Source organism: Marinobacter sp. F4218 (assembly GCF_019443085.1).
Classification (GTDB): Bacteria; Pseudomonadota; Gammaproteobacteria; order Pseudomonadales; family Oleiphilaceae; genus Marinobacter; species Marinobacter albus.
The window spans coordinates 56,647-114,317 of record NZ_JAHZIL010000002.1 but is presented as its reverse complement, the minus strand read 5'-3'; the positions used below and the strand labels follow the sequence as shown (position 1 = coordinate 114,317).

The 57,671-nt window shown below is 57.5% G+C and carries 50 protein-coding genes and 2 tRNA genes (2 of these 52 only partly in view); 21 read left to right on the top strand and 31 right to left on the bottom strand.

Features of this window, described 5'->3' with window-relative positions; translation table 11 throughout:
• Nucleotides 1-677 carry the 5' portion of a DUF599 domain-containing protein gene (locus K0B93_RS00930; RefSeq protein WP_219865395.1) on the bottom strand. It extends 64 nt beyond the left edge of the window, so only the first 677 of its 741 coding nucleotides appear in the window; its start codon is at nt 675-677; the stop codon falls past the left edge of the window.
• Between the two features lie 191 nt (nt 678-868).
• Between K0B93_RS00930 and K0B93_RS00925 the strand changes: the two genes are divergently transcribed.
• The 4 genes from K0B93_RS00925 to K0B93_RS00910 all read left to right on the top strand — a co-directional run bounded on the left by K0B93_RS00925 (nt 869) and on the right by K0B93_RS00910 (nt 4,947).
• Nucleotides 869-2,116 carry a M48 family metalloprotease gene (locus tag K0B93_RS00925; protein ID WP_219865928.1) on the top strand — a complete coding sequence of 416 codons (1,248 nt, stop codon included), beginning with the start codon at nt 869-871 and terminating at the stop codon, nt 2,114-2,116.
• A gap of 172 nt (nt 2,117-2,288) precedes the next feature.
• Nucleotides 2,289-2,834, top strand: a complete 546-nt coding sequence (locus K0B93_RS00920) for a hypothetical protein (RefSeq protein WP_219865394.1) — start codon at nt 2,289-2,291, stop codon at nt 2,832-2,834.
• Nucleotides 2,834-4,021: an iron-containing alcohol dehydrogenase gene (locus K0B93_RS00915; RefSeq protein WP_219865393.1), complete on the top strand. Its 1,188-nt coding sequence runs from the start codon at nt 2,834-2,836 to the stop codon at nt 4,019-4,021. Before K0B93_RS00920 ends, K0B93_RS00915 begins: the two co-directional genes overlap by 1 nt.
• Before the next feature lie 146 nt (nt 4,022-4,167).
• Complete coding sequence (locus K0B93_RS00910) at nt 4,168-4,947, top strand: substrate-binding periplasmic protein (RefSeq protein ID WP_228743149.1); 780 nt, start codon at nt 4,168-4,170, stop codon at nt 4,945-4,947.
• 8 nt (nt 4,948-4,955) lie between these two features.
• On the opposite strand, the gene K0B93_RS00905 is transcribed toward K0B93_RS00910, so the two are convergent.
• Nucleotides 4,956-7,442, bottom strand: a complete 2,487-nt coding sequence (locus tag K0B93_RS00905; protein WP_219865392.1) for an ABC transporter permease — start codon at nt 7,440-7,442, stop codon at nt 4,956-4,958.
• Nucleotides 7,442-8,161 carry an ABC transporter ATP-binding protein gene (locus K0B93_RS00900; RefSeq protein WP_219865926.1) on the bottom strand — a complete coding sequence of 240 codons (720 nt, stop codon included), beginning with the start codon at nt 8,159-8,161 and terminating at the stop codon, nt 7,442-7,444. Before K0B93_RS00900 ends, K0B93_RS00905 begins: the two co-directional genes overlap by 1 nt.
• 62 nt (nt 8,162-8,223) lie before the next feature.
• Here K0B93_RS00900 and K0B93_RS00895 point away from each other — a divergent pair, with 62 nt between their 5' ends.
• Nucleotides 8,224-8,853 carry an arylesterase gene (locus K0B93_RS00895; protein WP_219865391.1) on the top strand — a complete coding sequence of 210 codons (630 nt, stop codon included), beginning with the start codon at nt 8,224-8,226 and terminating at the stop codon, nt 8,851-8,853.
• A 23-nt stretch (nt 8,854-8,876) separates the two neighbouring features.
• On the opposite strand, the gene K0B93_RS00890 is transcribed toward K0B93_RS00895, so the two are convergent.
• Nucleotides 8,877-9,881, bottom strand: coding sequence for a YheT family hydrolase (locus tag K0B93_RS00890; protein ID WP_219865390.1), 1,005 nt, complete (start codon nt 9,879-9,881; stop codon nt 8,877-8,879).
• Between the two features lie 123 nt (nt 9,882-10,004).
• On the opposite strand from K0B93_RS00890, the gene K0B93_RS00885 reads away from it, so the two are divergent.
• A tRNA-Asn gene (locus K0B93_RS00885) sits at nt 10,005-10,080 on the top strand.
• A 55-nt stretch (nt 10,081-10,135) separates the two neighbouring features.
• Here K0B93_RS00885 and K0B93_RS00880 read toward each other — a convergent pair.
• Nucleotides 10,136-11,425, bottom strand: a complete 1,290-nt coding sequence (locus K0B93_RS00880) for a M18 family aminopeptidase (protein ID WP_219865389.1) — start codon at nt 11,423-11,425, stop codon at nt 10,136-10,138.
• A gap of 123 nt (nt 11,426-11,548) precedes the next feature.
• Here K0B93_RS00880 and K0B93_RS00875 point away from each other — a divergent pair, with 123 nt between their 5' ends.
• Together K0B93_RS00875 and K0B93_RS00870 are read left to right on the top strand one after the other, a co-directional pair.
• Nucleotides 11,549-12,034 (top strand): hypothetical protein, encoded by a 486-nt coding sequence (locus tag K0B93_RS00875; RefSeq protein WP_219865388.1) that lies wholly within the window; start codon nt 11,549-11,551, stop codon nt 12,032-12,034.
• A gap of 107 nt (nt 12,035-12,141) precedes the next feature.
• On the top strand, nt 12,142-12,762 hold the full coding sequence (locus tag K0B93_RS00870) for an outer membrane beta-barrel protein (protein ID WP_219865387.1): 621 nt from the start codon (nt 12,142-12,144) through the stop codon (nt 12,760-12,762).
• 3 nt (nt 12,763-12,765) lie between these two features.
• Here the strand turns inward: K0B93_RS00870 and rlmKL are convergent, their stop codons facing one another.
• Nucleotides 12,766-14,940, bottom strand: a complete 2,175-nt coding sequence (rlmKL, locus tag K0B93_RS00865; RefSeq protein ID WP_219865386.1) for a bifunctional 23S rRNA (guanine(2069)-N(7))-methyltransferase RlmK/23S rRNA (guanine(2445)-N(2))-methyltransferase RlmL — start codon at nt 14,938-14,940, stop codon at nt 12,766-12,768.
• Between the two features lie 318 nt (nt 14,941-15,258).
• Between rlmKL and rmf the strand changes: the two genes are divergently transcribed.
• Nucleotides 15,259-15,471, top strand: a complete 213-nt coding sequence (gene rmf, locus K0B93_RS00860) for a ribosome modulation factor (RefSeq protein WP_219865385.1) — start codon at nt 15,259-15,261, stop codon at nt 15,469-15,471.
• Between the two features lie 195 nt (nt 15,472-15,666).
• Here the strand turns inward: rmf and K0B93_RS00855 are convergent, their stop codons facing one another.
• Nucleotides 15,667-16,695 carry a quinone-dependent dihydroorotate dehydrogenase gene (locus K0B93_RS00855; protein WP_219865384.1) on the bottom strand — a complete coding sequence of 343 codons (1,029 nt, stop codon included), beginning with the start codon at nt 16,693-16,695 and terminating at the stop codon, nt 15,667-15,669.
• 404 nt (nt 16,696-17,099) lie between these two features.
• Between K0B93_RS00855 and K0B93_RS00850 the strand changes: the two genes are divergently transcribed.
• Complete coding sequence (locus K0B93_RS00850) at nt 17,100-18,260, top strand: cation diffusion facilitator family transporter (RefSeq protein ID WP_219865383.1); 1,161 nt, start codon at nt 17,100-17,102, stop codon at nt 18,258-18,260.
• 18 nt (nt 18,261-18,278) lie between these two features.
• Here K0B93_RS00850 and K0B93_RS00845 read toward each other — a convergent pair whose 3' ends face one another.
• On the bottom strand, nt 18,279-19,778 hold the full coding sequence (locus K0B93_RS00845) for a RimK family protein (protein WP_219865382.1): 1,500 nt from the start codon (nt 19,776-19,778) through the stop codon (nt 18,279-18,281).
• A gap of 201 nt (nt 19,779-19,979) precedes the next feature.
• On the opposite strand from K0B93_RS00845, the gene K0B93_RS00840 reads away from it, so the two are divergent.
• Entirely contained in the window at nt 19,980-21,098 is a 1,119-nt protein-coding gene (locus K0B93_RS00840; protein ID WP_219865381.1) for a GNAT family N-acetyltransferase/peptidase C39 family protein, read from the top strand.
• Here the strand turns inward: K0B93_RS00840 and uvrB are convergent, their stop codons facing one another.
• Entirely contained in the window at nt 21,099-23,156 is a 2,058-nt protein-coding gene (gene uvrB / locus K0B93_RS00835) for an excinuclease ABC subunit UvrB (protein WP_219865380.1), read from the bottom strand.
• A 199-nt stretch (nt 23,157-23,355) separates the two neighbouring features.
• Here uvrB and K0B93_RS00830 point away from each other — a divergent pair, with 199 nt between their 5' ends.
• Together K0B93_RS00830 and K0B93_RS00825 are read left to right on the top strand one after the other, a co-directional pair.
• Complete coding sequence (locus tag K0B93_RS00830) at nt 23,356-24,540, top strand: pyridoxal phosphate-dependent aminotransferase (RefSeq protein ID WP_219865379.1); 1,185 nt, start codon at nt 23,356-23,358, stop codon at nt 24,538-24,540.
• A 70-nt stretch (nt 24,541-24,610) separates the two neighbouring features.
• Nucleotides 24,611-24,686: transfer RNA gene (locus tag K0B93_RS00825), tRNA-Asn, on the top strand.
• Between the two features lie 68 nt (nt 24,687-24,754).
• On the opposite strand, the gene pyrF is transcribed toward K0B93_RS00825, so the two are convergent.
• The 12 genes from pyrF to purU form a co-directional block, all read right to left on the bottom strand.
• The gene (gene pyrF / locus K0B93_RS00820) at nt 24,755-25,465 is read right to left on the bottom strand and encodes an orotidine-5'-phosphate decarboxylase (protein WP_219865378.1); all 711 of its coding nucleotides are present in this window, start codon (nt 25,463-25,465) and stop codon (nt 24,755-24,757) included.
• 29 nt (nt 25,466-25,494) lie between these two features.
• Nucleotides 25,495-26,664, bottom strand: coding sequence for a lipopolysaccharide assembly protein LapB (lapB, locus tag K0B93_RS00815; protein ID WP_219865377.1), 1,170 nt, complete (start codon nt 26,662-26,664; stop codon nt 25,495-25,497).
• Nucleotides 26,664-26,966: a LapA family protein gene (locus K0B93_RS00810; RefSeq protein ID WP_219865925.1), complete on the bottom strand. Its 303-nt coding sequence runs from the start codon at nt 26,964-26,966 to the stop codon at nt 26,664-26,666. Before K0B93_RS00810 ends, lapB begins: the two co-directional genes overlap by 1 nt.
• 63 nt (nt 26,967-27,029) lie before the next feature.
• Nucleotides 27,030-27,326, bottom strand: coding sequence for an integration host factor subunit beta (locus tag K0B93_RS00805; protein ID WP_008172061.1), 297 nt, complete (start codon nt 27,324-27,326; stop codon nt 27,030-27,032).
• A 134-nt stretch (nt 27,327-27,460) separates the two neighbouring features.
• Nucleotides 27,461-29,152, bottom strand: coding sequence for a 30S ribosomal protein S1 (gene rpsA / locus K0B93_RS00800; RefSeq protein WP_219865376.1), 1,692 nt, complete (start codon nt 29,150-29,152; stop codon nt 27,461-27,463).
• Nucleotides 29,153-29,282: 130 nt separating this feature from the next.
• Nucleotides 29,283-29,963: a (d)CMP kinase gene (gene cmk, locus K0B93_RS00795; RefSeq protein WP_219865375.1), complete on the bottom strand. Its 681-nt coding sequence runs from the start codon at nt 29,961-29,963 to the stop codon at nt 29,283-29,285.
• Complete coding sequence (locus K0B93_RS00790) at nt 29,963-32,191, bottom strand: bifunctional prephenate dehydrogenase/3-phosphoshikimate 1-carboxyvinyltransferase (RefSeq protein ID WP_219865374.1); 2,229 nt, start codon at nt 32,189-32,191, stop codon at nt 29,963-29,965. Before K0B93_RS00790 ends, cmk begins: the two co-directional genes overlap by 1 nt.
• Entirely contained in the window at nt 32,184-33,317 is a 1,134-nt protein-coding gene (gene hisC / locus K0B93_RS00785) for a histidinol-phosphate transaminase (protein WP_219865373.1), read from the bottom strand. Before hisC ends, K0B93_RS00790 begins: the two co-directional genes overlap by 8 nt.
• 35 nt (nt 33,318-33,352) lie before the next feature.
• Nucleotides 33,353-34,450 (bottom strand): prephenate dehydratase, encoded by a 1,098-nt coding sequence (gene pheA, locus K0B93_RS00780; protein ID WP_219865372.1) that lies wholly within the window; start codon nt 34,448-34,450, stop codon nt 33,353-33,355.
• Nucleotides 34,451-34,452: 2 nt separating this feature from the next.
• Nucleotides 34,453-35,535, bottom strand: coding sequence for a 3-phosphoserine/phosphohydroxythreonine transaminase (serC, locus tag K0B93_RS00775; protein ID WP_219865371.1), 1,083 nt, complete (start codon nt 35,533-35,535; stop codon nt 34,453-34,455).
• A gap of 51 nt (nt 35,536-35,586) precedes the next feature.
• Entirely contained in the window at nt 35,587-38,193 is a 2,607-nt protein-coding gene (gene gyrA, locus K0B93_RS00770; RefSeq protein ID WP_219865370.1) for a DNA gyrase subunit A, read from the bottom strand.
• Nucleotides 38,194-38,319: 126 nt separating this feature from the next.
• Nucleotides 38,320-39,174 (bottom strand): formyltetrahydrofolate deformylase, encoded by an 855-nt coding sequence (purU, locus tag K0B93_RS00765; RefSeq protein ID WP_219865369.1) that lies wholly within the window; start codon nt 39,172-39,174, stop codon nt 38,320-38,322.
• 229 nt (nt 39,175-39,403) lie between these two features.
• On the opposite strand from purU, the gene ggt reads away from it, so the two are divergent.
• The 3 genes from ggt to ftsH are packed head-to-tail and all read left to right on the top strand — an operon-like array spanning nt 39,404 to nt 43,272.
• Entirely contained in the window at nt 39,404-41,080 is a 1,677-nt protein-coding gene (gene ggt / locus K0B93_RS00760; RefSeq protein ID WP_228743221.1) for a gamma-glutamyltransferase, read from the top strand.
• Nucleotides 41,081-41,119: 39 nt separating this feature from the next.
• Nucleotides 41,120-41,368, top strand: coding sequence for a hypothetical protein (locus K0B93_RS00755; protein ID WP_219865367.1), 249 nt, complete (start codon nt 41,120-41,122; stop codon nt 41,366-41,368).
• The gene (gene ftsH / locus K0B93_RS00750) at nt 41,365-43,272 is read left to right on the top strand and encodes an ATP-dependent zinc metalloprotease FtsH (RefSeq protein WP_219865366.1); all 1,908 of its coding nucleotides are present in this window, start codon (nt 41,365-41,367) and stop codon (nt 43,270-43,272) included. Before K0B93_RS00755 ends, ftsH begins: the two co-directional genes overlap by 4 nt.
• A gap of 8 nt (nt 43,273-43,280) precedes the next feature.
• On the opposite strand, the gene K0B93_RS00745 is transcribed toward ftsH, so the two are convergent.
• From K0B93_RS00745 to yghU, 4 genes are all read right to left on the bottom strand, one after another.
• Nucleotides 43,281-44,006 carry a ZIP family metal transporter gene (locus K0B93_RS00745; RefSeq protein ID WP_219865365.1) on the bottom strand — a complete coding sequence of 242 codons (726 nt, stop codon included), beginning with the start codon at nt 44,004-44,006 and terminating at the stop codon, nt 43,281-43,283.
• Between the two features lie 45 nt (nt 44,007-44,051).
• On the bottom strand, nt 44,052-44,930 hold the full coding sequence (locus tag K0B93_RS00740) for a universal stress protein (RefSeq protein ID WP_324123937.1): 879 nt from the start codon (nt 44,928-44,930) through the stop codon (nt 44,052-44,054).
• Nucleotides 44,911-47,313 (bottom strand): Lon protease family protein, encoded by a 2,403-nt coding sequence (locus K0B93_RS00735; protein WP_219865364.1) that lies wholly within the window; start codon nt 47,311-47,313, stop codon nt 44,911-44,913. Before K0B93_RS00735 ends, K0B93_RS00740 begins: the two co-directional genes overlap by 20 nt.
• A gap of 134 nt (nt 47,314-47,447) precedes the next feature.
• Entirely contained in the window at nt 47,448-48,329 is an 882-nt protein-coding gene (yghU, locus tag K0B93_RS00730; protein WP_219865363.1) for a glutathione-dependent disulfide-bond oxidoreductase, read from the bottom strand.
• Between the two features lie 292 nt (nt 48,330-48,621).
• Here yghU and K0B93_RS00725 point away from each other — a divergent pair, with 292 nt between their 5' ends.
• On the top strand, nt 48,622-49,014 hold the full coding sequence (locus K0B93_RS00725) for a DUF4398 domain-containing protein (protein WP_219865362.1): 393 nt from the start codon (nt 48,622-48,624) through the stop codon (nt 49,012-49,014).
• Between the two features lie 20 nt (nt 49,015-49,034).
• A complete protein-coding gene (locus K0B93_RS00720; protein WP_219865361.1) occupies nt 49,035-49,823 on the top strand; it encodes an OmpA family protein in 789 nt (262 codons plus the stop codon).
• 54 nt (nt 49,824-49,877) lie between these two features.
• Here K0B93_RS00720 and K0B93_RS00715 read toward each other — a convergent pair whose 3' ends face one another.
• Both K0B93_RS00715 and K0B93_RS00710 read right to left on the bottom strand, forming a co-directional pair.
• Entirely contained in the window at nt 49,878-50,219 is a 342-nt protein-coding gene (locus K0B93_RS00715) for a hypothetical protein (protein ID WP_219865360.1), read from the bottom strand.
• Between the two features lie 53 nt (nt 50,220-50,272).
• Nucleotides 50,273-51,094, bottom strand: a complete 822-nt coding sequence (locus K0B93_RS00710) for a methyltransferase, TIGR04325 family (protein WP_219865359.1) — start codon at nt 51,092-51,094, stop codon at nt 50,273-50,275.
• Between the two features lie 172 nt (nt 51,095-51,266).
• Between K0B93_RS00710 and K0B93_RS00705 the strand changes: the two genes are divergently transcribed.
• Complete coding sequence (locus tag K0B93_RS00705) at nt 51,267-51,833, top strand: DUF2845 domain-containing protein (RefSeq protein ID WP_219865358.1); 567 nt, start codon at nt 51,267-51,269, stop codon at nt 51,831-51,833.
• Between the two features lie 14 nt (nt 51,834-51,847).
• On the opposite strand, the gene K0B93_RS00700 is transcribed toward K0B93_RS00705, so the two are convergent.
• The 3 genes from K0B93_RS00700 to K0B93_RS00690 all read right to left on the bottom strand — a co-directional run bounded on the left by K0B93_RS00700 (nt 51,848) and on the right by K0B93_RS00690 (nt 55,805).
• On the bottom strand, nt 51,848-53,224 hold the full coding sequence (locus tag K0B93_RS00700) for an alpha/beta hydrolase (protein WP_219865357.1): 1,377 nt from the start codon (nt 53,222-53,224) through the stop codon (nt 51,848-51,850).
• A 91-nt stretch (nt 53,225-53,315) separates the two neighbouring features.
• Nucleotides 53,316-55,262 carry a DUF3604 domain-containing protein gene (locus tag K0B93_RS00695; protein ID WP_228743145.1) on the bottom strand — a complete coding sequence of 649 codons (1,947 nt, stop codon included), beginning with the start codon at nt 55,260-55,262 and terminating at the stop codon, nt 53,316-53,318.
• Between the two features lie 252 nt (nt 55,263-55,514).
• A complete protein-coding gene (locus tag K0B93_RS00690; protein WP_219865356.1) occupies nt 55,515-55,805 on the bottom strand; it encodes an ArsR/SmtB family transcription factor in 291 nt (96 codons plus the stop codon).
• Between the two features lie 109 nt (nt 55,806-55,914).
• On the opposite strand from K0B93_RS00690, the gene K0B93_RS00685 reads away from it, so the two are divergent.
• Nucleotides 55,915-56,823: a permease gene (locus tag K0B93_RS00685; protein WP_219865355.1), complete on the top strand. Its 909-nt coding sequence runs from the start codon at nt 55,915-55,917 to the stop codon at nt 56,821-56,823.
• Nucleotides 56,824-56,845: 22 nt separating this feature from the next.
• Here the strand turns inward: K0B93_RS00685 and K0B93_RS00680 are convergent, their stop codons facing one another.
• Nucleotides 56,846-57,307 (bottom strand): methyltransferase family protein, encoded by a 462-nt coding sequence (locus K0B93_RS00680; RefSeq protein ID WP_219865354.1) that lies wholly within the window; start codon nt 57,305-57,307, stop codon nt 56,846-56,848.
• A 209-nt stretch (nt 57,308-57,516) separates the two neighbouring features.
• Between K0B93_RS00680 and K0B93_RS00675 the strand changes: the two genes are divergently transcribed.
• Nucleotides 57,517-57,671 carry the 5' portion of a molybdopterin-dependent oxidoreductase gene (locus tag K0B93_RS00675; RefSeq protein ID WP_219865353.1) on the top strand. It continues 1,954 nt past the right edge of the window, so the window shows 155 of its 2,109 coding nt (coding positions 1-155); it begins with the start codon at nt 57,517-57,519; its stop codon lies off the right edge, out of view.

Here is a 57,671-nt window from a genome sequence, read left to right as displayed (position 1 = left end):
GAGCGCAACGCAAAGAGCGCGTCGGAGCAGAATTCCCGCCGATAAAGAACAACCACGACCAGTGTAGAGGCGGCCATAAAGACAACCGGATGGATGAACCAGCCGACCACGGCAAGGGCGTAGTAGTATGACCGCAATCCGAGGTTGAAGGCATCGCCTGCAAGATTACAGACATTCCCGGCGCTGCGGGCAAACGCCTCGCGACCAGCCGGGCTGGTTTTGGTGTCATCCGGTGGTGGAGCGCTGCCGACCATCACCGACACGAAATTGTACATCCGCATGGACCAGGTGAACTTGAAGAAGGCGTAAATGAAGACCACCAGCAAGACCACCATCCTCAGTTCCCAGACTTCGCGGCTCGGTAGGGTACCGAACGGCATGGTGCTGAACACCTCCATAACTTCCTGGGTATAACCGAGGGCGGTGATGATACCGGCCAGGATCAGCAAACAGCTGGAGGCAAAAAACGCCCCGTTGCGCTCCAGGTTACCGACCACCGAGGCGTCGGCAATGCGGTTTTCGCGCCGAAGCATCACGCGCATCCAGTCCTCCCGATACAGATCGAGGGTATTGGAAAGACACGGCCGATCTCCGGCCCGGCGCTTGGAGTAATGGCTGTAGCCCAGCCAACAGAGCAGAAACCAGAGTAATGCGATCAGTTCGAGGAAATTACTCATGTAACGCCTTAGAGCCAGAATTCGGAGTGAAACGTCGAGGGAACAGATACTTATAATACGCTAAGGTCGGTGGCGTCACCACAACCAGGGGGATTTCCAGCCAACCAAAGCCGTGCAATGATGTGCTATAACGTTGCGAAATGCCGTGAAGGGAGTTCCGTGTGAATCAGTTCGTATTGAAACGTTGCGTAATGCTGCTGGTGCTGGCTCTGGCCGTGACTGGCTGCTCCGTCAATCCGGTGACCGGCGAGAGCCAGTTGTCCCTGATTGATGAAAATCAGGAGCTGGCCATGGGTGCAGAGCAGTATACACCTACCCAGCAAACCCAGGGAGGTCAGTTCTACCTGGATCCGGAGCTCACCCTCTACGTCCGTGAGGTGGGGCAGAAACTGGCTCAGGTCAGTGACCGACCGGACCTTCCCTATGAATTTGCGATCCTGAACAGCAGCGTGCCCAATGCCTGGGCGCTCCCCGGCGGCAAAATCGCCATCAACCGCGGCCTGTTGACCGAACTGGACGACGAAGCCCAACTGGCCTCGGTGATCGGCCATGAGATTGTACACGCAGCAGCGCGACACAGTGTCCAGCGCATGCAGCAGGGGATGCTGATCAGCGCCGGAGTTGCCGGACTGGGATTTGCTCTCTCCGACAATGAGTGGGCGGGCCTGCTCATGGGTGGCGCCGCCGTGGGCGCCCAGCTGGCGCTTGCGCAATACAGCCAGTCCGATGAACTGGAATCGGATTACTACGGCATTCTGTACATGAAAAAAGCTGGCTACGACCCGACCGCGGCCGTTGAGCTTCAGCAGTTGTTCCTGGAACTGTCCGAGGGCAAGGAGAGCGACTTTATCCAGGGCATGTTTGCCACTCACCCGCCCTCGGCGAAGCGGGTCCAGAAGAATCGGGAACTCGTCAATAAAGTCGGTGCCGGAGGCTACCGTGGGGAAGACGTTTTTGAACGCAAACTGGCAACCCTCCGCAAGCTCCAGCCAGCCTATGATGCCCATGAGAAGGCAATGAAACTGGCCTCTGACGGGGACATGAAAGCGGCGCTTGAGAACATCACCGAGGCCATTCGCCTGGCTCCGGATGAGGCCCTGTTCTACAGCCTGCGAGGCCGCATTTACCAGGAACAGAAGAAACTTGAGCAAGCCTCGGCGGATTTTGAGAAAGCCGTTTCCCTTTACCCTGAAATGTTCGTTTACCGGCTGTACAACGGCCTGAACGCGCTGGCACTCAATAATCTCGATAAAGCCCGGACCAACCTGGAACGCGCCAATCAGGTGGTCCCCACATCCATAGCCTTCCTGCGCCTGGGCGACATTGCTGCCAAAGAGAATCGCCGCGATGAAGCCATAGCCTATTACAGCAAAGCGGCCGAAGCCGGAGGCGACGTTGCCAAGGAGGCACGTCAGAAACTGGAAGCGCTCACCGGCTGATCAGCCCCATGCTGCTCGGAAGCAAGCCGGCGGACAGCCCCATCCGCCGGCTTTTTTTATGCCTGACGCCCGGGTTTGCCCTGCTGACGCAGATTAAACGTCATTGCCACATTGACTTTTAGAGCATTAACTCTAAAAATCAGGTTACACCAACAACAAATGGATGACGGCCATGCTAGCGAAACGTATCCAGCCGATGATTTTCCAGGCTCGTCGCCTGTACGTGGAGATGATGTTCCAGGTGATGGGACGTGCGTTGCAGGCAGTGAGTGAAGTGGATGATTCGGTCAAAAATGAGGCCCGGGCCCTGCCCGAAGGGTTTCTCTTCGAGATGATGGTCATGCCGGATGGGCCGCGACTGATTGTCGAGCATACCGGCCTCGGCCGTTTCCATTTTCATGGCGACTCGGCGCCCCGACCGATCGACCTGTCAATCCAGTTCAAACACATCGCCCACGCCTTTCTGGTGCTCTCGTTCCAGGAAAAGACATCCGTAGCCTTTGCCAACGACCGCATGCTCGTTGATGGCGATATCAGCTACGCCGTTCGCATGACCCGCGTGTTGAACCGGCTTGAGTCATTTATTCTTCCAAAACTGATTGCCCAAAGGGCGGTAAAGGAATACCCCGCCAACCTTCACCTGCCGGAAAAGCTGATCAGCGCGGCAAGAATCTACCTGAAGGTTGCTACCAATTTCGTTGAGACGGTGAGAGCGTAATGACCAACAAATACTATGAGTTCTTTTGTCCGGTAAAAGTCATCGCCGGCAAGTCAGCCCTGGAGCATATCCCCTACGAATTGACCGGACTGGCAGCGAAACGACCCATGATTGTGACGGACAAGGGTGTCCGAGCCGCCGGCCTGCTCGACCCTGTCATCGCGGCGTGCGAGGAAAGTGGTCTGGAAATTGTCAGCATTTACGATGACGTGCCTCCGGACTCCTCGACCACAGTCGTCCGGGACATCGCCGGCATTTACCGCCAGGAAAAATGTGACTCGATCATCGCTGTTGGCGGTGGCTCCGCCATCGATACCGGCAAGGCCGTAAACATTCTGGTGTCCGAAGGTGGCGACAATATCGCCAAATACAGTGGCGCCGGGATCATCAAGCATCCACTAAAGCCATTCTTTGTTGTGCCGACAACCGCGGGCACGGGCTCGGAAGTCACCTCTGTCGCCGTCATTACAGACGAGGCCAAGGGCGTCAAACTGCCCTTCACCTCATCCTTCCTGCTGCCCAATGCCGCCATTATTGATCCAAGAATGACCCTGACGCTGCCGCCGCACATCACCGCGGCCACAGCGATGGATGCCATGACACACGCCACCGAGGCCTTCACCTGCATGGCCAAGAATCCGCTCAGTGATGCCTACGCCACCGCAGCGGTGAAGAAGATCAGCCACTCCCTGCTGCATGTCATGGACAACCCCAAAGACACCGACGGCCGCCTGGAACTGGCCCAGGCGTCAACGATGGCCGGCATCGCGTTTTCCAACTCCATGGTGGGCCTGGTGCATGCCCTTGGGCATGCGACCGGTGCCATCTGTCACCTTCCCCATGGCCTGTGCATGAGCCTGTATCTGCCCTACGTGCTTGAGTACAACCTTGAAGAAATTCGCGCCCCGCTGGGCGAACTCCTGCTTTACCTTGAAGGGCCCGAGGTCTACTCCGCCACACCGTCCAGCCGCCGCGCCGAGGCCAGCATCTCTGCCCTTCGGAAGCTCCGGGATCAGTTGTACAAGCGCTGCCAGTTGCCACGCACGCTCAAGGAAACCGGCAAGGTGCAGGAAGAACAGCTCGATCACATTGCCGAGATGGCTCTGGACGATGGATCAATCATGTTCAACCCGAAGGAAGTTACCCTGGAAGACGCCCGCGCGGTTTTGCGACGGGCCTGGGCATAACTCAAGACGGGGTCCCAGCGAGGGCCCCTTTTTTCAGTCACTTGCAGACAAAACAATGATTGAATTTATCTAACAAAAGCGTAACAATTGTGGCCACACTGGCAGGGAGTAAGCCGGGTACAACTTTACACAGTAAAGAGTCCTGCATGATGATGCGAAAACGGTCTCGCCGATTGATTCCTGCCGTGCAACTCGCCGCACTTTTAATCTGGGCCGTGACCCTCAGTTCCGAAGCCATCGCCGCCGCAGACAGTAAAACCTTCCATTTCAATGTCTCTCCGAATGGCTATCCACCGTACCTCATCGTAAACGAGAGCCAACCCTCCGGCATCATGTGGGATGTGGTCTCGCTTATCGGAGAGCGTCTCGGTTACAAGGTCGTGCCGGAGAAAGTCCCCAGAAAACGGGTGGATGAAATGCTGCTCGAGGGTTTTATTGACGGCACCCCCCGGGCAATCGAATGGACCACCGAGCCGGAGCGCTTCCTGTTCACCGACGCGGTAGTGCCCATTGAGGAAGTCTTCTTCATTCCCGCCGAGTCCGACCTGACCTTCCGGTCGCCAGAGGATCTTTTCTCAAAGACCGTCGTTACCCATCTCGGTTACCAGTACCCCCTCCTGCAGGAACATTTTGATGCGGGAACCATCCAGCGTTTCGATGTTTCCCGGGATCGGGATATGTTCACGTTTGTGCTGCACGGTGAACGCTTTGACGCTGCCATCGCCGATAGACTGGTCGGCCAGTGGATCCTTCGCCGGGAGGGGCTCCAGGATCGCTTCCGGAGCACCCGTGAGGGTATCAGCAAGGTGGGGTTCCGTCTTATGCTCCGAAAAGACTGGCAGGACTTTGCCGAGGCCTTCAACGCCGAACTTAAAGACATTCGCGAGAACGGCGAACTGGAAGCCATCCTCGCGAACTACCGATAAGACCCGCTTCATTCCAACCGGCGAAGCAACAGCATGGGCGACACGCTCAGCACCGGGCTCAGCTGCCACCGACCGAACAGGGCCAGCACAACGGCGCTGATAAGCGGCACCGGCAACACCACCTGCCAATGCCAGCTGAAGTTACCCTCAAACATCCGGAACTGAAGAGCCCATACGGCTGCCTCGGCTGCAACCACGCCGAGCACTCCGGCAAAACCGCCCAGCAGCGCGAACTCCAGCATGGTGCTGCGCACCAGCAACGACTGACGACCGCCAAGGGTTCGCAGCAGGGCTCCCTCCCGCTGGCGATCCCGCAATGTGGCACTGACAACCGCCGCCATCACGACCAATGCAGCGGCGAGGATCAAAGCCAGAATGGCTTCAATCGCCTGCGTCACCTGGCGAACAATCTGCTGGATACGGTCAATAATATGATCGATCTCGAGCACTGAAATGGTTGGGAACTGCCTCGAGAAGTCATTCAGCGCGGTTTTCTTGTCAGTGGGCAGGTAGAAGCTGGTAATCCAGGTCGCCGGCATATCGGTCAGACCGCCCTCTGGCGGAAATGCCATGTAGAAATTAGGCCTCATGCTGTCCCATTGGACCGTACGAATGCTGGTGATCGATTCCGTCACCTTCTCTGAGCCAATGGTGAAGGTCAGTCGGTCTCCCAGAGACAGGCCTAAACGTTCGGCCAGCTCCGCCTCAACGGAAACCCCCTCGGTCTGGCCAGGGTCAAACCACTGGCCCTGAATAATTTCGTTATCCGTTGGCAGGGTCGACATCCAGGTCAGGTTCAGTTCTCGGTTCAACGCGCCCACGCGCTCATCCTTACTCACCGCCTCCTTCACCGGCCGCCCGTTCAACTCGGTCAGCCGGCCCCGAACCATTGGATACTGCTGGTTCAGGGGTTGCCCACGCTCCTGCCAGAAGGCACTGACCTCTTCAACGGCGTCAGGCGCGATATTGATGAGGAAGTGGTTGGGAGCGTCCGGGGGAAGCTGGGCCTGCCAATCGTCCAGGAGCGAGCTTCGCACCAGGACCAGGGTCGCTGCCAGCATCAGTGTCATCGCGAACACCGCCATCTGTGACAGGCTGGCACGACGATGCCGGTAGAGCCCGACCAGCGCGAGACGCCAGGCATTGCCGCCTCCCCTGACCCTACGCAGGGTTGCGACCAGAAGCCAGCCCAGGAGGCCCAGTGCACCGAGCAGCAGCACCAGCCCACCCAACAAGGCCGCCACCAGACTCAATTCGCCCGCGTACAACCAGACCAGCCCGAATACCGCAATGATCGCAATCGCGAAGTCCGGCAAAGCCTCACGCCCTCCTTCGCCCGGCTGGCTACGAAGCACGCGCATGGCCGGAACATCACGTAGCCGGCGAATGGGTGGATAGGCAAAGGCAAACAGGGAAACCAGGGCCGTCAGCAATGCCGGGGCCAACGCCGCCGGATCCAGGTAAAACTCGACCGGTCGCTCAAGCACATTACTCAGCAACCGGGTCAGCAACCAGAACAGGGGCAAGGCAACCAGCAGCCCGCCGACGATACCGGTCAGGCCCCAGAGTGCCAGGCGACGAAGGTACAGCTTGCCGATTCCCCGACTGCGAACCCCGAGCGTTTTCAGCAGCGCAACGGTGTCACGCTGGGACAGTGCATATTGCCTGCTTGCAACGGCAACGGCCACGGCCGCCAGTAAGACGGCAAGGCTGCCGCCCAGCAGCAGAAAACTCTCCGCGCGCTCCAGAGACCGCGAAAAGGTTTCCCCGTCCCGAACGCCCTCCCACTCGTGGCTGGGCTCCAGTCGCGACTGCAACCACTGGTAATAGCCCTCAAGCGCACCGTCATCGCCGGCAAACAGGTAGACATACTCGACCCGGCTGCCCTCCTGGATAACACCGGTTGAGGGCACGTCATCGGCGTGGATCATGATCCGTGGCGCCAGTGACGAGAGCCGGAACCCGCCGTCTGGCTCCCTGATCAGCAGGCCCGACACCCTGAGGTTCAGGTTCCCCACCTCCAGGGAGTCGCCGATGTTCAGTTCGAGCAGCCGCAGCAACCGTGGATTGATCCAGACCTCACCGGGTTTCGGGCCTGACCCGACCAGCTTTCTCGGTGCGTCCGCAGCGTCCTGAACCTCGATTTCACCACGCAGTGGATACTCGTCGCTGACGGCTTTTACGGACACCAGCTGAAAACCACCGCTGCCGAAGACCATGGTGGAGAACTCCACCATACGCCCCGTTTCCAGCCCCCTGGACTGGGCTTCGGTCAGCCACTCCCCGGGAATCTCCCGCCCGTTTTCAGCCTCCAGTTGCCGGTCGGCTGCAAGAAACGAGCTGGCAGACGACACAAGGGTACGCTGCAGCTGGCTGGCAAACAGCGCGATGGTAGCGACAGTGGCGACGGCAATGATCAACGCAGCAAGCACTACCCGTACATCACGCTCCCGCCAGTCCCGGCGAACCGACATCAACTTGCTTGCAGCCGCCATCAGTCAGCCAGCTCCCGGGCCGCTTCCGGCTCCGTCAGAATGCCTGCCTCAATATGGAACTGGCGGCCGCAGCGGGCCGCCAGATGTTCATCGTGAGTCACCATGACCAATGTCGTTCCCTGCTCACGGTTCAGTTCCATCAGCAGATCCGACACCGACTGGCCAGTGCGGTTATCGAGATTGCCGGTCGGCTCATCGGCAAACAGAATGACTGGGTCGGAGGCAAATGCCCGGGCGATCGCAACCCGTTGCTGCTCACCGCCGGACAACTGCCGGGGGGTATGGTTGAGACGCTCGCCCAGGCCAACCCTTTCCAGCAGTTCCCGCGCCCGGGCTTCCGGCGACTCCATCCCTGCCAACTCCAGCGGCAACATCACGTTCTCCCGGGCAGTCAGTGCCGGCAGTAACTGGAACGACTGGAAAACAAACCCCACCCGGCGCGCCCTGAGCTTCGCCCGCTCATCTTCGGTCAGCTTGCTGATCACGGAGCCGTCCAGTTCCACGGTTCCGTCACTGGGCGTGTCCAGACCTGCCAACAGGCCAAGCAATGTGGTTTTGCCCGAGCCGGACCGGCCGACGATGGCTACGGACTCTCCCCGATTGATTTCCAGACTGACCCCCTGCAAGATCGTCAACGTATCAGTTTCCAGGCTGACCCGGTGCGTAAGGTTGTCCACTCGTAACATGGTTTGTCGGCGCTCGGCGTTGAAATCGGTCATCTGGTTCACGGAAGCTCTCAATCCTTGGGTCAATAAACTGAATTAGGGTAAACGAATTGTCTATGAATACGGCACGACTGTCCGTCAGATCAATCCTTTTCGTTGTGCTCGCCTTACTGGCGATGCCGGCATTGGCCAATCAGAATACCTTGCTGATCATGGGGGACAGTCTCAGTGCCGCCTATGGCGTGCCATCCGAACGTGCCTGGGTGCAACTGCTCAAGGAGCGCCTGGACCAGAATGGGCTATCCCAGTGGCAGGTAATCAACGCCAGCATCAGTGGTGAAACCACCGACGGGGGCGCCAGACGTCTGCCGGATCTACTCAGGGAAAACGATCCGGATGTTGTCGTTATTGAGCTCGGTGGCAACGATGGCCTGCGGGGGTTTCCACCCAATGTCATCGAATCCAACCTGGCGGAAATGATTGAACAGGTCCAGCAAACTGGCGCTCGCACCGTGCTGGTGGGTATGCAGATACCACCAAACTACGGTCAGCGGTACACCGAGATGTTTGCGGATATTTTTCCGAAGTTATCGGACCGCTACAACACGGCATTGGTTCCCTTCTTTCTGCAGGGGGTCTACGACCGGGACGGGTTCATGCAGGACGATGGCCTCCACCCGTCAGAGGCGGCGCAGCCAAAACTGCTGGAAAATATCTGGCCCGTTCTCAAACAAAACCTGGAATAACCCTCCCCCGAGTGGGCACCGCTTTACACAAAGCCCTGCAGGAATGCGATTGCCCGGCGCTCGGACCAGTAATAACCGTCCCGGGCGTGCTCGACAAAACCTACGTGACCGCCCCAGCGTGGGGATTCAACCCGAACATGGGCGCCGAGTACGCTGCGGGATTCGGGAAAACACCGATCGGATAAAAACGGGTCATCAATGGCGTTAACCATCAGGGCCGGTACCCGGATATCTCGCAGGCGTCCCAGCGCCGAGGCCTGCGCCCAGTAATCTTCAGCATCCCGGAATCCATGCAGTGGAGCGGTGTAGCGGTCATCAAACTGGCGGAAATTACGAATCGATTCAAATCCGGAGACATCGATGATGTTCGGAAACTTTTCCGCCTTTTCCTTCATTTTACCGTGCAGATCGTTCAAGAAACGCTGCATGTAGATCTTCCTGCTGGGCCGGGAAAGCACGTCTGCACTACCGGCCAGGTCGCAGGGCACCGAGTAGGTGACAGCGCCGCAAATACGGCTATCAACCCGCTCTCCCTGTTCGCCCAGGTACAACAGGGTCAAATTGCCGCCCATGCTGAATCCGGACAGAAAAAGCCTGCTGTAGGAGCCTGCCAGGCCATGCCGGACCACCCGTTCCAGATCCCCCGTGGCGCCGCTGTGATAAAACCGGGGCTGACGGTTCATCACACCGCCGCAGGAGCGATAGTTCCAGGCAAGTACATCCCAGCCGGCACTCAAAAGCGCGCGGGTCAGACCCAGCACATAGGGCCTCCGGCTGTGCCCTTCCAGACCATGCGACACGATGGCCAGACGGTCACTGCCCTGACGGTACCAGTCCAGATGGAGCTCATCGTCATCGTCGGTGGGCAGGATTTCGGCCTGGGGCGCCACCATATCCACCTTGCGAAACAGTGTGGGCCAGATGGATTGCAGGTGACCATTTCGTAGCCAGGGCGGCGGCGCATATTGCATTCGCTCCAGCCTGACATTGGCGGGTAAAGGATAAGGGGCGGATTCAAAAGCGGTCATAACAACACCTCCCTGTCACTATGCACTGCCGAGCACTCACTTCCGTACAATTTTTAACCTTCTAATTCAGGGGGTTGACCCGGTCCACCAAAGCACTTAATATGCGCGCCACTTCGATACTGTTCCCCGATAGCTCAGTTGGTAGAGCAACGGACTGTTAATCCGTTTGTCGCTGGTTCGAGCCCAGCTCGGGGAGCCACTTTTCCGGAATGCCGCTACTTCATACGAAGCAGCGGCATTTTTCGTTTCATGCCTCACAGAACGCGATCACGCTGCATGAATTCGGTCAGCACCCGAAATAAAGTATAGCCGTCTTCGGTACCGATGAGTTCCCGAATCGAATGCATGCCAAACTGTGGCACGCCGATGTCGAGCGTGGTTACGCCCAGGTTACCTGCAGTCAGGGGGCCAATGGTGCTGCCACAGCCCATATCACTGCGCACAACAAACGTCTGGTGCGGCAGCCCCAATTCATCGCTGATATGACGATAAACGGCTGCAGACCGGCTGTTGGTCGCGTAGCGCTGATTGTGATTCACTTTGATCACCGGGCCCTCATTCAATTGTGGGCCGTGGTTTTCGTCGTGCTTGTCCATATAGTTCGGGTGAATTCCATGGGCGTTATCCGCCGAGATCATCATGGACCGGGCAATCGCCCGAGATTTACCCGCACCGCACCAGCGCTCGAGCACGGAGGCGAGGAACGGCCCCTGGGCGCCCTCTGCCGACATGCTGCCCACCTCCTCGTGGTCGTTACACACCAGCAAAGCGGCTTCATCACCCGAGGTTTTAAGCAGCGACTGGAGGCCAATGTAGCAACTCAGCAGGTTATCCAACCGGGCGGAGGCAATGAACTCGTCGCGCAAACCGATAAAAGAGGCTTCGCTGGCGTCATAGAAACTCAGCTCATACCCCAGCACCTTGCGCACCTTCATGCCGGACTCGGTGGCAATCTGCTGGCGCAGCAGGTCGGCAAAGCTGGTGGTATCACTCTCCGGCACCTGCATGACCACCGGCGGCAAATCGGTCTGCGGATTCACCGTGCGATTGCTGTTGGCCTCGCGATCGAGATGAATCGCAAGGCTCGGGATAAAGGCCACGGGCTTGCGGAAGTCCAGCAGGGTGTCGCGCACTTCGCCGTCTTCATCCAGAACCGTCACACGGCCGGCAAGCGAGAGATCACGGTCAAACCAGGGGTTCAGCAGAACGCCACCGTACACCTCGACGCCCAACTGGAAAAACCCCTTGCGCCGCACCTCAGGGTTCGGCTTTACCTTGAGGCACGGGCTGTCTGTGTGCGCCCCGACCATCCGGATGCCGGAGGCAGAAACGTCCCGAGTGCCGGTGCGGAATGCGACGATGGAGGACCCGTTCCGGATGGCGTAGTACCCCTGATTGGGTTCGAGGCTCCAATCATCTTTCTCGTCCAGCTCTTCAAAACCAGCAGCGTCCAATTGGACCTTCATGGTCGCCACTGCATGCCAGGGCGTTGGCGACGAGTTCAGAAACTTCAACAAATCTTTGTTAAATTCAGCGTGTTCCATGATGTCCCTGATTGAATGATAATTGCCGGAACAGTATGGCATGAAGCCATGAAGCCTCATACCGGGTCAGCGGACATTCCTTATAACCGCGACTTCACTTACCTCTCAGAACTGGAGCTCAGCGTGCAAGCACCGAGATTTCTAGATATCGAATACTGCCAGACCGAAGACGCCCTGTTTCCAGTTGCCATGGCGTGGTCCCTTGCGGATGGCCGCATGAAAACGGTCGTCATCGCCCCTGAAGACGATTGGCTTCCGGAGGATGGCGACCTGGGGGATTTCGACCTCAGGTATCTTGAGGAACAGGGCGTTCCGCCCCTGGAACTGACCAGAGAGCTCCATCAGGACCTGCCGGACCATACCGTTTATGTAGACGGCCTTGATCCGGATGAAATCCTGATCGACAAGCTCTTCAGCGCCGTCGGACAGGAACCACCCTTCGAAATTGCCCCCATCACCGAGCTCATTATCAGTCTGGACAGCGACTCTCTTGAAGACCGACGTCGCCAGCTCATGATTGATGAGGGCCTCGAACCGCAGCTACCGGAGAATGGCGTTTACGCCCTGCTCTTGATGGCCCGGGAGGAAGGGCTGTTTGACGAAGACTGAGCCGGGGCCTGCCGGACACGGGGAAGTGTGACACGGGTCGACGTAACAAACGGTTACGCAAGGCAGAATCAGGCCCGTATCTGCTCACCTCAGGAAGCCCGATAACAATGAACAAGGTTGTGCGAACGTCCCTGCTTGCCGCGCTGTTAACAGCGACACTGATGATCAACCCGGCCGCATTCGCCCAGGAAAGTGCTGCCTCGGACTCAAGGGAAGATCTCCACTATGTAGGATTGCTTGCAACCACCTTCAACCACCGCAGCATTGGCGAGATTACCAATGAGGCAGCATGGGGCACTGGCGGCACACTGATTGTCGGCGGGCACATCACCGACCTCTTTCATGCCGAATTGCGTGCCGGCGGCGGCTTTAAGGATGCCGAAGTCCCGAACAGCGATTTGACTCTCACGGTGGATTATTTCGCCAGCTGGTATATCGGCATGCACCATCCCATCACCGACTACGCCAACCTCTACGGCCAGTTCGGCTTCTCTTACATCAGCGGTGAGGCTGAACTGCGCAATTCCGAGGCAGACCGCAATCGCCAGTTTCAGACCCTGGAGGGCGAGTTCCCGGACAGCGGATTCAGCGTCAGTTGGCTCGCAGGCCTCGACTTCGAGGTGATGACGAACACCTTCCTGGTGTTCGAAGGCGGCAAACTCTTCGAAGACACTGGAACGGAGGTCAACACGTTCCAGTTCTCTGGCGGGTTACGTTACGAGTTCTAGGTTTCAGCCGCGATGGCGGATATGCCAGCAGCGGTGAATGCGTGCGTTTCTTTGAAAGTCCTTATCGATGGTGCTGCGGCTCACCTCCTCTACATCAAACTCGGACGCCAGCTCCTCGTCCAGCTTGAAGCGACGGAAGTTGTTGGAGAATATCAGCAACCCCTCCGAGCTGAGACGCTGCATCGCCTGGCGCACAAGCCGGCTGTGATCCTTCTGGATATCCAACACCCCGGCCATCCTTGCTGAATTCGAGAACGTCGGCGGGTCCATGAAAATCATGTCGAAGCGCTGGTCCGGGGACGGCTTCTCCGCCAGCCAGGCCAGGCAATCCGCCTGCTCCACCCGGTGCCGCTTTGGATCAATGCCATTCAATGCCAGATTATCCTCCGCCCATCGTACGTACGTCTTGGACATATCCAGACTCAGCGACCGGCTCGCGCCACCAACCGCTGCATGAACCGTTGCCGCACCGGTATAACAGAACAGGTTCAGGAAACGCTGGCCTTTGGCGTGCTGCTGGATCCAGTGCCGGACCGGACGATGGTCGAGGAACAACCCGGTATCCAGGTAGTCCTTGAGATTGACCTTGAGCACGCAACCGTGTTCGTGGACCTGGAAAAACTCACCACTCACCGCCTGCTTTTCATACTGGCTGGTTCCGGCCTGACGCTGGCGCTGCTTACACACCATCGACTCCCGCTCGACACCCAACGCCTCAGGTATCACGGCGAGCGCCTCAGCCAGGCGTTCCCGGGCAGCGCGCTCATCAACTGTTTTTGGTGGCGCGTATTCCTGCACATGCACCCGCCCTTCGTATACATCAATGGCCAGGGCAAATTCCGGCATATCGGCATCGTAGAGACGGTAACAACTGATTCCCTGCTTGCGCGCCCACTGCCCAACCGTTTTCCGGTTTTTCTGCAAGCGGTTCCGTAACATTGCCGCCCGGTCCTCGTTGGTGATTCGAGGGGTAATTTCGCCGGGAACATCGGGTTCACGCGGCGTCATTGCACTGACTTCGTCAATGGTGAACAACAAAAGTTGGGCCGGCAACTTGCCGTTAAAGAGACGATATTGCTTGTAACTGCGCAAACCGATTGATTTTCCGAACTCCGGGGCGCCGGTAAACACCCCAAGTCGCCAGCCCGGAACCAGACGTTTCACAGCGTCACCCAGGGACTCATAGAGTGCGCCCAGTTCGCGGCGCTCGCTCAGCCGCTCACCGTAAGGAGGGTTGGTCAAGACCAACCCGGTGGACGACCACTCGCCCTCAAGCTTGAGATCCGCCAGCGGGCAAATGCCAACCTCAACCACGCCGTCCAGCCCTGCTCGCTGAATGTTATTCCTTGCAGTGGCAATCACGCGGTTGTCCTGATCGAACCCCCAAATTCTGGGCAGCTTTCCTTGTTTGCCCTCGTGCGCCCGACGCTCCGCTTCCTGACGTAATGACAGCCACATCTCCGACTGGTGGCCGAGCCATTTCTCAAAACCGAAGCGTTCTTGTTTGCGGCCAGGTGCCAGATCCAGAGCCATCATAGCCGCCTCGATCGCCAAGGTGCCCGACCCGCACATGGGATCAACAAAATCACCGCCCTCGCGCGCCAGGTCAGGCCAGCCCGCCCGCATTAACAGAGCCGCCGCGAGGTTCTCCTTCAGGGGCGCCGCGCCTTTCTCGGTCCGGTAGCCGCGCATATGGAGGCTGTGCCCACTCAGATCGATTCCCAGCGACAACCGGCCCCGATTCAATCGCGCAGACACCGTAACGTCCGGTGTTTTCGCATCCACAGAGGGTCGTTGCCCTCCGCTTGCCCGGAACCGGTCGACAATGCCGTCCTTAACCCGCTGGGCGCCAAACTGCGTGTTGCGGATAGCATCGTTCTGGCCCAGAAACGTGACCCTGAAACTGCCGTTGACCGGAATATGTTGCTGCCAATCCATGTGAACGACACCGTCGTACAGCTGGTCGCCGCTGGTGGCGTCAATCTCATCCAGGTGCAGAATGATGCGGTTCGCCAGACGCGACCACAGGCAAACCCGGTAGCCGCCTTCAAGAGTACCTTCTGCCCAGACGCCTGCAGGTGCATTGCGCACTGGTTCCAGACCGAAAGTACTGAGCTCGTCCGCCAAAAGGTATTCGACGCCCTTTGGGCAGGTTACGAAAAAGACAGATTTGGACAAGTTCTACTCCTGATTGAAGAGGCTTCAGGTAAGTTGGCGAAATTGCGGCTTTTACCTGAAACGGCCACCATCGCTTATGTCATGAAACTATAAGAAAATCGCCACATAGACGAAATAATTAGTGTACATCCGCTCGACCTTCGACTTACCTTGTAGGTGACGCGTCGTTCCGGAGGTCATTAATTGCCTCCGTTAACAGGATCCTGACTGCTCTGGCTTGAGCTGACAATAGTGGGTTTTCCCCGGAGGGGTGCCGCATGTCAGGGCCACTGCAGATGTGTACACGCATGTTCTGTTAATCCATCAGTGAGGAACGGCATGAAAAGACAGAAAAGAGATATGTACGCTCGTGCATTCAAGCGGGGTTATCTCGCTGGCGTGTCTGGTAAACCCAAGGACAGCTGCCCCATCGAACAACCAGAAGTCCGCCAGGAATGGTTAAGCGGGTGGCGAGAAGGCCGCACCGATAACTGGGAGGGTATGACCGGAGTTTCCGGCATCCACAGACTTTCCAACGTCACCTCGGCGTGACGGACATTCACTGAAACTCCGGATCTAGTCTGATCTTTTGTACACCGACAATTTGACGCAGTACGCTGACTAACCCAAACGGGGCCTCCCGCCCCGTACCATGCGAAGAAGCGCCACGGGGTTTATTCCCCGCACGGGCCCGCTAAGCGGGCCCATTCTTGTTCTGGCCCCGGCGTATTCCTGCCGATCAGGGCATTACCCCTCTTCCTTTAACTGCCGAATGGCCTCCACCGCTTCACGGATCAATGCCGGTCCCTGGTATATGAAGCCTGTGTATATCTGTACCAACTTGGCCCCGGCGCGAATTTTTTCCGCAGCACTCTCACCATCCGTGATGCCGCCAACCCCAATGATCGGCAGCGCCTCTCCAAGCTCGGCGTACAGTCCCTGGATCACTCTCAGGGAGGCTTTTCGCACTGGCGCCCCGCTCAGGCCACCAGTTTCTCCGGCGTGGCGGTGGCCAGTTACGGCATCGCGACTGATGGTGGTGTTCGTGGCTATTACCCCATCGAGTCCCGTTTGCCGCAGCGCATCAGCGACAAAACGTATGCCATCATCATCCATGTCTGGCGCGATCTTCACGGCAATCGGAACGTAGCGGCCAAATTCCCGCTCGCATTTGCCCTGCTCGTCCTTGATGGCTTCCAACAATCCCTTCAGGGAATCCCCGAACTGCAAATCCCGGAGGCCCGGCGTATTCGGCGAGGACACATTGACGGTGATGTAGTCCGCCCTAGAATACACCGAAAAAATGCCCTTACGATAATCGGCCTCTGATTCCTCGTTCGGCGTGTCCTTGTTCTTGCCGACGTTGATTCCCAGGATTCCCTGGTAGCGTCGATGGTCTACCCGCTCCAGAAGATGCGAGAGGCCTTCGTTATTGAAGCCCATTCGATTGATGATCGCCTGATGTTCCGGCAAACGAAACATTCGCGGCTTGGGATTGCCCGGCTGGGCGACCGGTGTCACGGTACCCACTTCAATAAATCCGAAACCCAATGCACCCAACGCATCCAGATGATCGGCGTTTTTATCCAGCCCGGCGGCAAGGCCAACAGGGTTCGGAAACTCCAACCCCATTACATTCACTGGCAATGCATCTATCTTCGGCGAAAAAATCTTCAGTAAACCGAGCCTGTTGGCCGCATCCAGACCGTTTAATGCAATATTGTGTGCCTGTTCAGGGGGTAGCCGGAAAAGCAGGTTGCGGATTACGCCATACATCTGAAAACTCCTTGCCAATGAGTGAGCGGAGTATACCGGAAGTTTTCCACAGCTTCGCTTTTCCATTAAGAATCAGCGCTAAATGACTGCCTGACGCACCTCCCAAGATCTTTTCCACGGAATCTGTGGATAAACCTGTTGAAAATCGAGGGGCAACGGTTTCCATCCCTTGATAACTGCGCCAATCTACAGATTGATCATTTTTTAACCAGTTATTTAATTGTTTATTTTCAGATAGTTATAATTTTTTAGAGAAGGTATTGAGTAAACATGAACAAAATGTTAGCCAGTCACAGTTCAGCAACATTGTGCATAAATAGTGCACGAGGTGCCTGAAAATTGGCCCCTCCCGTCTTCAGTAATAACGTTATAATGACACACCATCCTATTACCGGAGCAACCTGATGGAAGAGCCTGTTTCGCCGGCGCAAGGCCGTCGTGAAAATCTCGCCATGGAAATGAAGGCCGCAACCAGCGTCACTATCATTGGGATGATTCTCGATGCGGTTCTGGGCGTCATTAAGGTTATTGCAGGTACCCTTTTTCATTCTCAGGCGTTGTTGGTCGACGGTATTCACTCATTCAGCGACGTCGCATCGGACCTGGTGGTACTTGCCGTCATGAAGGTCTCAAGACAAGAGCCCGACGAAGACCATCCTTACGGCCATCAGCGTATCGAAACCTTCGGCACACTGGTTTTGGGCAGCATTCTGATTGCGGTGGGCGCGGCGCTGGCCTGGGAGAATACGTTGCGTCTGGTTCACGGCGAAGCGGACATCGTACCCGGCTGGCCGGTATTGGTCGCGGCAGGGCTATCAGTGGTCAGCAAGGAATGGATCTATCGCTATACCAGACGGATTGGCAAGGAAATTCGCTCCGACCTCATCATCGCCAACGCCTGGCATAGCCGAACCGATGCGTTCTCCTCGGTTGTCGTGCTGTTTTCCACCGTCGGCGCCATGGCCGGTATGCTCTGGCTGGACGTCCTCGCGGCGGTTGTCATTGCCGGCATTATTATTCACATTGGCTGGAAGTTCACCTGGGACAGCGTCAAGGAGCTCGTGGACACGGGCCTATCCCCGGAAGACACCGACATGCTAAAGGATATTGCGCGCCAGACCGACGGTGTCAGGAATGTCCATGAACTGCGCAGTCGCCGGATGGGGCACGACATCCTGCTCGACATTCATCTGGTCGTTCGGCCGGATATCAGCGTTTCCGAAGGCCACCAGATCGGCATGCAGGTCGTTGGCGGCATGCGGCACGCACTTGAGAACATACGGGATATCAATTTCCACATAGACGCCGAAAACGATGAGGATCAACCCCAAACCTCGGAACGCCTCCCCAATCGCGAAGAGATCCTGAATGTCCTGTCCCGGCATGTCGGCGAACTGCCGTCGAACACCCGCCTTCGGCTGCACTATCTGAAGAACAAGGTATACCTGGAGCTGTTTTTCGACACCGCGGCCGATGGCGACATACTTTCTGCCGACAGAATTCGCGAAGAACTGGCCGACTACGGCTGGTTTGGCAGTGTAAGGGTCTGGGTAAGTGGCCAGTAAAAACCGGGAGACCGGCGCCTAACGACGCCGGTTGTCCTCCATACGCGACAAAAACTCCTGCATGATCAGCGTGTAGAGCTCTCCGCCGAGAAAGCGGTCTTCCACGCCTGCATCAATACTGGGATTGTCATTGACCTCAATGACTGCCACACGGTTACCGGACTGCTTGATATCCACCCCGTAAAGTCCGTTGCCGATCAGCCGGGTAGCGTTCAGCGCCGCCTGAATGACATTTCGCGGCACCTCGTAAGTGGGCATGGTTTCAAAGTCGCCACTTTCACTGCTGGACTCACCGTGCTGATAGATCTGCCAATGCCCCTTCACCATCATGTACTTGCAGGCGTAGATGGCCCTGCCCCCAAGAACGCCAATCCGCCAGTCGTAATCGGTATACAGGTACTCCTGCGCCAGCACCAGGGCAGACTGCTTGAACAGCGTCTTCAGGCCTGCGCGCAGCGATACCTCATCCTCGGCCTTGGTGACGCCTCGGGAAAAGGCACCGTCCGGTATCTTGATGACCACAGGAAAGCCCAGTTCCGAAATGATCTGCTCCACCGACTGTTTGTGGTCCCGGGATAGAATCAGTGTCTTCGGTGTTGGCACCTTGTTGTTTTTCAGCAGGTCTGCCAAAAAAACCTTGTTGGTGCATTTCAGGATGGACACCGGGTCATCAATCACCACCATCCCTTCGGCTTCGGCCTTACGGGCAAACCGATAGGTATGATGGTCAATCGCCGTAGTCTCACGGATAAACAGGCCATCGTATTCAGGCAGCCGCATGTAATCGCGACGGGTAATCTGCTCCACGTTGATACCGAGCTTGCGTCCGGCCTTCTCGAAGCGCTTCAAAGCAAGCTTGTCGCTGGGCGGCATCTCCTCCTCGGGATTGACCAGAATCGCAAGGTCATAACGGTAACGACGCCGGGTGCGCGGTTTGCGCCAGACCATGCTGCTGAACCGGTCCAGGGCTTCCGCGAAGACATCCTGTTCCTGCTCATCCAGATCAGCCGGCGCCGCCGGTTTCATCGACTCGATCTGCCAGCCTTTTCGGCGCTTGAAGACCACTTCCAGGATCGGGCACGGAAACCGGTCAAACAGCGCGCGGGCAACAGGTTTCAGCTCCGCGTGGGCCGCCTGGCCAAAATAGGTTCGGATCCTCACCTCATGGGTGGCCTCACGCGCATCCGTGACCGGATCAATCTCCGCACCGGAAGCCTCCAGCCAGTTCACTACGCTGTCGTCCAGTTCCTCCAGTTGCAGGGAAAAAAGCCCCTTCCGACTCAGATCGTTGAGCGTCATCACGGACGGCACCACATGATGCCCACGGGCTTCGGCCAGCAGGGAGCAATAGTAACCCCGGCTCAGGTAACGGGCACTCTGGCACAGATTGATAACCCGCACCCGGCTGGACGCGGGCGCTGAGAACTGGAGGTACTCATCGAACGTAAGGACATCTTCACTGGGGTAATAAGGAGACCAGTCTTTCGCACGATCGACGACTATGAGCAAACGGGACATTAAAGGCGCTCCTCCCTGAAGGTTCGACCCTGATTATTTTTGGCAACAATACGCTTGAGCCGAAACCTGCACAATCGTTTGCTGATGCGTGCTTTTACGCATACTTCAGCTATTTTTCAGTCATCGGCTCTGGCTCATAATAGCGCCGCCAGGAAAGTTCACCGGCCTGCCCACCAAGACGCTCACCAAGGCTCCGATAAAATGTCCTTACTCCAGATCAGACAGGCCATACAGACCGATCTCGACGACCTAGTTCAGCTGGAGAATCGGTGCTTCTCTGAAGACCGGATATCGCGGCGCAGTTTCCGTCGATTTCTCGACATGCCGCGAGACCGTCTGATTGTTGCGACCCTCGATAATGCACTGGTGGGTTATTGCCTGGTCCTGATGAATGCAGCGACCCGGCTTGCCCGCATATATTCGATCGCCGTTTCACCGAAAACCCGGGGCCTGGGTGCAGGCGAGAAACTGGTGCGTGAGGCGGAACGTGAGGCGGTCAACGCCGGTCGCATCATCATGCGTCTGGAAGTGCGTGAGGACAACCATCCGGCAATCAATCTATACAAGCGCCTGGGCTACCGACAGTTCGGCACTTACCGGGATTATTACGAGGACCATGGCAACGCCCTGCGCTTCGAACGCCGCATTCTGTTTTACGAACCCTCCAAGCAATTTTCCCCCGTGCCCTACTACCCGCAAACGACGGATTTTTCATGCGGGCCCGCGGCACTGATCATGGCCATGGCGGCACTGGATGAAAAACAACCGGTCACCACGCTGGAGGAACTCAGACTCTGGCGCGAAGCGACCACCATTTTCATGCTGGCCGGCCATGGGGGCTGCGGGCCCCACGGACTGGCACTGTCAGCCTGGAATCGGGGATTCCAGGCCAGCGCCTGGATCAGCAAGGAAGGCGCCCTGTTCAAGGACACCGTCAGGAGCGAGGAGAAGAAGCGGGTACTGGAACTGGTACACGAGGGCTTCCTGCACGACATCGGCCAGACCGGAATTGAATTGCATCACGACCCTCTGACGCTGGAGGGCATGGAGCAGGCTCTTCAGCACGGCCGCATCCCGGTCATCCTCATCAGCACCTGGCAACTGAATCGAAGCCGGGTTCCTCACTGGGTGACCGTCTGCGCCATAGACGAACAGTTCGTCTACCTGCACGATCCGGAAATCGATGTCGAGGCCGGCGAAACCGTGGCCGATAAGCAGTATCTGCCCATCGACCGCCGGATCTTCAACAAGATGTCCCGTTACGGCCGTCTGCAACCACTTCAGGCGGCCGTCATCGTCGGCCCCAAACGGGGCAACTGATCAGCCGGTACGCAAAGCTGCTTCTTTCAGGTCGGAAATCTCATCCCGGATCCGTGCAGCAGTCTCAAAATCCAGATCCGATGCGGCCTTGTACATCTCGTCTTCGAGTCTTGACACCTCTTTGAGCACCTCTTCGGGTGACTTGTTGCCAGTCTTGGCCCGATACCGTTCCGCTTCCTCCGCAGCCTTCTGACCCGGACGCTCGCCCTTCCGGCGGCCTCGACCGCCACCACCGGCGCCTTCCATGATATCGGCAATCTTCTTGTTCAGTCCCTGAGGCGTAATCCCATGCTCTTCGTTATGTGCAGTCTGTTTGGCGCGCCGGCGTTCGGTTTCATCAATGGCTCTCTGCATGGAACCTGTAATCCGATCCCCATACAGAATCGCCTTGCCATGTATGTTCCTCGCAGCCCGGCCAATGGTCTGGATCAGTGACCGTTCAGACCGCAGGAAACCTTCCTTGTCCGCATCAAGAATGGCTACCAGCGACACCTCCGGCATATCCAGGCCCTCCCGCAGCAGGTTGATTCCGACAAGAACGTCGAACTCACCACGCCGAAGGTCCCGGATGATCTCAACCCGCTCGACGGTATCGATATCGGAGTGGAGATACCGAACCTTAATGTCGTGTTCCATGAGAAAATCGGTAAGGTCCTCAGCCATCCGTTTGGTCAGGGTCGTCACCAACACGCGCTCCTTGATGGCCACCCGGGAATGGATCTCCGAGAGCAAATCGTCGACCTGAGTGGACGCGGGCCGGATCTCGATCTCCGGATCCAGCAAACCGGTGGGCCGGACCACCTGCTCCACAACCTGCCCGGAATGCTCCGCCTCATAGTTGGACGGCGTTGCCGAGACAAAGATCATCTGGGGCGCGATACGTTCCCATTCATCGAATCGCATGGGCCGGTTATCCAGCGCGGACGGCAATCGAAAGCCATACTCCACGAGGGTCTCCTTGCGCGAGCGGTCGCCTTTGTACATAGCACCAATCTGGGGGATGGTCACGTGCGACTCGTCCACCACCAGTAGTGCATTGGGTGGCAGGTAATCAAACAAAGTCGGCGGTGCTTCACCGGGACGGCGTCCAGACAGATAACGCGAGTAGTTCTCGATACCATTGCAGTAGCCCAACTCCATCATCATCTCGATGTCATAGCGGGTCCGCTCTTCGAGCCGCTGCGCCTCCACCAGACGATTGTTGTCGCGTAACTGCTGCAGGCGCTCGTCGAGTTCGACCCGGATATTCTCCACCGCATCCAGAACGGTCTGGCGGGGCGTAACGTAGTGCGACTTCGGATAGATCGTGACCCGGGGAACCCGGCGCAGGACCTCGCCCGTAAGCGGATCGAAGTAACTGAGGTTTTCTACCTCGTCATCGAACAGCTCGATCCGGATGGCCTCCTTTTCGGATTCTGCCGGAAACACGTCAATCACGTCGCCACGAACCCGGTAATTGGCCCGGTGAAACTCGATATCGTTGCGGGTGTATTGAAGTTCGGCCAGCCGACGCAGGATTAAGCGCTGGTCAATCTGGTCGCCCCGGTCAAGGTGCAGCATCATCTTCAGATAGGATTGAGGGTCACCCAGACCGTAGATGGATGAAACCGTGGCCACGATGATTGCATCCGGCCGTTCCAGCAGGGCTTTGGTCGCAGACAGCCGCATCTGCTCGATGTGCTCGTTAATCGATGCATCCTTCTCGATGAAGGTGTCGGACGAAGGCACATAGGCCTCGGGCTGGTAATAGTCGTAATAGGAAACAAAGTACTCGACGGCGTTATTTGGGAAAAACTCCCGGAACTCGCCATAGAGCTGCGCGGCAAGCGTCTTGTTGTGCGCCATCACAATGGTCGGGCGCTGAATCTGCTCAATGACATTCGCTATGGTAAAGGTCTTGCCGGAGCCGGTTACCCCCAACAACGTCTGGTGCGCCAGACCTGACTGAATGCCATCTACCAGACCGTCGATGGCCTTTGGCTGGTCACCAGCAGGCTTGTAGGGCGAATCAACCTTGAACACACCCTCTTTGTCAGCACTGGACTCGTTTTTGGCCATAATAGGCGGACAACCTCCGGTTTTTTGACAGACACAGCCCTTGCGCAGGCCCGAACCGTCGAGAAATTTAGCGTTACGCCGGCTTCATGATACCATCAGTGCGATCGACGGCTGGGCGAAAATCAGCCAGCTCCATGGCTTAAGCACCGAGTCCCGGCCGATCGCAGCCCTATCAGACGCAGCTTTAAGGAGCGCAAGTTTGGACCTTCAACTTTCCAGCCGTGTACAGGCGATCAAGCCCTCTCCCACCCTCGCAGTCACCAACAAAGCCGCGGAACTCCGCGCAGCTGGCCAGGACATCATTGGCCTGGGTGCAGGCGAGCCGGACTTCGACACTCCCGATCACATCAAACAGGCAGCCATTGAAGCCATCAACAACGGCCAGACAAAGTATACCGCTGTGGATGGTACGCCGACCCTGAAGAAAGCGATTATTGCGAAGTTTAAACGGGACAACGGCCTGGATTACGAAGCCAACCAGATACTGGTATCCAGTGGAGGCAAACAGAGCTTTTTCAACCTGGCGCTTGCCACTCTTAATCCGGGTGACGAAGCCATCATTCCGGCTCCCTACTGGGTATCCTACCCAGACATGGTCCTGGTTGCCGAGGGCAAGCCGGTGATCATCGAAACCGGCGCGGAAACCCGATTCAAGATTACGCCTGAGCAGCTGGAAAACGCCATCACCGAGCGCACCCGTCTGTTCGTGATCAACAGTCCGTCCAACCCGAGCGGTATGGCCTATACCCTGGAAGAGCTACAGGCGATTGGCGAAGTTCTGAAAAAGCACCCGAACATCATGATCGCGACCGATGACATGTACGAACCGATCCTCTGGACTGGCAAGCCGTTCTGCAACATCCTGAACGCCACCCCGGAGCTGTACGATCGCACCTTCGTGCTCAACGGCGTATCCAAGGCCTACTCCATGACAGGCTGGCGCATCGGTTACGCGGCGGGCCCGGCCAAAATTATCGGTGCCATGAAAAAAATCCAGTCACAGAGCACCTCTAACCCGGCCTCCATCTCCCAGGCGGCGGCACAGGCTGCGCTTGATGGGGACCAGGGCTGCGTTGGCGACATGGTCAAGGCATTCAAGGAGCGCCACGACTGGCTGGTTGAGGCTCTGAACAAACTGCCGGGCGTTGAGTGCCTGAATGGCGACGGCACCTTCTACGTGTTCCCGAGCTTCCACGGCGCCATCGACGCCGATTCAGGCGTCAGCACCGACGTGGAATTTGCCGAAAAGCTGCTGACTGACGCCGGCGTGGCACTGGTTCCAGGCTCCGCCTTTGGTTGCCCGGGCCACATGCGCCTGAGCTTCGCCACCAGCATGGAAAACCTGAAAAAGGCCATCGAGCGCCTTCAAAAAGCACTTGGCTAAAAAGTTCCGACCAGGGGTTGACGGGGGCGTATTGCCAACTTAATATACGCGCCTCGTCACACGACGACGTTCCCCGATAGCTCAGTTGGTAGAGCAACGGACTGTTAATCCGTTTGTCGCTGGTTCGAGCCCAGCTCGGGGAGCCACTATTCAAAAAAGCCGCTGATTTCTGGAATCAGCGGCTTTTTTCATTTCTGGCCGAAGGCAAAGCGACTCAGAGAGTCGCCACCTCCTGATGTATCGCCTCCAGCGCCGCCAGTGGATCAGACGCCTGGGTAATCGGCCGACCAATCACCAAGTAATCACTGCCAGCCCGAAGCGCATCGCTCGGGGTCATAATCCGTTGCTGGTCACCTCTGGCCGCACTCAGCGGCCGAATGCCCGGCGTGACCAGCCGGAAATCGGCGCCCTGCTCCGCCTTCAGAGTCGGCGCTTCCTGAGCCGAGCACACGACACCGTCAAGACCACAATTTCGGGTCAGGGTTGCAAGCCGTGACACATGGGCCTCTGGCGATTCAACAATGCCAATACCTGCCAAGTCTGCAGCGCTCATGCTGGTCAGGACCGTTACCGCAATCAGCAATGGGCGATCGGCACCGAAAGACTCCAGGCGTTCGCGACAGGCGGTCATCATCTTTTCGCCACCCGAGGCGTGCACGTTGACCATCCACACCCCCAGGTCCGCCGCAGCCGCCACCGCTGCAGACGTTGTGTTGGGGATATCATGAAACTTCAGATCAAGGAAGACTTCGAATCCCCGCCGTTGCAGGTTCTGAACCAGTTGGGGGCCAGAACGGGTAAATAGCTCCTTACCCACCTTCAGACGGCATTTGGCGGGATCCAGCTTGTCCACCAGCTCAAGCGCCGGATTCTCGGAGGGAAAATCCAGCGCGACGATAATTTTCGGATCGTTAGCGTCTTGCACGTTTAATGTCCTGCGGAATGTCAGAAAAGTTATTCGGCTTCAACGCCCTGGATCGGGCGTACGGTTTCCCATTGTTTGCAACTCGGGCACAGCCAGTGCAGCTGTTGACCGGAGAACCCGCAATTCGCGCAACGGTAAACCGGGCGATTGGAGAGAATCAGATGACCAATCCGACTGACCAGCCGGCCTTCGTCCGTGGTCATGCCTTTTTCGTATCCGGCCATCTCCACCAGCCGGAGCAAGCCCCTGACACTGGGGCGCGTCTCGAGCTCCTGCCTTAACAAATCAATGGCTGCCGGTCGGCCAGAGGAACGTTCCACCGATTCAACCAGCGCCAGAAGCAGGCTCGTACTGGGATAGCTTTCGTAGAGCTTGCGCAGCTTTTTACCAAGGCGACCAACATCGCCGTGCTCATTTTCCAACCGCATCAGGCGGTCAACCGCCTCCGGGCCAAACTCCGGATTCTGGTCGAAGACCTTCAGGCTCTGGTTAGCCGCCTCCCGGAAACTGCCCTGGCGAACTTGCAGCTTCATCAGTATCAGGGTTGCCCTGACACAGGAATGATCGTAATCCAGGGCTTCCTTCGCCAGTTTCTGCGCCGCCCAGCGGTCGTCACGCCGCAGCGACTCTTCTGCCAATTCGCAGGTAATGTAAGCAAGCATCTTGAACATCGCCGGATCGGCATCGCCTTTAGTCAGCGCCCGTGCCACGTCAGCGGCCTTCCCCCATTCCTTTTCCTGCTGATAGACCTCAATCAACTGCTGGGCGGATTTGCGGCCGTAGTCTCGGTCTCCCATCAATTGTTGCAACAAGGCTTCCGCCCGGTCCAGAAGGCCGGCGTTCAGATAGTCCTTGGCCAATTCGAGAGTTACCTGGGGTGAAAAGCGGGTGGGTAATTCTGGCCGGGCCAGTAGATTCTGATGAATCAGGATTGCGCGCTCGGTCTCGCCTTTAAGGCGGAAGTGACTGCCAATAGAGAGGTGCAGACTGACCGTATCCTTGTTCACCGCGAGGGACTGAACAAAATTTTCCACGGCCTGGTCGGAGTAATTGGTAAACAGAAACTGAAGACGATCGCGCACCGACTCTTCGTCGGAGATGGTTTTTCTGGTCCTGCGGCCATTGCTGCCTAGCCTGCCGGCTACCCAGCCAGCCGCGACCGCTGCGGTGAGCAGCAGCCACTGAAGCACTATATCCATTAAAGAGTCCGGTCGTTCTGGGCCCTGGATTTCTCCAATGCCTGCTCGGCACGATCAAGTCGTTTCTGAAGAGTTCGCCGGGAAACCGAGTTACGAACAGTTGCCAGCATCGCGATCAGCACTCCAACCAGAGCGCCGATCACAAATGCCATGATAATCCAGACAGCCACCCCGTGGGGCTGGGTTTCGAACAACAGAAAATTGAGCGAAACAGCCACCTGATTATTGAGCGAAAACACGAGTGCTAGCAGGATAAGGACCAGTACCAACAGAATAATAAGAATTTTCTGCAATCCTGCCATAGCCATAGCGCTCCCTGATGGGCTTCGGAAAAGCCCGAATTATACCCGTTCCCCGATCCGGCGTCAGAAGCCTTTTTTCAGACTGTCGTTAACCTGTTCCCGCAACTCTTTGCCCGGCTTGAAATGGGGCACGTACTTGGCGGGTAACTGAACCGCTTCTCCGGTCTTGGGGTTACGGCCGGTGCGAGCAGCCCTGTGATGCAGGGAAAAACTGCCAAAGCCCCGGATTTCAATTCTCTGACCATCGGCAAGGGATTGAGACATGTGCTCAATGATGGTCTTCACAGCCAATTCTACATCTTTAACGGAGAGCTGAGTTTGCTTGGACGCGATCAGCTCGACCAGTTCGGACTTCGTCATGAGGCGTTTCCCTCTTTCATTATTATTCGACCGTCGATTACCGGACTCTCATGACTACCAGTTTAGCCAAACCAAAAAAAAACACAAAAAAAACGGGCTCTTAGAGCCCGTTTTTTTCTTACCAACTTGAGATATTAATCTTTGTTGGCGTTCTGCTGCTGCATCTGCTCCTTGATGAGATCACCAATAGTGGTCGCACCAGAAGTTTCAGCCGCTTTGGCCCGCACACCCTCAAGTGCCTGCTTGTCGTCCTCAACGTCCTTGGACTTCACTGACAGGTTGATGATGCGGTTCTTGCGGTCGATGCTGATAATCTTCGCTTCGACTTCTTCGCCTTCCTTCAGCGCGTTGCGTGCATCTTCAACACGGTCACGGCTGATTTCAGACGCCTTCAGTACGGCTTCGACTTCGTCATTCAGGGCAATGGTCGCAGCCTTGGCATCAACAGCAGACACGGTGCCCTTCACGATGGAGCCCTTGTCGTTCAGCTGTACAAACTCGGCGAACGGGTCGCTCTCGAGCTGCTTGATACCGAGGGAAATGCGCTCGCGCTCCGGATCAACAGACAGGATAACGGTTTCAACCTCATCACCCTTCTTGTATTCACGAACCGCTTCTTCGCCAGTCTCGTTCCAGCTGATGTCAGACAGGTGAACCAGACCGTCGATGCCACCGTCCAGGCCGATAAAGATACCGAAGTCAGTGATTGACTTGATCTTACCGGAGATACGGTCGCCCTTGTTGAAGTTGCTGGAGAAATCTTCCCACGGGTTGGAAACGCACTGCTTGATACCCAGAGAAATACGACGACGCTCCTCGTCGATATCCAGAATCATCACTTCCACTTCGTCGCCAACCTGGACGACTTTCGACGGATGGATGTTCTTGTTGGTCCAATCCATTTCGGAAACGTGGACCAGACCCTCAACACCCTCTTCCAGCTCTGCGAAGCAGCCGTAATCGGTCAGGTTGGTTACGTGTGCGGTAACCTTGGTACCTTCCGGATAGCGACCCTTGATATCAACCCAGGGATCTTCACCCAGTTGCTTCAGACCCAGTGATACACGGTTACGCTCACGGTCGAACTTCAGGACCTTAACGTTGATCTCATCGCCCACATTCACGATTTCGCTCGGATGCTTGATGCGCTTCCAAGCCATGTCCGTGATGTGCAGCAGGCCGTCAACCCCGCCCAGATCTACGAACGCGCCGTAGTCGGTCAGGTTCTTGACGATACCTTTGATTTCCAGACCTTCGGTCAAGGTTTCCAGCAGAGCTTCACGCTCGGCGCTGTTTTCAGCTTCCAGAACGGCGCGGCGGGAAACAACCACGTTGTTACGCTTCTGGTCCAGCTTGATAACCTTGAACTCGAGTTCTTTGTTCTCCAGATGCGCGGTATCGCGAACCGGACGAACATCTACCAGAGAGCCGGGTAGGAAGGCGCGGATGCCGGCCAGATCGACGGTGAAACCACCCTTGACCTTACCGTTGATAATACCCTTGACAACCTCTTCCGCTTCGAAGGACTTCTCAAGAACCTTCCAAGCTTCGGCACGCTTGGCCTTCTCACGAGACAGACGGGTTTCCCCGAAGCCGTCTTCAACAGCATCGAGAGCTACATCGACAACGTCGCCGATAGCAACTTCCAACTCGCCTTTTTCGTTGAGGAACTGGGAGGCGGGGATAACGCCTTCGGACTTCAGTCCGGCGTTAACGGTGACCCAGTCGCTGTCGACGTCAACTACGGTTCCCTGGACGATGGAACCCGGTTGCATGTCAATTTCTTTTAGGCTTTCTTCAAAAAGATCCGCAAAGCTCTCGCTCATTATGTGTCCTATGTGATCAACGCAAGTTTACTCCGTGCTACCAGCAACACGGTCTGTTAGTCATGTCCGGATATGGCCAGTGGCTGGCCGATAACGCCACATCCGGCATTTGAACGACAAAAAGGTGTAGTCAGGCCTGACCTGCTGCGGCCATACACCTGTCTAACACCTCTTCTATACTCAAACCCGTAGAATCAATGACTTGCGCATCATCTGCAGGCTTGAGAGGGGCTGCAGAACGGTTCATATCCCGTTCATCACGAACCCGTATCTCCTCTAAAAGGGTATCAATGTTAACATCGACACCCGCGTCCTTCAACTGGCTAAATCGTCTCCGGGCACGCTCCTCGGCACTGGCAGTCAGGAAAATCTTCACCGGCGCATCGGGAAAGACAACCGTGCCCATATCCCGGCCATCGGCAACCAATCCCGGGGGCTTCCTGAAATCCCGCTGCCGTTGCAACAGCGCATCCCGGACCGGCTGCATCACCGCAACCCGGGAAGCGTTGTCGCCACAGGTCTCAGTGCGAATTTCCGAGGTCACATCCTCCCCTGCCAGGATCACTTTCGCCGGCTCTCCCGCCGGAGTTGGCTGGAACGCCACATCCAGGGAGGCCGCAACACCTACCAGGCTGGCCTCATCATCCAAGGAAACCCCCTGGCGCACGGCGGCAAGGGCGGTCAGCCGATAGAGTGCACCACTGTCCAGAAGATGAAATCCCAGCTTCGTCGCCAGCATCTGGGTAATGGTACCTTTGCCCGATCCACCCGGCCCATCAACGGTAATAACCGTCGCCACGCTCTCAGACATTACTCATCTCCCTCGGCGGTGACGTGGATCCCGGTGCTCCGGGCCAGCTCCACGAATCCCGGGAAAGACGTTGCCACGTTGGCACAGTCTGTGACCTCTATCTCCGCTTCCGCCCGAAGCGATGCCACCGCAAAGGACATGGCAATTCGATGATCGCCGTGACTGTTGACCGTTCCGCCGTCAATCGTCTGGTCGCCCTCGATGACAATGCCATCCGGCGTTACCGTGGTTTCAACGCCCAGCGCAGCAAGCCCATCGGCCATCACCTGGATCCGGTCACTTTCCTTGACCCGAAGCTCTTCGGCCCCACGGAGAACGGTGCGCCCCTTGGCGCAGGTTGCGGCGATGAACAGCACCGGAAACTCATCGATCGCCAGTGGCACCTGATCCTCGGGAATATCTATACCTTGCAGCTCCGCCGCCCGGACGCGCAGGTCCGCCACCGGCTCCCCACCGATTTCCCGCTCGTCAAGCACTTCGATATCGGCCCCCATCATGCGGAGAATGTTGATCACACCCACCCGTGTCGGGTTCATTCCCACATGGCGCAGCACAAGGTCCGAGCCCGGTGCGATACTGGCGGCTACCAGGAAAAACGCCGCTGACGAGATATCGGCCGGCACGTCGATGTTGGTGGCCTTGAGATGCCCACCCCCACAGACGCTTGCGGTCGCGCCGTCGCGATGAACGTGGTAACCAAAACCCGCCAGCATGCGCTCGGTATGATCGCGGGTCGGTGCCGGTTCGGTTACAGAAGTACTGCCCTCGGCATAGAGACCGGCCAGCAACAGGCAGGACTTCACCTGTGCGCTGGCAACCGGCATCTCATAATGGATGCCACTCAGGTGCTGACCGCCGCGGATTTTCAGCGGCGGTCGACCACCCTCGGCGGTGTCGATTACCGCACCCATGGCCCGCAGCGGATCGGCCACTCTACCCATGGGGCGCTTGGACAGACTCGCATCACCGGTCAGTTCGGAATCGAACGGCTGAGCTGCGAGCAGTCCGGCAAACAGACGCATGGCAGTGCCGGAGTTGCCCAGATAAAGCGGTCCCCGCGGCGCCTGCAGACCATTGACACCAACGCCGTGAATGCGCACAAATCCGGCATCCGGTCCCTCAATGGTGACACCCATGTCCCGAAATGCCTGCAGGGTGGCCAGGCTGTCCTCACCCTCCAGGAAGCCTTTCACCTCGGTGGTCCCGTCAGCCAACGCGCCCAGCATAATCGAGCGGTGGGACATGGATTTGTCACCCGGAACCCGGATATCGCCGGTAACGGCGCTGCCGGGCTGAAGACGGAACGTTACCTGTTTCTCACTGTTGTTTGTCACGTAAGCCTGTCCTGAAAGCATCTTTGAAAAGTGTTCCCGCGCTGCTTTGGCGCGACTGAAAACTCGCAGCAGCGTGGCGCTGTCCTGATTGGCAATCGCCTCACGCAGCTGTTCCAGATCGTGGGTGAAATGGTCGATCACCCGAAGCACTGCCTGTTGGTTCGAAAGGAAGATATCGTGCCACATTACCGGGTCACTGGCGGCAATCCGCGTGAAATCACGGAAACCACCGGCAGCGTATCGGAAGATGTCCATGTTCTCATCTTCGCCGGCAAGGGTATCCACCAGGGAGAAAGCGATCAGATGCGGGAGGTGGCTGGTCGCCGCCAGCACTTCGTCATGATAGGCCACCGACATGGTCAGCACGGTAGCGCCGCACCCCTCCCAGAGCCGCTTCAAACGATCCAATGCGGACTGGTTGACCTGCTCATCAGGCGTCAGGATAACCTTGTGCCTGGCAAACAGATCCGGATTGGCCGCCCGGATACCGCTTTTCTCGGAACCGGCAATCGGGTGCCCAGGAATTACCTGCGGCGACAGCGCCCCAAAAACCGCCTCCACATCGGCGACAAAGCTGGACTTGGTGCTGCCAACGTCGGTCAGCACGGCGCTCTCACCGAGCCACGGCTGGATTTCCTCCAGCACCGCTCGCGTTGCACGGACCGGCACCGCGAGAACCACCAGATCGCTCCCCTTCACCGCCTCTTCGATTGATGCCGCGGCCTCATCAATGACACCGAGCTCATGACCCAGCGCCAGCTCGTCGGCGCGCTTGTCGGCGCCAACCACTACCTCTGCCAGACCGTTTCGCCGGATCGCGCAGGCCAGAGATCCGCCGATCAGGCCCAGCCCGATGATCGCGACACGCTTGAAGAGCGGCTGCTGATCAGACATCCGCGGCTCCCTGCCCTGGCGGCTGCAGCGCATGCTCCAGCGCGTCGATAAAGCGATCGTTGTCAGCCTGCAGGCCTACCGATACCCGTAAATGGTTCGGCATTCCGTAACCGGCAACCGGCCGAACGATGACGCCCTGGGCGAGCAGTGACTGATAGATGTCCTGGGCCCGCCCGCCAACGTCAACGGCAATAAAATTACCGGCTGACGGTATGTAGCCCAGGCCCAGCCTGTCGAACGCCTGTTCCAGCTGTTTCAGTCCTGCGGCATTTACCTCACGGGATCGCTCCAGATACTGGTCGTCACCCAACACCGCAGTAGCAGCTGCAAGAGCCAGCGTATCAACGTTGAAGGGCTGGCGAACACGGTTGAGGATATCGGCAATCGCTGCTGAGCAGATACTGTAGCCGACCCGGAGCGCGGCCAGTCCCCAAGCCTTGGAGAAGGTCCTGCAGACAATCAGATTGGGAAACCGGCTCAGCAGCTTGACGCCATCAGGGTACTGATCACCCTGGAGGTATTCGCAATAGGCTTCGTCGAGAACAACGAGGACATTGGCGGGGATTTTTTCCAGAAACGCCTCGATCGCTTCAGCCTCGTGAACCGTGCCGGTCGGATTATTCGGGTTGGCCACAAAGATCAGTCGCGTGCGATCGGTCACGGCTGCGGCCATGGCGTCAAGATCGTGCCCCCACGCCTTTGCCGGTACCGATATGCCTTTGGCGCCAATGGCCTGAGTCACCAGGGGATAAACAGCAAAGGCATACTGGGAGAAAACGACTTCCGAGTCACGGTCCGCGAAACAGCGGGCAATCACTTCCAGCACATCGTTCGAGCCGTTACCCAGGGTGATCTGGTCCATACCGACACCAAATCGGGCCGCCAAAGCCTGTTTCAGGTCAAAACCATTACCATCGGGATACAGGCACAGTTCCGGCAGCGCCTCCCTAACGGCCGCAAGCGCTTTATCACTGGGCCCGAGCGGGTTCTCGTTACTGGCCAGCTTGACGATATCGGCCGGATTCAGGCCCAGCTCACGGGCCAGCTCTTCAATCGGTTTGCCCGGCTGATAGGGAGACAGCGCCTGAACCCCTTTCACTGCCAGGCTTTGGTAATCAATCGCCATAGCCTTACCTCGTTCCTAGCCTGAATACCGCGAATCTAGAGCACACCAATCGGGTAGGAACCCAGCCGCTTGAGCTCAACCGCCTCGTCGTCCACTTCCGCCAGCAGATTGCGTACCTGCTCATTCTCCATGTGCCCCTCGAAATCGATGTAGAACACATACGCCCAGGTACCGCTGGGCGACGGCCGGGTTTCGATCCGGGTCAGGCTGATGCCATGGCGATGGAAGGGTTCCAGAAGCTGATAGAGCGCGCCGGGTTTATTGCGCATGGACACCAGGATGGACGACTTGTCGTGCCCGCTGGCCGGCACTTCCTCGCGGCCGATAATGAGGAACCGTGTCGTGTTATCCGGACGGTCCTCTATGCTGCTCGCCAGCATTTCCAGCCCGTAGAGCTCCGCGGCCATATCACCGGCAATGGCCGCCGCACCGGGCTCTTCCGCCGCACGCCTGGCCGCCTCGGCATTGCTCGACACGGTAATGCGTTCAATACCGTAGCGATGGGTGTCCAACCACTGACGACACTGGGCAAAGGATTGTTGATGGGAATAGATCCGGGTGATTTCCTGGTCTTTGTGTTTCGGTGATACCAGCAGGTGGTGGTGAATTCGAAGCTGAACCTCACCGCAGATTTTCAGCGGTGACGACATGAACATGTCCAGGGTGTGGTTGATCATACCCTCGGTGGAGTTCTCCACGGGCACCACCCCGTAATGAGCAGCGCCGGACTCCACCTCTCGGAACACCGCGTCTATCGCGGGTAAAGGCACACTGACCACCGAGTGCCCGAAATGCTTCAGGGCCGCTGCCTGGGTAAAGGTGCCCACCGGGCCCAGAAAAGCAATGTGCATCGGCTTTTCCAGAGCCAGGCAAGCAGACATGATCTCTCGGAACAGCCGGGCCATTTCCTCGGCAGACAAAGGCCCCGGGTTCTGCTCCTTGATACGGCGCAGCACCTGGGCTTCGCGCTCAGGGCGATAAAAGAAGACATCCTGGTCCGGGTTCGAAGCCATTTTGACGTGCGCCACTTCCTGGGCACAGCGGGCCCGGGCACTGATCAGATCCATGATCTGCTGGTCAAGGCTGTCGATCTCGTCCCGAAGCTCTGCCAGGCGAACTTGCTCGTCACTCATGCTCAGCCACGCTCCCTGGCGAATTCCGCCATGTACTGGATCAGGGCGTCAACGCCGGCCTCAGGCATGGCATTGTAGATGCTGGCGCGCATTCCTCCGACGGAGCGATGCCCCTTCAGATTGAGAAGACCGCGGGCGTCCGCGCCTTTCAGGAAGTCACTGTTGAGACCGTCGTCCGCCAGGGTAAACGGGACATTCATCCAGGAGCGGAACCGGGGATCAATCGGGTTCGCATAGAAGTCGTTGGTATCGATGAAATCGTACAGCTTCCTCGCCTTGCGATGGTTGATCTCACCCATGGCTTCCACGCCGCCCTGGGCCTTCAGCCATTTGAATACCAGCCCGGCCAGATACCACGAATAGGTCGCCGGGGTGTTGTACATGGAGTCGTTATCGGCGATGACCTGATAGTTCATCATCGTCGGCGTTTCCTTGCGGGCCTTGCCCAGCAGATCCTTGCGGATAGCCACGACAACCAGCCCCGAGGGTCCGATGTTTTTCTGGGCACCGGCATAGATCAGACCGAACTTCGAGAAATCCATCGGGCGGGACAGCATGGTGGACGACATATCCGCCACCAGCGGCACCTTGCCACTGTCCGGGATGAAGTCGTACTCGAGTCCCCCGATGGTTTCATTCGGCGTGTAGTGCAGATACGCAGCATCAGCGTTGAGTTGCCAGCTGGACACATCCGGAATGGTGGTGAAGCCGGATTCCTCCGAACTGGCCACCACATTCACCTCGCCATAGCGCTTTGCTTCTGCAATCGCCTTCTTGGACCAGATGCCAGTGTTCACATAATCCGCGGAAGTCTTCTCTCCCAGAAGATTGAGCGGAATGGTAGCAAACTGGCTAGAAGCTCCACCCTGCATGAAGAGTACGGCGTAATCATTTGATATACCCGCCAATTCACGGAAGTCTTTCTCGGCAGTTTCGGCAATCTGTACAAACTCCTCACTGCGATGGCTCATCTCCATGACGGACATGCCGGTACCGCGCCAGTCCAGCATTTCCTCGCGTGCCTGCTGCAGCACGGATTCCGGCAAGGTCGCCGGGCCTGCACAAAAGTTATACGCCCTACTCATGATCCTGTGATCTCTCAAGTCTTACTGGTTCGGTCTTGTGGCGGTGCCGGCTTATTCCTCGCCGGCACTGTCTTCGGAGCTGCCTTCAGCGGAACCTTCACCCTCTTCGCCGTCGAGCTCCTCGTCGTCGGTTTCGGCAATACGCTCCACGCCCACGAGGCGTTCGTCTTCCTGGCTGAGTTTGATCAGCCGCACACCCTGGGTGTTCCGGCTCAGTACAGAGACCTCGTCGGTACGGGTCCGTACCAGCGTGCCCTTGTCGGAGATCAGCATCATCTCATCGCCATCAAACAGCTGCAGCGCAGTAACCAGGTTGCCGTTACGCTCGGAACACTGCATGGCAATAACGCCCTGGCTGCCACGACCGTAGGTGGGGAACTCATCAATGGCGGTTCGCTTGCCGTAGCCGTTTTCACTGGCGGTCAGGATCACACCGTCTTCTTGGGGAATAATCAGAGACACCACGTGATGCCCTACCGGCATCTTGATACCGCGCACACCTCGGGCGGTCCGGCTCATCGGGCGCACCGCCTCTTCGGCGAAGCGAACGGCCTTGCCAGCGGTGGAGAACAGCATCACTTCCGCATCGCCTTTGGTAATGGCGGCGCCAATCAGGGTATCGCCCTCATCCAGGGACAGGGCAATCAAACCACTGCTCCGGGGACGAGAGAAGTTCGGCAGCGGCGTCTTCTTGACCACACCGGCGGAGGTTGCCATCAGTACAAACTGGTCTTCCGGGTAATCCCGGACTGGCAGGAAGGTCGTAATTCGCTCGCCCTCGTCCAGCGGCAGGATGTTCACCATGGGACGACCGCGGGAAGCGCGGCTTGCACGGGGGATTTCGAAAACTCTCAGCCAGTAGACCTTGCCGCGGTTCGAGAAACACAGAATGGTGTCATGGGAATTGGCCACCAGCAGTTTTTCGACGAAATCCTCATCCTTCATGGACGTGGCTGCCTTACCCCGACCACCACGGCGCTGGGCCTGGTAATCCTCAACGGCCTGGGTCTTGGCGTAGCCGCTGTGCGAGATGGTAACTACAAGGTCTTCTTCATCAATCAGGTCCGCGATGGTGAGATCGCGGCGCGAACTGGTGATTTCCGTAAGGCGCTCATCACCGAATTCGGTAACGATGGCTTCCAGTTCCTCGCGTATAACCTGCATCAGGCGGTCGGGATCGCCAAGAATGTCGAGCAGGTCGGCAATCTTTTCCAGAATTTCCTTGTACTCATTCTCAAGCTTTTCGGTTTCCAGACCGGTCAGGCGATGCAGACGCAGATCCAGGATGGCCTGGGCCTGCTCGGGCGACAAGTGATACAGCCCTTCACGCAGACCATAGATCTCGGGCAGGTCATCCGGACGACACGCGTCTTCACCGGCGCGCTCCAGCATGCCCAGAACATCACCGGGGGACCAGCCCTTGTCCATCAGCTTTTCTTTGGCTTCGGTCGCCGACGGTGAGGCTTTGATCAGCTCGATGATTTCATCGATGTTGGCCAGGGCAACGGTCAGGCCTTCAAGAATGTGGCCCCGCTCCCGCGCTTTACGCAGTTCGAAGATGGTCCGACGGGTTACCACTTCACGGCGGTGACGCACGAACGCGTCCAGCATCTGCTTCAGATTGAGGGTCTTCGGCTCGCCATTGATAAGCGCAACCATGTTGATGCCGAACACGGTTTGCAACTGGGTCTGAGCAAACAGGTTATTGATGATGACGTCCGGGTTTTCCCCACGCCGCAATTCAATAACCACCCGGATGCCTTCCTTGTTGGATTCGTCCCGCAGCTCCGAGATGCCTTCGAGACGCTTTTCTTTCACCAACTCGGCAATTTTCTCGATCAACCGCGCCTTGTTCAGCTGGTACGGCAGCTCGGTGATGATGATCGCGTCGCGGTTGGTCTTGTTGTCGTGCTCGATTTCATGGCGGGCACGAATGTAGATGCGGCCGCGACCGGTCCGATAAGCCTCAACGATGCCGGCACGGCCATTGATGATGCCCTGGGTCGGGAAATCCGGGCCGGGAATGAATTCCATCAGCTCGTCAACCGTCAGATCCGGGTTATTGATCAGCTCCAGGCAGCCCTTGACCACTTCGGTCAAGTTGTGGGGCGGAATGTTGGTCGCCATGCCCACGGCGATGCCTGAGGAACCGTTAACCAGCAGGTTGGGCACCCGGGTGGGCAGGACGTCAGGGATGCGCTCGGTGCCGTCGTAGTTGTCGACGTAATCCACCGTTTCCTTCTCGAGATCCGCCAGCAGCGAATGGGCAATCTTTTCCATCCGGATTTCGGTGTAACGCATGGCTGCCGCGTTATCACCGTCGATGGAACCGAAGTTGCCCTGACCGTCGACCAACGGATAACGCAGCGAGAAAGGCTGAGCCATACGAACAATGGTGTCGTAGACCGCGGAGTCACCGTGGGGGTGGTATTTACCGATAACATCACCCACCACACGGGCGGATTTCTTGTAAGCCTTGTTCCAGTCGTTGTTCAATTCGGACATGGCGAACAGAACCCGGCGGTGCACCGGTTTAAGGCCGTCCCTGACGTCCGGCAAGGCCCGGCCGACGATGACGCTCATGGCGTAATCTAGGTAGGACTGTTTTAACTCGTCTTCAATATTTACCGGCAGGATCTCTTTGGCTAACTCACCCATCGAGAAAGGTTCCTTTGCGTTATCTGGAAGTCGTGTCAGGGCCGTTTCCGGGCCCCCTAGTTATTCTTCAACAAGCCGCCAAGTCTACCACAATCGCACCCTCGCCGGGGCAACTGTGAGACGGCCTTAATCAAACACCACAGTCTTGTTTTCATAGGTAATCACGCGATCTTCGATATGGGATCGCAAACCGCGGGCCAGCACGTTCTTTTCCACATCTTTTCCAAGGCGCACCATATCTTCGATGGAATCGCTGTGGGTGATGCGAATGACGTCCTGCTCAATGATCGGCCCCTCGTCCAGGTCCTGAGTGACATAGTGACAGGTCGCACCGATCAGCTTCACACCCCGGCTGTAGGCCTGGTGGTACGGGCGGGCTCCGGCGAATGATGGCAGGAAGCTGTGATGGATATTGATGACCTTGCCGGCGTACCGGGCGCAAAGCTCGGCGGGCAGGATTTGCATGTATCGGGCCAGCACCACAACGTCAGCGTCATACTGTTTGAACAGTTCGTCGATGTGGGTGAACGCCTCAGCCCTGTTTTCCTTGCTCACGGGCACGTGGTGGTAAGGAATTTCATGCCATTCCACCATTCTGCGCAGATCGTCGTGGTTGGAAATCACCGCCACGATCTCGGCATTGATTTCCTTGCTGTGCCAACGGTATAGAAGGTCGGCCACACAGTGGGATTCCTTGCTGCACATCAGGACGACTTTCTTGGGCTGAGCGGAGTCCGCAATGTGCCAGTTCATATTGAATTCACGGGCAATGGGATCGAACGCTGCGCGGAACTGATCCAGGCCGAAGGGAATCGAACTGGCCTTGATCTCATGACGCATGAAGAACCAGCCGGTGTGAGTATCCGAATGGTGACTCGCCTCGGTAATCCAGCCATTGTAGGTGGACAGAAAGTTACTCACCTTGGCGACAATTCCCACCCGGTCCGGGCAGGAAATCACAAGACGATAGGTATGCTCCATGAAAGCCTTTCCTTAACTAAAATCCGGGAAAGCAGGTGCGCAGGGGAATCACTGACGGATACTCGACAGGTTGACGATACGCACCTATTAAAATGACCGGCTATCATAGCCTATCTGAACGTCAGAAACGAGGAAGAGAATCATGAACACTGCACCACAGCGGCAAACCCGGAAAAGCCACCTCATGACGCGCTCAGGGCACCTGTGGGTCATTGCATTCCTCCTTTCCATGACAACCGTCGTTCCAGCTTCCGGTCAGCCCATTCTCGAGGGCGAGCGCTTTCACCCAACCGTTGCTCGCCATGGCATGGTCGCAACCAGCCACACCCTGGCAACGGACGTCGCGCTGCAGGTCCTGAGAGACGGCGGAAACGCCATTGACGCCGCCGTCACTGCGGGTTTTGCCCTGGCAGTAACCCAGCCCCGGTCCGGCAATATTGGCGGCGGTGGATTCATGCTGATTTCGAAGGGCGATGGCAGCGCCCCGGAAGCCATTGATTACCGTGAGCGGGCCCCAGCCGCGGCAACCGCAACCATGTTCCAGGACGACAGCGGGGAGGTGGTCGAGGACCGCAGTCGTTTTACCCACCTGGCCGCCGGGGTTCCGGGTACGGTCGCCGGGCTGGCACTGGCGCTTGAACGCCACGGCACGCTCTCATTGAAAGAGGCCTTGGCCCCGGCCATCAAACTGGCCCGCGACGGGTTCACGGTGCCCAAGCGTTTCACCGAGGGCCTGGAATCCGCGCGACCGCGCCTAGAGCGCTGGCCCGCCACACTCAATACCTTTTACAAGCGCAATGGTGATGCCTACCAGCCCGGCGACCTGTTTCGCCAGCCAGCCCTGACCAGAACCCTGCAGCGCATCGCCAATGACGGGGTTAAGGGGTTTTACGAGGGCAAGACGGCGGAACTGATCACAGAGGAAATGCAGCGCCATGGTGGTCTGATTACCAGGGAAGACCTGAAAGCCTACCACCCCGTGGTTCGAACCCCGGTGCATGGCAGCTATCGAGGGTACGACATCTATTCGATGTCGCCGCCCTCCTCCGGCGGCACCCACATTGTCCAGATCCTGAACATTCTTGAGGGTTTCCCGATTGGCCAATTCGGCCACAACTCCGCCGACACCCTCCATCTGATGGCGGAAGCCATGAAACTGGCGTACGCGGATCGCTCGGAATACCTGGGAGACACTGACTACGTCGATGTCCCCCTGGCCGGCCTGACCAGCAAGGCCTACGCCGAAGCGCTGCGAGGCGATATTGAGCCGGGTCGGGCCCGGCCAGCCAGTGAAATCAGCCCGGGACAGCCGGCGGCCTACGAAAGCCCGGAAACCACGCATTTTTCAGTCGTGGACAAATGGGGCAATGCCGTGTCCAACACCTATACCATCAATTTCAGCTACGGTTCCGGTATAACCGTAAAAGGCGCCGGCTTTCTGCTCAATAATGAAATGGACGATTTCAGTGCAAAACCCGGCGTGCCCAATGCCTACGGCCTGATCGGCGGCGAAGCCAACAAAGTGGAGCCTGGCAAACGCATGCTCAGCTCAATGTCCCCGACGATTGTCAAAAAAGATGGCAGGAACTTCCTCGTTACCGGCAGCCCGGGTGGTTCAAGGATCATCACAACTACCCTCCAGGTAATCATGAACGTCATTGACCATGGCATGAATATCCAGACAGCGGTCAATGCCCCCCGAATTCATCACCAGTGGCTGCCAGATGAGGTTCGGATTGAGCAGGGGATCAGCCCTGACACCATTGCACTGCTGGAAAAACGAGGCCACACCGTGGTGACCAATTCGGCGATGGGCGCCATTCAGAGTATTATGATTGGAAAGGACGGTACGCTTTACGGTGGCGCCGACCCGAGGCGAAGCACCTCCTCGGCCAGGGGCTATTAACGTGACCGGTCAACTGAAACGCTGAACAAGGAGGCGAGCATGTTCCTGTCAGTCCAACTGAGCTGCTATCCGCTCAAAGACGACTACAAACAACCGATCTGGGACCTCATCGCGCGTCTTGAGGAAACCTCGCTTGAGGTGGTTCCGGGGCGCATGAGCACGGAAATCTTCGGTGAGTATGACGAAGTCATGAAAGTACTCTCCGATACTATGAAGTGGTCCTTCGAAACCTATGGAAAATCCGTTTTTGTCGCCAAAATCATGGAGGGTGACCGGAGACCGAAATGACAACGCCAAACGAACCTGGAAACCATAAACCGTCAAATGAGCCGCAGCCGGCTATCCCGAACCAGTATTCCTTCCTGTGGCTCAGTGCCGCCATCTTCCTGATGGTGCTCTGGCTCCAGGATGGCGGCCAGCCCAGGCTTCACGAACTGGCCTATTCGGAGTTCAAGACGGCGGTGGTAAACAACGAAGTGGCGGACGTCACTCTCATGGAGGAGAGCATCATCGGAACGTTCACCGATAGCGGTGCAGCGTCGTTCAGCTCAGACACCTCCCCCCAGGAGAGCGGCACCGGGTTTCACACCATTCGTCCGCCGATGGAAGACCCCTCCCTGCTGCCATTGCTTGAAGAAAACGAGGTCACCATACGCGCTACGCCCTCGGGGCTGCCCTGGTGGCAGGAAATGATTCGGGGCTTCCTGCCCTGGATTCTGCTCCTGGCCCTCATGTTCTGGTTCTGGGGCGTCGCCCAGAAACGCATGACCCAGGGGGGCGGACCGTTTGACTACGGCAAGTCCAAGGCTCGTCGTGCCCGCAAGGAAACCTCCACCACCACGCTGGACGACGTTGCGGGCATTGAGTCGGCAAAGCGTGAGATCAGTGAAATCATCGATTTCCTTAAGGCCCCTGAGAAATATCGGGCACTGGGTGCGGAAATGCCCAAGGGCGTGCTGCTGGTCGGGCCGCCGGGCACCGGTAAAACCCTGCTGGCTCGCGCCATTGCTGGTGAGGCCGAGGTACCTTTCTTCAGCATCAGTGCCTCGGAATTCATCGAAATGTTCGTGGGTGTGGGGGCGGCACGAGTGCGGGATATGTTCCTGAACGCCCGCAAGGAGGCGCCCGCTCTGATCTTTATTGATGAACTTGATGCCATCGGCCGCTCACGGGGCACCGGCCTCGGCGGCGGACACGATGAACGGGAACAGACGCTGAACCAGATCCTTACCGAAATGGATGGCTTCGAACCCCATGAAAACATACTCGTTCTGGCGGCCACCAACCGACCCGATGTACTCGACAGCGCCCTGCTTCGGCCCGGGCGGTTCGATCGCAAGATCACACTGGACCGGCCACACAAGGAGGCGCGCGCCGCAATCCTGCAAGTACACGCGCGCAAAGTGCCACTGGCGGACGATGTGGACCTTGACCAGCTCGCAGCGCGCACCATCGGTTTCTCCGGCGCTGACCTGAAAAACCTGGTCAACGAGGCAGCCCTGACGGCAGCCCGGGAGAACCTGCACGAGGTTACAGCCCACTGTTTCGAGCTGGCCCGCGACCGCATCATTCTTGGTGAGGAGCGCGATGCCCACCTGTCGAAGGAAGAGCGGGAAGCCGTGGCGTACCACGAGTGCGGACACGCCATCATGGCCTATTACCTGCCCAAGGCGGATCCGCTCACCAAGATCACCATCATTCCCCATGGCCTGGCCATGGGGGTGACCGAGCAGACCCCAAAAGACGATCAATACAACTACACCGAAAGCTACCTGAAAGACCGGATCAAGGTGATGCTCGGGGGAAGGTCCGCGGAAAAGCTGATCTATGGCGAGGTCAGCACCGGAGCCCAGAACGATCTCAAAGAGGCGACCACGCTGATCCGCCGAATGATTGGGCAGTGGGGCATGAGTGAAAAAATCGGCCCGCTAGGCCTGAGCATTGGCGAGGAGCACGTTTTTCTCGGCCGGGAAATGGGCCTGCCCCGGGAGTTCAGCGAAAAAATGGCGGAGTTGATCGATACGGAAATCCAGTCACAGCTCCTTGCCCTCGAAAAATCCACCCTCGATTTCCTGAAGGAACATCACCGGCAACTGGAGGCTCTGGCACAAGCCGTGCTGAAGAAGGAGACGCTGTCCGCCGAGGAGATCGACGAGATTCTGCGCAAGGAAGACGCCCGGAAAATTGCCTGACCGGGCGTTCAGGCAATCGCCACCAGATCGTGACTGAACAGGGCCAGACAGAAACCGATCACTGCGCCCAATGGCGGGCCCCAATGCCTATCAAGCCGGGATTGTGGCGCAATATCCTGGAAGATCAGATAAAGAATCCCGCCAGAAGCGGCAAGCATGATTGCACCCAGAACGACAGGCTGCTCGGACAGGAAAAAATAGCCGAGCAGACCTGCAAGGGGACCCGCCGTCACCAGGCCCGCCATGAAAATCAGCGTCTTTTTTGAGGTATAACCCGGCAAAGAAGACAGCTCCCGGTATGCGTTGAAGCCTTCGGGCAGGTTCTGCAAGGCGATCAGCACTGCAAGCAGGGGCGCCGTGCCGGGGCTCGCCACCGCAAGCCCACCCAGCGCCGTCGCCTCCGGAACGAAATCGAGCATCAGCCCCATCAACTGGGGGGATTCGCGGCGCCGAATCCCCAGCACACGCTCGATCAGAAAGAACAGCAGTCCCCCCGCAACAATCATGGGGATCGCCCATAACGAATCGCCCATACTCGACTGCCCTTCCGGCACCAGGACCACCGCTACGGCACCAAGCAGAATTCCACCCCCGAACGCGATCAGGAAATGGCGGAACTCCTGTTCCAGCCAGTTCGGGCCGATGCGCTCGGCACAGGCCAGCAACCCGCCCAGTGGAATACAGGCGCCGGCAAGCGCGGTCAAGCCGATGATGTAAAGGATATCCAGAAACATAGAAGCGCTACCGAAAATCGAAAAAAGCCTTTAATCCTGAAATCTTCAGGGTGTAACGGTAACCGGAAGATCAAGCACTACCAATAGCTGGTCGGCTCCCGGCTTCTGAAACAACACACACCCACGGCTGATCACCAAGTGGGAGGCGTGTTCCTGCCGGACTGTCTGAGCGATGGTTGCCGGATCACAGGCTGGCAAAACACGCAATCGGATGCCACCCCCCATCACCTCAAGATCACGGCTGAAGTCACTGAGCTGCTCCTGGGAAACCGATGAGCCCGGGCACAGCAGGGCCGTCACCGCTTGCCGGTAGCGCCTGGACGCCTCAGCCGCTGCGGTGAGCGCCCGCTCATTGGCCTCAGGATGGTCGTTAAGAAAAACCACAATCCGGTCCCGGGCGGGAACATTTTGTTCACACCACAACAGGACCCGCCCCGGGGATCGCTGGACCAGGCCCCGGGCCGTTGAACCCAGCCTTGCGCCCGGTGCTGACGACCAGCCTACCCGGCCAAGAACCAGCAAATCCTCCGGACCTGCCAGTGCCAACACCTCTTCGATAACCCGACCCCGGGTGATGCTGAGCGCATGATGTCCGCCACGCCCTTCCATGGCTTTGGCCAGTGCCTGGCGGGCGTGATCCGCCAGACGCTGAAGACGACGCTCCACCCTGGCGGTATCAAGGGTACGGCTGATGCCAGACGCGGAACCCACTTCCCGGGAAAAACTGAAACCCGCGCTGCGTAAAAGGTTCATCTCCTCCACGAAGACACCCAGTACCTCCGCGCCGGTCTGTGCAGCAATATTGGCGGCCGCTCTGAGCGCTGCGTAGCTCATCGGGGAGCCATCCAACAGAACCACAATACGGCCCTCACCGCGCCGCGAATGACGCTGCGCCTTGCGGTCGTCAGTCCTCCCGTTTGTCACCGCTCTTGTCCTCTCCAGCGTCGTTGTCGTCCCGCTTCTTGCTGATCTCGGCAAACTTCCCCAGGCGGTCCGCCACCGCGCGATTAAACGACCCCTCAGGAAAACATCCCGCGGCGTCCGCTTCACCGGCCTCCATACCGGTCAGCATTTCAATCGCCTGGTCGATCCCGGAGATCGGATAGAGGCTGAAATCGCCCACGGCAACCGACTTGCGAACCGCCTCATTCAGCATCAGGTGTTCCACATTGCTGGCAGGCAACAACACGCCCTGATTCCGCACCTCTCCTGCCTGACGGCAAACGTCGTAGAACCCCTCGATTTTTTCATTCACCCCGCCCACAGCCTGGACCTCGCCAAGCTGATTCATGGAGCCGGTTACTGCAAAGCCCTGCTTCAACGGCACACCACTGATCGCCGAGAGCAGCACACAGGTTTCAGCGACAGAGGCTGAATCCCCCTCCACGCCGCCATAGGACTGCTCAAAGGCCAGGCTCGCAGAAAGCGACAGGTCCCCCTCGCCAGCGTATCGGCTTGCGAGAAAGCGGGAGAGAATCATCACCGCCTTGCTGTGAATCGGCCCACCGAGCTTTGCCTCCCGCTCGATGTCTACCACCTGCCCTTTCCCGGGCCTCGCCGTCGCGGTAATCCGGGTCGGCTGACCAAACATGGAAGCGCCGAGACTGAGCACGGAGAGTCCATTCACCTGACCAACCACCTCACCGCTCGTGGCAATTATTACAATGCCCCGGCCGACCTGTTCACGACTGCGCTGGCGTATCCGGCTGGCGCGATATTCCCGTTCGTCGATCGCCTGCTGGATGTGGCCGGCACCAATGACCCCGGAACTCCCCTGATCTGCCCAGTGATCCGCCTCACTCAGGAGGTCCCGGAGTACCCGATCATGAGCGGTCAGCTTGCGCTGATCCGAGGCCAGCCGGCTGGCATGTTCGATCAGCCTCGCCACTGCGGCACGGTCGAGGGGCCGGCTTTTCAGATGGCGAGTCATAGTGGCAATCATGCGGGCGTACAAGGTATAGCACTCTTCGTCCCGATCCAGATCGTCCTCAAAATCTGCCTCGACCTTGAACAGGTCCAGAAAATCCGGGTCATAGTGAGACAGCAGGTAGTACAGCAACCGGTCACCCAGGAGCACGACTTTGACCGAGACTGGTATGGGTTCGGGTTGCAGGCTTACGGTGCTGACCAGGCCGTAAAGACGTTCGAGGGATTCGATCCGGATTTCACCGGAGAACAGAATTCGCTTCAGGCTCTCCCAGGCCATTGGCTGTGACAGGACCCGGCGGGCATCAATAATAAGAAAGCCGCCGTTGGCCCGATGCACAGAGCCCCCGCGGATCAGGGTGAAGTCGGTATAGAGGGTTCCCTGGCGGGCCCGGTGCTCAATCTGACCCACCAGGTGCTGATGATTGGGCAAATCCTCATAAATGACAGGCGCGCCCACAGTCTCCGCGTTGTCGGTGATCAGATTCACCCGGTAACGCCCCATCAGGCCACCGGGAACGCCATTCTCGACATCCTGAAACATTTCCGCATGCTCGACGACATCCTCGCGCACGGCGTCAAGGTAATCCACCACCCCCTGCAAGTGAGACCACTTGGCCCTCAGTTCACCGATGGGACCACCTAGGGTCAGTTGAACCATTTCCTCATTCAGGGCATGCACCCGCTCCCGCACCTCTTTCCGTAACCGCGGAATCTGCTGAATGGTCAGTTGGAGCTTCTTCTGCAGCTCGTCGACCTTCGATTCAACAAGCTCTTTTTCTTCCTCGGAGAACGCCTTGTACTCTTCCGGATCGATAACCTCGCCATTTCGCATGGGCGCAAAGGTGAAACCGGCAGGTGTGGTGATCATGGCAATGTTATTGCGATTGGCCTCTTCCTGGATATCAAACAGGCCCTGATGCTGGCGTTTCGCCATTTCTTCCTGGAGTTCCTGAAGCCGGGCCTGGTACTCCTCGCTCTCGAATGTCGCGGGAATCGCCGTACGTAACTCCGCGGCGAGATCGACCATATCGTCCTTGAACTGCCGCCCTTCGCCCGCCGGCAAGCGAATCGCGCGGGGTCGGTCAGAAAACTGGAAATTGAAAACATGACACCAGTCAGGCGGGACCGGCTGCGTTTCGGTATGCCGGGCCAGAAAGCGTTCCACAAACTCTTGCTTGCCTGCCCCCGAGGGCCCCAAGACAAACAGGTTGAACCCCTCTGCCTGCATGTTCGCACCAAACTCCAGCGCCCGCAGGACACGTGCCTGTCCACAGGGTAGCTCGAGATCTTCCAGGGAATCCGTGGTTTCAAAATCCAGTTGGCCGAGAGGGCATCGACGGTAGACCTGTTCCTCGGTCAGCGCTGCGGTTCCTTTCATCAACTTCCTCCCGACGGGCGTCTGGCAGAAATTGCGCTGCACGCAGTTTAATCAAGAATAGCTCAAAGATTAGGGTGCCGTTGCAAACGAAAAACGGCAGCCCTCGGCTGCCGTTTCGTGTTTCAGTATCCGTGTCAGGAATGACCAAGTATCGCGGCCAGTTTTTCCTGGGTCCTGTTCTCGAAGTCACTGGCGTCATGACGCTCGTGCAGCTGCTCGGCAGGTTCTCCCCAGGTACGATTGACCATCCTGCCCCGCTGAACCGCTGGCCGGTGAGCAATTTCCTCAGTCCAGCGGATCACATTCCGGTATGTATGGGCCTCAAGGAATTCCGCGGCATCGTATACCTTGTTCGTTACCAGAGCACCGTACCAAGGCCAGATCGCCATATCGGCGATGGTGTACTCATCGCCCGCGATGTATTGATGGTTGGCCAATTGCCGATCCAACACATCCAGCTGACGCTTGACTTCCATCGTGTAACGGTTGATGGGGTACTCGTAGGGCTCCGGTGCATAGGCGTAAAAATGCCCAAAACCTCCGCCGAGTAAAGGCGCGCTGCCCATTTGCCAGAACAGCCAGTTCAGTGCTTCGGTTCGCTTGGCAATCTCTTTCGGCAAAAACGCGCCGAATTTCTCGGCAAGATAAAGAAGAATGGAGCCGGACTCAAACACCCGGATCGCCGGGTCAGCGCTGCGGTCCAGTAGCGCCGGAATCTTGGAATTGGGATTAACCTCGACAAAGCCACTACCAAATTGATCGCCTTCGGTAATCCGGATTGGGTAGGCATCATACTCAGCCCCCTCAATCCCATGCGCCAGCAACTCCTCCAGCATAATCGTCACCTTGACGCCATTTGGCGTTGCCAGCGAATAGAGCTGCAGCGGATGCTTGCCCATGGGCAAATCTGTGTCGTGCGTTGGCCCGGCGATGGGCCGATTGATCTTGGCAAAGGCGCCACCGCTCTCGGCCTCCCATTTCCAGACCTTCGGAGGGGTATAGGTGGGATCACTCATAGCTATCACTTCTCCTGCCAGACAAATGTACAACTCAGGCCGCTGCGCTGAGCATTTCCAGTAAGTCATACGCCACTTAAGTCGCCCAAGACCACTTCCCCATTGGAACATGAATGACGAGCCAAGTTCAGCCGGCCATCCCGCCAGTAATTGCAGGAAGTCAGTTGATCGGTGCTCCTTCACGCCGATTCTCAAATCCGCTGCTATAGTATATCCAGTTGTTTTACATTTCTTGACATTCCTGCTTGCGCCGCCGGATGGCGGGTTACACCGTAGACAAGGGAGTTCCTACATGAAGCCGCACAAACTGATACCACGTACATTCGTGATACTCGCCCTGACTTCAGCATTGATGGCCTGTGCCGGGCCCGGCCCCAAGCCAACCAGCGAGCTGCAATTAGCGCGGGCCTCAATCCAGCAGGCTGAAGCGAACGATGCTCGGCAATTCGATCCCGTGTTGTTGAATCAGGCCCAGAACAAACTGGCTGATGCCCGCGAGTTGATCGATAAACCGGACCCCGATGAGGAGGACTACACCGAAGCGAGACGGCTGCTGGAACAGGCTGCAGTCGATGCGCAGCTGGCCGGAGCCCGCGCCGAGACAGAAAAAGCCCAGCGCGCAGTGGCTGAGATCAGCCGTAGTATCGAAGACCTTCAGAATCAACTCGAGATGGATCAACAGTGAGCCCGGACAAGGAGATTGAGATGATGACGCGTACACTATACACAAGCATCGTGATCGGGCTGTTCACATTGATGGCCGGTTGTGCCAGCTCGCCCCCCTACAACGCCACGCTCGACGAGGCCCGGTCAACCTATCTAAGTATCGAAAACGATCCGGATGTGGCGCGCAGCGGCGACAGCCAGCTGCGTGCCGCCAGGACTGAGCTGGATAGAGCCGAGCGGCTACTGGAAGAAGACGCCGATGACCCAAGGGTCGATCAGGCAGCCTACCTGGCACTCCGACACGCGCAGATTGCCCAGCAGCAAGGCATGCGTGCGGCCCTGCAAGAGGAGGTCGCCTCTGCTGAAGAACGTCGCCGGCAGATGCAGTTGGAGATGAAAACCAGCGAAGCCGAGAAACTAAGAGCAGAAATGGAGGCACTGAAGGCCGAACAGACCGATCGAGGCATGGTGCTGACGCTTGGGGATGTACTGTTTGACCTCAATGAGGCGGAACTGAAGCCCTCCGGTGAACGCACAGTTTCACGCCTGGCCGAGTTCATGCGAGAGTACGAGAACCGCCGCGTACGGATTGAGGGGTATACCGACAGCACCGGTGAGGAGTCCTACAACCAGCGTCTGTCAGAGCGCCGTGCCATGGCGGTCTACGATTCCCTGCTGGGCATGGGTATCTCCAGCAGCCGGGTTGAAGTGGAAGGCTATGGTGAGGCTTACCCGGTCGCCAGCAACAGCACCAGCGCCGGGCGACAGCAGAACCGGCGGGTTGAGATCGTGATTTCTGACGAGTCAGGCATGATTGAAGGCCGGTAGCGACAATAGCAACAACGACTCCTTGCCGGCAGGTGCCGGCAAGGATCCCCTCATCTAGTTTCGTGCGTCCGCATCAAGTTCAATGATTTCCCTGCTGTAACCGATACCCCACACCGTCCGGTCATCAATAGAAATATTGGTCAGGTATTTTGTGCCCGGAATTTTCGACATTGCGTCATCCATGGCTTCGTCCAGGCTTGGCGCATCACCCACCGGAAAGATATACAGAACCAGTGTCTGGGAGGAAGTACCCGACACATGACCTATCAGCTCTCCCTGGAACTCGCCTTTGGGATCAATGTAGGAGTGTGGAATAAAGCTGCCTTGCATGTCTCTCGTCGCGCAAGCCGACAGGAGAAGACACCCACAAACAATCGCCAGAGAGGTAAGCTTCATATCGACTCCCCGCTGATCGTATCGAAGTAAAAAGCCCTGCCCGGACCAGAGAGTCAATGACGGGGCTTCAAGCGAACCAGCATCCCGTAATAGTGGTCCAGGGAATGGTCAGGATGGTACGGAATGACGCACTCCTTGTCCGCGTTCTTCCATTCATCAATCACCTCGCCATTCATCTTCTGGATATCCTCCAGCAGATCACCAACGCCGTATATCCGGTACGGACAGAACGCCGTGCTGATGTTCTGCAGGGTCACGTAGCTCTCTCGCGGATGCACCGGCAGCATATTGATCAGCACGTAGGTTGGCCGGTACGGCAGGCGTTCGATGATGGAGTTGACCGGCTCGTCGACATACTGCAGCGAACCGGAAAACAGCACCCAGTCATTCTCATTCGCTTCAGCCAGATCATCGATAAAACTCAGTTGAGCGGATTTATTGTTGGTAGCCGCGAACTTTCTGGCTTCCTTGATGACGGCCGGGACATCGTAAATTTGCCACTCGAACGGCGTGGGGAACGTCAGATACTTGGTGAGCGCGTAGTAGAGCACACCAACGTGGCCACCAAAATCCAGAAGCTTCTGGTTCGGCTCCAGGAGTCGATTAAGCCAGAACGCCACGGGGTAATCGCAAGGCGAAATCGCCTGCATTCGAAAACGATACATTTCAGCGGAGGCAGGAGCTTCGTTGTTGTAACCCAGAGGCTTACTGGCGGGCGCATCGGCAATGGCGGATGCAAAGTCCGGGTACACGCCCTTGAACCAGTTTACATTTGTTGCGCTTGCAAACTCCTTTGCGTAATGCCGATCAAGCGCATGATTAATGAATGGAATCTGCTCAAACTGATGAAGAAAAACTTTCGCTCGGCGGAACATGGCTTTTTTCTCCCTAAAAAGCCCATGATTATTAACCCTAGCAGGTCTGGACGTTTTTTCACGCTGGCAGACGAAATGAGATCTCTGAAAAGCCATGAACACCGATTTGGTCTATCCGTAACTCCCGGGAGTACAATGAGCTTCATGCACAGCACTCGTACCGAGCCGGATCATGACCAGGTATCAACGACTCATCATGCTGCTGATTCTTGCCACCTTGACGTCAGGCGCCCAGGGTGCCCTGCGTTGCGGCGCGTCGCTGGTCAGTGACGGTGCCTGGCCAATCGAGGTCGAGGAGCGTTGTGGGCCACCGGATTACGTCGCGGAATACCCCTCCGCGACCGTCCCCGGTCTGGGGGTCGTTCAAACGGAAATGCATTGGTATTACAATCCGGGGCCCCAACGTTTCATCCGTCTCCTTGTCTTTCGCAACGGCAGGCTCGCGCGTGTGGAAAGTCTGGGGTACGGGTTCCACACAGACGGCATGGGCACCTGCGGACCAAACACACTCCGGCACATTCAGAACGAATACGAACTCGTAACCCGCTGCGGCCAACCCGCATCGAAACGGGTGGAATGGCAACTACCCACACCCCGGAGGCGCTCCGAAACCTGGCAAGTCCTGCAACCGGTACTCATACAGCAATGGCTTTACGATTTCTCCAGCAACCAGTTTCGCCAGGTCGTTACCTTGAGAAACGGCCGCGTCATCAATATCGAATCCCGGCCCGGGAACTGACCCGGCAGAATGGTTCACTCCGTCGGCGAGACTTCAGATGCGCGCAAGGCCTCCAACTCGGCGGCAAACGCCGGGTCGACATCGTCAATGGCATCCCAGAGCCGCAGGATGTAGTCCGGCGGGAACGTGTAGACGGGCATGTCCTCCTGCATCAAGAGACCTCTCTGTTGGGGCGTCAGGCCGTAATAGAGTGTCATCAGGATGTCACTGCTGGCCCAGGGGCTACTGAGGAAATAGCCGTGACCGTTCCCCAGGTCTGAGGCTTCCGCCTCGCTCACGTTGATGAAGGCAAGCTGGTCACTCAGATCGATCAGGGCCTGCCTGACCAGCGGCAGCATCTCATCGCCAGCGCCACCCCAGAGCTGCCCCAACCTCTGGCGGCGGGTCAGAAACTGCGAAAAGCCCAGTGCCTTGTCGCGATCGGACACATACACGGAGGTTCGGCGCGGTACCTTCAGCAATCCATCGGAGATGAATGCACCAAACACCCCCCGGTCGAGATCACTTCCGACCAGAATGACATTGCTGATACGAAGCTTCTCGTGGATGACTTCTTCGGATTCGCTGTGATGCTTCAATGCCAGCTGTTCCAACGCCCGCATTACCAACCGCGTTCCGTTGCTATAGCCAATGACATGCACCTCCTCCGCATCCGTCTCTTGCGCGATGAATTCAAGCAGCACTCTCAGGCTTCTCGCAAATCCTTCCGATGTGTCTGAATCCTTGATATAGGCAAACCGGCTCGGCGTCGATGGCCAGGCGTAGGCAATGAAAGCGCCCTCGTAGCCCAAGAAATGCCAGAGTTCGGCAGAAACGAGAACCGGATTCTCAAACACCACCTTATAGCCATGCACATAGATATAGACATGCTTTTTACCGGATACCGCCAACTGTGCATTGATGGCCTTCGCGAACCTGTCGGATGCGTCCTCGGGCAACTCGCCCCTGTCGAGTAGACTGGTGTCTATCCAGTTGGGCAGTGAGCTTTTCATCATTCCCCACTCCTCAACACCCTTGATCTTGACCGGGTAATCCTCGGTGCGTGTTTTCAGCATCGAAACCTGGCGGGCGAATTCCCACGAGAATTCCTTCTTGCCGAATTGAATCTCGGCCAGACCCACTCGCACGACAAAACCGCGATCGTTCAGGTAGTAGTTTTCGGGATCCTCCCCGGTCGCCGGCGCGCGATCAGTTGCAAACAGAATCCCGTCGTATGGAATTCGCTGGAAAGGTTCGGTCTCGGGAAGCGGGTTCAGCAGGCCATCGCCATAGACGTCCGGTGCAGGCATGAGCTCAATCTGATCAACCGGAGGGGTCGCGCAGCCCGTCTGCAGGGCCACGCAAACCATTGCAACCAGAAACGCCCAAAATCTTGCCGTACGAGTGGTCACAGGCGCGCCATCCCAGCAAAGTTAATCGGACTCGCAACCTTTGGCAGAGCAGAGCGGGGTGCTCGCTCTGCTCTGCCAATGCACCTAACCGTCATGATTCCGGTGTGTACCAGATTGGAGACGTGTAAGCCCTCTCCTGCCCGGTGGTTACAGCTCCCTCAGGAATCTCCACGCCGAAACGCATAGCGTCATAAACCACCCACCGCGGCGTCGGGATCTCCAGCACTCGTGCGTAATAAAACGCGGACTGGGATGCATCGAAATCCGGGTCGCTCCAGACAGTGCCCAGCTCCGAAGCGCCGATGGTGTTCATCCAGTTGGCAGTCTCAATATCCACGGTATTGCCAACCGGGGGAAGAACCCCATCAGCATCAGGCTCTCTGCCTGGCGACCAGGCAACGTCATAGACCTTTTCGTGGGTCTCGCCATCGCTGTCCAACCACCCTTTCACGATCTGAATCCGGTCGAGGTTTGCTCCAATCGGGTCGCGAAGCGCATAGACCATGAAGGTTGGCGCTGAGTCGCCGGTTCGGTCTGGCAGGTCATCGCCCATGGGCACGCCCTTCTCATACCCACGGAAGGCTGGTTGACGGCTATTCATGTCTTCAGACGTGTAGTCCCAACCACCAAAAAAACGAACGAGCATGCGCGACCCTGTCGTGCCGTACACCTCTTTGCGCTCCATCGCATCGAAGATCGCTGCGCGGGTATTTTCAGTGGCCCAGACACCGGTGTAGCCCGAGGCTGTGAGTTCGTAGCCCTCGAACACACCTTGTTCCGTTTTCGTGAAAGGATGTTCCATACGCGCGGGATTGGGTTCAACGTTCGTCGCCTTGCCGAAAAAGTTGTCCTCCTCAACAGCCGCGAGCGCAGTATGGCTGTCGGTGGACCCAATCAGCCCAAACTTGTAAGGGTTGGTGCCATGCCGCTTGTCTAGCTTCAAGCCATTCTTCAACGCTTCCCGGGCATACTCGTACTGAAGCATATCGTCCGTTTTGGCTTCCGAAAGATCGAGGTTGCCCGCATCCCAGGTTTCATAATCGGCAAAGGCGTCATCCGGCGACAGCAGCTGGTGAGCCTCCCCATCCCCCTTAATCTGGGTGATCTCGTACATGGGTTCCCACTTGCCACGCAAGCGAACATATTCTGAATCGATCTCCTTCCCCGTGTACTGGGCATCTACCGGGAACATGAGCCCGTTCGACAAATTGCCGTTGTGCGCCAGGGCGAGTACCGAACCGCCAGTGTTTTTCTCATAGTTCTCGAGCCACGCGTACAAATCCAGAGGATCGGTTGACCCGATAGGCGGCTGAGTGGTGTAAGGCACAATCTGGCTCGCCTTATCCGCGCCATCCCGGAACAACACGTTGCGGTGAAGATTGTTGCCCGCAACCAGGGAGGTCCATTCGAAGCCGATAATCGTCGTGAAGTGACCCGGCTCATTAAAGCGTTCGGCAGCATCAACCACCTTCTGCCAGATCGTCTGGTAGGTTTTTCCTCCCGGCGAGTACTCCTCCATCATCTCAGGATCAATCTTTCCCTGAGCAAACGTCGCAATCAAGTCGAGCGCAGCATCGGCTGACGCTTCACCGCCCTTCTGCAATTCCTCGTACCAGCGTTTGCCCTGATCGAACTTGATAACCTCAGGCTTGCCATTGGCAAGATCATTGAAAAATCCCATCGCATCCGAGTGATCGGCAATCACCAGCCAATCCAGCGGTCGCGAGAGTCTCGCAGGCTGTCCGCTGGAGGCCATTACCTCCTCCCCGCGCGCAAACCGGTAGGCTTCATCGAGTCCAAGCCGTGCACCGAAGAGTCCCGCATCGACGGATAACCCGGTATGCAGATGAGTGTCGCCCCAGAACACGCGATCCGGGAAGCTTCGTTGCGCGTAGGGCGAGTAGGCCTTGCCCGGGTATTGGTCAGACAGTGACTCCCGCGACGGCTTGAATTGGGCCCACGCGGAATCGGTCATCAAAAGGAAGGTACCTGGCAATGCCAGGACAAGCACAAGAGCGTATAGAAATATCCGTTTCATCACGGTTGTCCTCCGTTTCTGGATGCTGCTCAGGACAGATTGAATTGGCCGTGATCGCGGCCAACCCGTCTATCCACACATCGTTACGAAGCACGAAATCATCCCTGCGGGAATCGAGCTACTGCACTCGTAGTTGGCGACCTACTGCAGTGTTCGTCTAGGAGAGGTTTATCAGAAAGAACTCAAGTAAGAATAGTGAGGCACCCGGTTTTATCAAGGAGGATACCTGTAAGACTGGATTTGGACGGCACGCTAGGAATTGCCCGCACAGCATTCCTTGTTCAAAAAACTGATCAGGCCCTCAAGTTGCTGGTACTCGGGGATACACACAATCGTCCGGCTGTGTTTCTCCTGTCGAATAAGCCCCACTCTCGCCATGCGAGCCAGATGATGAGACAAAGTGGAGCCGGGTATTCCCAACGCTTTCTGTATCTCGCCAACCGGTGCTCCGGAGTGACCCGCTTTAACCAGAAAACGAAACACGGCCAGCCGATGGGTATTGCCCAGTTCAGCAAGACAGGCGGCTACTTCTTCATGAGTCATCTGACTCTCCCGGAAATTGTTTCTATATTTCTAGAATCATAGTTGACAGACTCAACAAGCACAACCTAACCTCATTATTTCGACTAATCTAGAAATATAGGATTGAAAAATGTCAGCCCAACTTCAGGACACCCTGTTCATGTTCACGCTGCTTGCCACGGAACTGTCCGTACTCTTTATCGGAATCAGTTTTCTGGTTGGCGCCTTGCAGCGCCATATCCCCCCTTCCCGACTCGAAGCCCTGCTTAGCAACAGCGGTGGCCGCGGATACCTGATTGCCGCAGGACTCGGGGCAATTACCCCTTTTTGCAGCTGCTCAACCATACCGATGCTTAAAGGCCTTATTCGCGCCCGGGTCAGCTTTGGCCCGATGACGGTCTTTCTGTTTGCCTCACCGTTGCTGAACCCGGTTGTCGTTGTACTCCTCTTTGCAACATTCGGGGTTGGCCTCACGGCCATCTATGTACTTGCTGCGTTGACGGTTTCATTGGCGGCTGGCTGGTCGCTCCAGGCACTGGGCTACGAGCGCTACCTGCGCCGGGAGGAAAACCCGGTGGTATCGGTGGCAAGTTCGGAAGAAAAATCGTGCACCGGGGCCAGTGTACCTGGGGGAAAATACAGCGGGCTATGGCGGGAGGCCCTGTCAGATTTTGTTCGGGTTTCTCCCTACCTGCTGATCGGTGTCGCGATTGGTAGCGCGATTTACGGGTACCTGCCGACAGACCTGCTTGCCAAATACGCCGGGCAGGACAACCCCTTGGCAATCCCGGTTGCCGCCGTGATCGGCGTGCCGCTTTACATTCGTGCCGAAGCGGTTATCCCCATGGCGTCAGCCCTGATGACCAAAGGCGTCGGCGCTGGTGCGGTTCTCGCCCTGATTATCGGCAGTGCCGGCGCCAGCCTGACCGAACTCATTCTGCTGCGTTCCCTGTTCACTCCCCGCCTTCTGCTGGCGTTTGTAACAGTGGTGTTGGCGATGGCGGTCGCCGCTGGATACGGCGCGTTTCTGTTCTTCTAATCGGCTCCCCAACAGGGTCGGGTCACAACCACCGGCGTACCCGGGATTGGTACGCCTTGAATTCCGGCCCGAAGAGATTCGCCAATGCCCGTTCCTCGGGTCGAATCTGATAGTGATCAAGGTACAGGACAAATGCCAGCACGATCAGCAATAACCAGGGCGAGGCCAGGAAAACCGTCAGCGCGAGCAGCACCAGCGTGAAACCGACGTACATCGGATTCCGCGTAACAGAATAGATGCCAGAACAGACAAGGGACGACGACGATTCCGGCTTGCGCGGATCAACGGTGGTCTGGACACGCCGGAATTCGACGACACCGGCCACGCAAAATGCAATGCCCACGAACAGGAGAAACAGGGACACAGGCAGCCGGAACCAACCAGGTAGATCCATACCGGGCACAGCCGCCGACAACGCCCAGATAGCCACACCCGCAACCAGTGTCAGTGCCAGGGGTGGAATTCGTTTTTCCAGCAGAGCCATAGCCTTACCTCGATAAATACCAGAATTTCAAATGCAGGAAATCGTAACCGCATCTTTCCAGAACAGGAAGCACGAAATCTGCGGTAGTGGTACCAGCAAGGGGAAAGACTGGCGGGAATGACCAATTTAATGTCAATTATGACCGCTGGAATTCCCGGGATCGACTGGCATACTGGCCAAACAAATAGTCCAATAACAGGCCACTTCCGATGAGCGACACCAAGACCCACTACCGGACCTGCAACATCTGCGAAGCCATGTGTGGCCTCGAGATCAAGCTGCAGGGCGAGGATATTCTGTCCATTAAGGGGGACAAGGACGACCCGTTCAGTCAGGGCCACATCTGCCCCAAGGCCGTCGCTCT

Bases quoted from the DNA above. Each gene is read 5' to 3' on its own strand.
- K0B93_RS00925 (WP_219865928.1), top strand. From the start codon at position 869: ATGCTGCTGGTGCTGGCTCTGGCCGTGACTGGCTGCTCCGTCAATCCG.
- K0B93_RS00920 (WP_219865394.1), top strand. From the start codon at position 2,289: ATGCTAGCGAAACGTATCCAGCCGATGATTTTCCAGGCTCGTCGCCTG.
- K0B93_RS00915 (WP_219865393.1), top strand. From the start codon at position 2,834: ATGACCAACAAATACTATGAGTTCTTTTGTCCGGTAAAAGTCATCGCC.
- K0B93_RS00910 (WP_228743149.1), top strand. From the start codon at position 4,168: ATGATGATGCGAAAACGGTCTCGCCGATTGATTCCTGCCGTGCAACTC.
- K0B93_RS00905 (WP_219865392.1), bottom strand. From the start codon at position 7,442: ATGGCGGCTGCAAGCAAGTTGATGTCGGTTCGCCGGGACTGGCGGGAG.
- K0B93_RS00900 (WP_219865926.1), bottom strand. From the start codon at position 8,161: ATGACCGATTTCAACGCCGAGCGCCGACAAACCATGTTACGAGTGGAC.
- K0B93_RS00895 (WP_219865391.1), top strand. From the start codon at position 8,224: ATGAATACGGCACGACTGTCCGTCAGATCAATCCTTTTCGTTGTGCTC.
- K0B93_RS00890 (WP_219865390.1), bottom strand. From the start codon at position 9,881: ATGACCGCTTTTGAATCCGCCCCTTATCCTTTACCCGCCAATGTCAGG.
- K0B93_RS00880 (WP_219865389.1), bottom strand. From the start codon at position 11,425: ATGGAACACGCTGAATTTAACAAAGATTTGTTGAAGTTTCTGAACTCG.
- K0B93_RS00870 (WP_219865387.1), top strand. From the start codon at position 12,142: ATGAACAAGGTTGTGCGAACGTCCCTGCTTGCCGCGCTGTTAACAGCG.
- rmf (WP_219865385.1), top strand. From the start codon at position 15,259: ATGAAAAGACAGAAAAGAGATATGTACGCTCGTGCATTCAAGCGGGGT.
- K0B93_RS00855 (WP_219865384.1), bottom strand. From the start codon at position 16,695: ATGTATGGCGTAATCCGCAACCTGCTTTTCCGGCTACCCCCTGAACAG.
- K0B93_RS00850 (WP_219865383.1), top strand. From the start codon at position 17,100: ATGGAAGAGCCTGTTTCGCCGGCGCAAGGCCGTCGTGAAAATCTCGCC.
- K0B93_RS00845 (WP_219865382.1), bottom strand. From the start codon at position 19,778: ATGTCCCGTTTGCTCATAGTCGTCGATCGTGCGAAAGACTGGTCTCCT.
- K0B93_RS00840 (WP_219865381.1), top strand. From the start codon at position 19,980: ATGTCCTTACTCCAGATCAGACAGGCCATACAGACCGATCTCGACGAC.
- uvrB (WP_219865380.1), bottom strand. From the start codon at position 23,156: ATGGCCAAAAACGAGTCCAGTGCTGACAAAGAGGGTGTGTTCAAGGTT.
- lapB (WP_219865377.1), bottom strand. From the start codon at position 26,664: ATGGATATAGTGCTTCAGTGGCTGCTGCTCACCGCAGCGGTCGCGGCT.
- K0B93_RS00810 (WP_219865925.1), bottom strand. From the start codon at position 26,966: ATGGCAGGATTGCAGAAAATTCTTATTATTCTGTTGGTACTGGTCCTT.
- K0B93_RS00805 (WP_008172061.1), bottom strand. From the start codon at position 27,326: ATGACGAAGTCCGAACTGGTCGAGCTGATCGCGTCCAAGCAAACTCAG.
- rpsA (WP_219865376.1), bottom strand. From the start codon at position 29,152: ATGAGCGAGAGCTTTGCGGATCTTTTTGAAGAAAGCCTAAAAGAAATT.
- cmk (WP_219865375.1), bottom strand. From the start codon at position 29,963: ATGTCTGAGAGCGTGGCGACGGTTATTACCGTTGATGGGCCGGGTGGA.
- K0B93_RS00790 (WP_219865374.1), bottom strand. From the start codon at position 32,191: ATGTCTGATCAGCAGCCGCTCTTCAAGCGTGTCGCGATCATCGGGCTG.
- hisC (WP_219865373.1), bottom strand. From the start codon at position 33,317: ATGGCGATTGATTACCAAAGCCTGGCAGTGAAAGGGGTTCAGGCGCTG.
- pheA (WP_219865372.1), bottom strand. From the start codon at position 34,450: ATGAGTGACGAGCAAGTTCGCCTGGCAGAGCTTCGGGACGAGATCGAC.
- serC (WP_219865371.1), bottom strand. From the start codon at position 35,535: ATGAGTAGGGCGTATAACTTTTGTGCAGGCCCGGCGACCTTGCCGGAA.
- gyrA (WP_219865370.1), bottom strand. From the start codon at position 38,193: ATGGGTGAGTTAGCCAAAGAGATCCTGCCGGTAAATATTGAAGACGAG.
- purU (WP_219865369.1), bottom strand. From the start codon at position 39,174: ATGGAGCATACCTATCGTCTTGTGATTTCCTGCCCGGACCGGGTGGGA.
- ggt (WP_228743221.1), top strand. From the start codon at position 39,404: ATGACAACCGTCGTTCCAGCTTCCGGTCAGCCCATTCTCGAGGGCGAG.
- K0B93_RS00755 (WP_219865367.1), top strand. From the start codon at position 41,120: ATGTTCCTGTCAGTCCAACTGAGCTGCTATCCGCTCAAAGACGACTAC.
- ftsH (WP_219865366.1), top strand. From the start codon at position 41,365: ATGACAACGCCAAACGAACCTGGAAACCATAAACCGTCAAATGAGCCG.
- K0B93_RS00745 (WP_219865365.1), bottom strand. From the start codon at position 44,006: ATGTTTCTGGATATCCTTTACATCATCGGCTTGACCGCGCTTGCCGGC.
- K0B93_RS00735 (WP_219865364.1), bottom strand. From the start codon at position 47,313: ATGAAAGGAACCGCAGCGCTGACCGAGGAACAGGTCTACCGTCGATGC.
- yghU (WP_219865363.1), bottom strand. From the start codon at position 48,329: ATGAGTGATCCCACCTATACCCCTCCGAAGGTCTGGAAATGGGAGGCC.
- K0B93_RS00725 (WP_219865362.1), top strand. From the start codon at position 48,622: ATGAAGCCGCACAAACTGATACCACGTACATTCGTGATACTCGCCCTG.
- K0B93_RS00720 (WP_219865361.1), top strand. From the start codon at position 49,035: ATGATGACGCGTACACTATACACAAGCATCGTGATCGGGCTGTTCACA.
- K0B93_RS00715 (WP_219865360.1), bottom strand. From the start codon at position 50,219: ATGAAGCTTACCTCTCTGGCGATTGTTTGTGGGTGTCTTCTCCTGTCG.
- K0B93_RS00710 (WP_219865359.1), bottom strand. From the start codon at position 51,094: ATGTTCCGCCGAGCGAAAGTTTTTCTTCATCAGTTTGAGCAGATTCCA.
- K0B93_RS00705 (WP_219865358.1), top strand. From the start codon at position 51,267: ATGACCAGGTATCAACGACTCATCATGCTGCTGATTCTTGCCACCTTG.
- K0B93_RS00695 (WP_228743145.1), bottom strand. From the start codon at position 55,262: ATGAAACGGATATTTCTATACGCTCTTGTGCTTGTCCTGGCATTGCCA.
- K0B93_RS00690 (WP_219865356.1), bottom strand. From the start codon at position 55,805: ATGACTCATGAAGAAGTAGCCGCCTGTCTTGCTGAACTGGGCAATACC.
- K0B93_RS00685 (WP_219865355.1), top strand. From the start codon at position 55,915: ATGTCAGCCCAACTTCAGGACACCCTGTTCATGTTCACGCTGCTTGCC.
- K0B93_RS00680 (WP_219865354.1), bottom strand. From the start codon at position 57,307: ATGGCTCTGCTGGAAAAACGAATTCCACCCCTGGCACTGACACTGGTT.